Origin of the sequence: Urinicoccus massiliensis (assembly GCF_900120405.1) — a bacterium.
Taxonomy (GTDB): Bacteria; Bacillota; Clostridia; order Tissierellales; family Peptoniphilaceae; genus Urinicoccus; species Urinicoccus massiliensis.
Genome location: NZ_LT635493.1, coordinates 1,011,983 through 1,069,653, shown reverse-complemented (window position 1 = coordinate 1,069,653; position 57,671 = coordinate 1,011,983). Strand labels below are relative to the sequence as shown.

44 protein-coding genes, 1 pseudogene and 3 riboswitches (2 of these 48 running past the window's edge) are annotated in these 57,671 nt (G+C 42.4%); of the genes and pseudogenes, 7 read left to right on the top strand and 38 right to left on the bottom strand.

Features of this window, described 5'->3' with window-relative positions; all coding sequences use genetic code 11:
• From BQ7400_RS09605 to nikA, 21 genes and pseudogenes are all read right to left on the bottom strand, one after another.
• A protein-coding gene (locus tag BQ7400_RS09605; protein ID WP_072470343.1) for a MarR family transcriptional regulator crosses the window boundary here: on the bottom strand, positions 1 to 294 show its beginning. 642 nt of this gene lie to the left of the window's left edge; only the first 294 of its 936 coding nucleotides appear in the window; it begins with the start codon at positions 292 to 294; its stop codon lies off the left edge, out of view.
• 177 nt (positions 295 to 471) lie between these two features.
• Positions 472 to 1,194: an ECF transporter S component gene (locus tag BQ7400_RS09600; RefSeq protein WP_072470341.1), complete on the bottom strand. Its 723-nt coding sequence runs from the start codon at positions 1,192 to 1,194 to the stop codon at positions 472 to 474.
• A complete protein-coding gene (locus BQ7400_RS09595; RefSeq protein WP_072470340.1) occupies positions 1,184 to 2,458 on the bottom strand; it encodes a nitrogenase component 1 in 1,275 nt (424 codons plus the stop codon). Before BQ7400_RS09595 ends, BQ7400_RS09600 begins: the two co-directional genes overlap by 11 nt.
• Complete coding sequence (locus tag BQ7400_RS09590) at positions 2,427 to 4,598, bottom strand: nitrogenase component 1 (protein WP_072470339.1); 2,172 nt, start codon at positions 4,596 to 4,598, stop codon at positions 2,427 to 2,429. Before BQ7400_RS09590 ends, BQ7400_RS09595 begins: the two co-directional genes overlap by 32 nt.
• A 17-nt stretch (positions 4,599 to 4,615) precedes the next feature.
• Positions 4,616 to 5,737 carry a DUF4430 domain-containing protein gene (locus BQ7400_RS09585; RefSeq protein WP_072470338.1) on the bottom strand — a complete coding sequence of 374 codons (1,122 nt, stop codon included), beginning with the start codon at positions 5,735 to 5,737 and terminating at the stop codon, positions 4,616 to 4,618.
• A 1-nt stretch (position 5,738) separates the two neighbouring features.
• On the bottom strand, positions 5,739 to 6,482 hold the full coding sequence (locus BQ7400_RS09580; RefSeq protein WP_072470336.1) for an S-layer homology domain-containing protein: 744 nt from the start codon (positions 6,480 to 6,482) through the stop codon (positions 5,739 to 5,741).
• 227 nt (positions 6,483 to 6,709) lie between these two features.
• The gene (locus BQ7400_RS09575; protein WP_072470334.1) at positions 6,710 to 8,248 is read right to left on the bottom strand and encodes an S-layer homology domain-containing protein; all 1,539 of its coding nucleotides are present in this window, start codon (positions 8,246 to 8,248) and stop codon (positions 6,710 to 6,712) included.
• Complete coding sequence (locus BQ7400_RS09570) at positions 8,245 to 9,882, bottom strand: ABC transporter ATP-binding protein (RefSeq protein ID WP_072470332.1); 1,638 nt, start codon at positions 9,880 to 9,882, stop codon at positions 8,245 to 8,247. Before BQ7400_RS09570 ends, BQ7400_RS09575 begins: the two co-directional genes overlap by 4 nt.
• On the bottom strand, positions 9,864 to 10,745 hold the full coding sequence (locus tag BQ7400_RS10495) for an energy-coupling factor transporter transmembrane component T (RefSeq protein WP_072470479.1): 882 nt from the start codon (positions 10,743 to 10,745) through the stop codon (positions 9,864 to 9,866). Before BQ7400_RS10495 ends, BQ7400_RS09570 begins: the two co-directional genes overlap by 19 nt.
• Positions 10,746 to 10,809: 64 nt before the next feature.
• Positions 10,810 to 11,199 carry a hypothetical protein gene (locus tag BQ7400_RS09560; RefSeq protein WP_072470330.1) on the bottom strand — a complete coding sequence of 130 codons (390 nt, stop codon included), beginning with the start codon at positions 11,197 to 11,199 and terminating at the stop codon, positions 10,810 to 10,812.
• Positions 11,200 to 11,482: 283 nt separating this feature from the next.
• Positions 11,483 to 11,664: riboswitch (cobalamin riboswitch) on the bottom strand.
• A gap of 166 nt (positions 11,665 to 11,830) precedes the next feature.
• Positions 11,831 to 16,276 (bottom strand): S-layer homology domain-containing protein, encoded by a 4,446-nt coding sequence (locus BQ7400_RS09555; RefSeq protein WP_072470328.1) that lies wholly within the window; start codon positions 16,274 to 16,276, stop codon positions 11,831 to 11,833.
• A gap of 82 nt (positions 16,277 to 16,358) precedes the next feature.
• Positions 16,359 to 17,414, bottom strand: a complete 1,056-nt coding sequence (locus BQ7400_RS09550) for a hypothetical protein (RefSeq protein ID WP_009431817.1) — start codon at positions 17,412 to 17,414, stop codon at positions 16,359 to 16,361.
• Between the two features lie 1,324 nt (positions 17,415 to 18,738).
• Complete coding sequence (locus tag BQ7400_RS09545) at positions 18,739 to 22,173, bottom strand: S-layer homology domain-containing protein (RefSeq protein ID WP_072470326.1); 3,435 nt, start codon at positions 22,171 to 22,173, stop codon at positions 18,739 to 18,741.
• 82 nt (positions 22,174 to 22,255) lie between these two features.
• Complete coding sequence (locus BQ7400_RS09540; protein WP_034437824.1) at positions 22,256 to 22,402, bottom strand: DUF2292 domain-containing protein; 147 nt, start codon at positions 22,400 to 22,402, stop codon at positions 22,256 to 22,258.
• Between the two features lie 144 nt (positions 22,403 to 22,546).
• Positions 22,547 to 22,719, bottom strand: a riboswitch (cobalamin riboswitch).
• 263 nt (positions 22,720 to 22,982) lie between these two features.
• Positions 22,983 to 23,403 (bottom strand): annotated as a pseudogene (gene tnpA, locus BQ7400_RS09535) (IS200/IS605 family transposase).
• Positions 23,404 to 23,570: 167 nt separating this feature from the next.
• The gene (locus BQ7400_RS09530) at positions 23,571 to 24,881 is read right to left on the bottom strand and encodes a hemolysin family protein (RefSeq protein WP_072470324.1); all 1,311 of its coding nucleotides are present in this window, start codon (positions 24,879 to 24,881) and stop codon (positions 23,571 to 23,573) included.
• Positions 24,882 to 24,920: 39 nt separating this feature from the next.
• Positions 24,921 to 25,697 (bottom strand): ABC transporter ATP-binding protein, encoded by a 777-nt coding sequence (locus tag BQ7400_RS09525; protein ID WP_072470322.1) that lies wholly within the window; start codon positions 25,695 to 25,697, stop codon positions 24,921 to 24,923.
• Positions 25,681 to 26,490, bottom strand: a complete 810-nt coding sequence (locus tag BQ7400_RS09520) for an ATP-binding cassette domain-containing protein (protein ID WP_072470320.1) — start codon at positions 26,488 to 26,490, stop codon at positions 25,681 to 25,683. The genes BQ7400_RS09525 and BQ7400_RS09520 overlap by 17 nt, the downstream gene beginning before the upstream one ends.
• Positions 26,478 to 27,290: an ABC transporter permease gene (locus BQ7400_RS09515; RefSeq protein WP_072470318.1), complete on the bottom strand. Its 813-nt coding sequence runs from the start codon at positions 27,288 to 27,290 to the stop codon at positions 26,478 to 26,480. Before BQ7400_RS09515 ends, BQ7400_RS09520 begins: the two co-directional genes overlap by 13 nt.
• The gene (locus tag BQ7400_RS09510; RefSeq protein WP_219306820.1) at positions 27,287 to 28,246 is read right to left on the bottom strand and encodes an ABC transporter permease; all 960 of its coding nucleotides are present in this window, start codon (positions 28,244 to 28,246) and stop codon (positions 27,287 to 27,289) included. Before BQ7400_RS09510 ends, BQ7400_RS09515 begins: the two co-directional genes overlap by 4 nt.
• A gap of 54 nt (positions 28,247 to 28,300) precedes the next feature.
• Positions 28,301 to 29,932, bottom strand: coding sequence for a nickel ABC transporter substrate-binding protein (gene nikA / locus BQ7400_RS09505; protein WP_072470316.1), 1,632 nt, complete (start codon positions 29,930 to 29,932; stop codon positions 28,301 to 28,303).
• A 123-nt stretch (positions 29,933 to 30,055) separates the two neighbouring features.
• Positions 30,056 to 30,173, bottom strand: a riboswitch (cobalamin riboswitch).
• Between the two features lie 142 nt (positions 30,174 to 30,315).
• On the opposite strand from nikA, the gene BQ7400_RS09500 reads away from it, so the two are divergent.
• Positions 30,316 to 31,611 (top strand): S-layer homology domain-containing protein, encoded by a 1,296-nt coding sequence (locus BQ7400_RS09500; protein WP_072470313.1) that lies wholly within the window; start codon positions 30,316 to 30,318, stop codon positions 31,609 to 31,611.
• 57 nt (positions 31,612 to 31,668) lie between these two features.
• On the opposite strand, the gene BQ7400_RS09495 is transcribed toward BQ7400_RS09500, so the two are convergent.
• A complete protein-coding gene (locus BQ7400_RS09495; protein WP_083553327.1) occupies positions 31,669 to 32,913 on the bottom strand; it encodes a S1C family serine protease in 1,245 nt (414 codons plus the stop codon).
• A 148-nt stretch (positions 32,914 to 33,061) separates the two neighbouring features.
• On the opposite strand from BQ7400_RS09495, the gene BQ7400_RS09490 reads away from it, so the two are divergent.
• The 3 genes from BQ7400_RS09490 (at position 33,062) to BQ7400_RS09480 (ending at position 34,667) form a co-directional block, all read left to right on the top strand.
• Complete coding sequence (locus tag BQ7400_RS09490) at positions 33,062 to 33,580, top strand: nitroreductase family protein (RefSeq protein WP_072470310.1); 519 nt, start codon at positions 33,062 to 33,064, stop codon at positions 33,578 to 33,580.
• Between the two features lie 175 nt (positions 33,581 to 33,755).
• Positions 33,756 to 34,196 (top strand): LytTR family DNA-binding domain-containing protein, encoded by a 441-nt coding sequence (locus tag BQ7400_RS09485; RefSeq protein ID WP_009431071.1) that lies wholly within the window; start codon positions 33,756 to 33,758, stop codon positions 34,194 to 34,196.
• Between the two features lie 9 nt (positions 34,197 to 34,205).
• Complete coding sequence (locus BQ7400_RS09480) at positions 34,206 to 34,667, top strand: DUF3021 domain-containing protein (RefSeq protein WP_072470308.1); 462 nt, start codon at positions 34,206 to 34,208, stop codon at positions 34,665 to 34,667.
• Between the two features lie 50 nt (positions 34,668 to 34,717).
• Here the strand turns inward: BQ7400_RS09480 and BQ7400_RS09475 are convergent, their stop codons facing one another.
• The 4 genes from BQ7400_RS09475 to pdxR all read right to left on the bottom strand — a co-directional run bounded on the left by BQ7400_RS09475 (position 34,718) and on the right by pdxR (position 38,498).
• On the bottom strand, positions 34,718 to 35,749 hold the full coding sequence (locus tag BQ7400_RS09475; protein WP_072470306.1) for a S66 family peptidase: 1,032 nt from the start codon (positions 35,747 to 35,749) through the stop codon (positions 34,718 to 34,720).
• Positions 35,750 to 35,849: 100 nt separating this feature from the next.
• A complete protein-coding gene (locus tag BQ7400_RS09470) occupies positions 35,850 to 36,071 on the bottom strand; it encodes a DUF951 domain-containing protein (RefSeq protein ID WP_009430404.1) in 222 nt (73 codons plus the stop codon).
• A gap of 19 nt (positions 36,072 to 36,090) precedes the next feature.
• Positions 36,091 to 37,101, bottom strand: a complete 1,011-nt coding sequence (locus BQ7400_RS09465; RefSeq protein WP_072470304.1) for a hypothetical protein — start codon at positions 37,099 to 37,101, stop codon at positions 36,091 to 36,093.
• Positions 37,098 to 38,498: a MocR-like pyridoxine biosynthesis transcription factor PdxR gene (gene pdxR / locus BQ7400_RS09460; RefSeq protein WP_072470303.1), complete on the bottom strand. Its 1,401-nt coding sequence runs from the start codon at positions 38,496 to 38,498 to the stop codon at positions 37,098 to 37,100. Before pdxR ends, BQ7400_RS09465 begins: the two co-directional genes overlap by 4 nt.
• 106 nt (positions 38,499 to 38,604) lie before the next feature.
• Here pdxR and sppA point away from each other — a divergent pair, with 106 nt between their 5' ends.
• The 3 genes from sppA (at position 38,605) to BQ7400_RS09445 (ending at position 41,525) form a co-directional block, all read left to right on the top strand.
• Positions 38,605 to 39,657, top strand: a complete 1,053-nt coding sequence (gene sppA, locus BQ7400_RS09455; protein ID WP_072470302.1) for a signal peptide peptidase SppA — start codon at positions 38,605 to 38,607, stop codon at positions 39,655 to 39,657.
• Entirely contained in the window at positions 39,657 to 40,208 is a 552-nt protein-coding gene (locus tag BQ7400_RS09450) for an RDD family protein (protein WP_072470301.1), read from the top strand. Before sppA ends, BQ7400_RS09450 begins: the two co-directional genes overlap by 1 nt.
• Positions 40,209 to 40,370: 162 nt before the next feature.
• Positions 40,371 to 41,525: an ISL3 family transposase gene (locus BQ7400_RS09445; RefSeq protein ID WP_180371974.1), complete on the top strand. Its 1,155-nt coding sequence runs from the start codon at positions 40,371 to 40,373 to the stop codon at positions 41,523 to 41,525.
• Positions 41,526 to 41,669: 144 nt separating this feature from the next.
• On the opposite strand, the gene BQ7400_RS09440 is transcribed toward BQ7400_RS09445, so the two are convergent.
• From BQ7400_RS09440 to BQ7400_RS09385, 12 genes are all read right to left on the bottom strand, one after another.
• Complete coding sequence (locus BQ7400_RS09440; RefSeq protein WP_072470299.1) at positions 41,670 to 42,536, bottom strand: stalk domain-containing protein; 867 nt, start codon at positions 42,534 to 42,536, stop codon at positions 41,670 to 41,672.
• A 75-nt stretch (positions 42,537 to 42,611) separates the two neighbouring features.
• A complete protein-coding gene (locus tag BQ7400_RS09435; RefSeq protein WP_072470298.1) occupies positions 42,612 to 47,123 on the bottom strand; it encodes an S-layer homology domain-containing protein in 4,512 nt (1,503 codons plus the stop codon).
• A gap of 58 nt (positions 47,124 to 47,181) precedes the next feature.
• A complete protein-coding gene (locus tag BQ7400_RS09430; RefSeq protein ID WP_072470297.1) occupies positions 47,182 to 49,191 on the bottom strand; it encodes an S-layer homology domain-containing protein in 2,010 nt (669 codons plus the stop codon).
• A gap of 14 nt (positions 49,192 to 49,205) precedes the next feature.
• Positions 49,206 to 49,724: a flavodoxin family protein gene (locus BQ7400_RS09425; protein WP_072470296.1), complete on the bottom strand. Its 519-nt coding sequence runs from the start codon at positions 49,722 to 49,724 to the stop codon at positions 49,206 to 49,208.
• Positions 49,725 to 50,489 carry an ABC transporter ATP-binding protein gene (locus BQ7400_RS09420; RefSeq protein ID WP_034437806.1) on the bottom strand — a complete coding sequence of 255 codons (765 nt, stop codon included), beginning with the start codon at positions 50,487 to 50,489 and terminating at the stop codon, positions 49,725 to 49,727. It abuts the gene before it with no gap.
• Positions 50,479 to 51,468, bottom strand: a complete 990-nt coding sequence (locus tag BQ7400_RS09415; RefSeq protein WP_034437805.1) for a FecCD family ABC transporter permease — start codon at positions 51,466 to 51,468, stop codon at positions 50,479 to 50,481. Before BQ7400_RS09415 ends, BQ7400_RS09420 begins: the two co-directional genes overlap by 11 nt.
• The gene (gene isdE, locus BQ7400_RS09410; RefSeq protein WP_034437804.1) at positions 51,455 to 52,333 is read right to left on the bottom strand and encodes a heme ABC transporter substrate-binding protein IsdE; all 879 of its coding nucleotides are present in this window, start codon (positions 52,331 to 52,333) and stop codon (positions 51,455 to 51,457) included. The genes BQ7400_RS09415 and isdE overlap by 14 nt, the downstream gene beginning before the upstream one ends.
• Positions 52,320 to 53,285 (bottom strand): heme-binding Shp domain-containing protein, encoded by a 966-nt coding sequence (locus BQ7400_RS09405; RefSeq protein ID WP_072470295.1) that lies wholly within the window; start codon positions 53,283 to 53,285, stop codon positions 52,320 to 52,322. Before BQ7400_RS09405 ends, isdE begins: the two co-directional genes overlap by 14 nt.
• Positions 53,272 to 54,576 carry an iron transporter gene (locus BQ7400_RS09400; protein WP_245759432.1) on the bottom strand — a complete coding sequence of 435 codons (1,305 nt, stop codon included), beginning with the start codon at positions 54,574 to 54,576 and terminating at the stop codon, positions 53,272 to 53,274. The genes BQ7400_RS09405 and BQ7400_RS09400 overlap by 14 nt, the downstream gene beginning before the upstream one ends.
• Before the next feature lie 435 nt (positions 54,577 to 55,011).
• Complete coding sequence (locus BQ7400_RS09395; protein WP_072470294.1) at positions 55,012 to 55,851, bottom strand: helix-turn-helix domain-containing protein; 840 nt, start codon at positions 55,849 to 55,851, stop codon at positions 55,012 to 55,014.
• Positions 55,852 to 55,861: 10 nt separating this feature from the next.
• Positions 55,862 to 57,508 (bottom strand): amino acid ABC transporter ATP-binding/permease protein, encoded by a 1,647-nt coding sequence (locus BQ7400_RS09390; RefSeq protein WP_034437802.1) that lies wholly within the window; start codon positions 57,506 to 57,508, stop codon positions 55,862 to 55,864.
• Positions 57,495 to 57,671, bottom strand: partial view of an ABC transporter ATP-binding protein/permease gene (locus BQ7400_RS09385; RefSeq protein ID WP_072470293.1) — the 3' end only. It continues 1,542 nt past the right edge of the window; the window shows 177 of its 1,719 coding nt (coding positions 1,543-1,719); the start codon falls outside the window, past its right edge; it ends in the stop codon at positions 57,495 to 57,497. The genes BQ7400_RS09390 and BQ7400_RS09385 overlap by 14 nt, the downstream gene beginning before the upstream one ends.

Here is a 57,671-nt window from a genome sequence, read left to right as displayed (position 1 = left end):
CTGCTTATCCGTAATAAATGATATATTATTGTCTAAAAAACTTTTTCTTCGATAATTTGATATTGTGACAAGGTCAAATACAACCGGCAGCTTATCAAGCTCCTGCATTTTTTTTATCTGTTTTTTTAGCGACGGGAGTGTCGCAAGTTCTACTGTTGGAGTAAGCACTATACAGCGTTTATTTCCAATACATGCTATACGGAAATCATAACTTGATGAAATATAAAGCGGTAAAGAATCTTGGCCATTCCATTCTTCATATTTAATAGAAATTCCGAACACACTTGTACGCATATTCACACCCTCCCCTTTTTAACTTATTTATTTCATTTTAACCTAATCAATGTTAAAAAGTCAATTTTTAAAGTTAAAACCTTGGCTTCATGTTTTTATGTATTTTCTATCTTGTCTATTTGATTTCTCCATGAAAGAATCAAAACCACCCGTAATGGGTGGTTTTGATTCCAGAAACTAACTCCGATCATCTAAAAGGCCATACTTCACCTGGATTCTTTGGATTTTTTCCAAAAAACTTTCCCCAAAGAAAAATAAAAAGGCAAAGGTCCCTGTTGCATGGATCAAGTCAATGGGGAGTCCTCGAAGATAGGATAAGACAATCATGTCCTTATTGATTTCTTCATAAAAGCTAATGACAGAAATGGGGTTCATAATGGACCCAAAAAAGAGAAAAATTGATAAAAAGCCGTAACTTGCCATGGTCCACTTGTTTTTGGGAAGCTTGAATTTTTCAAACAGGCTCCCGGCAACAAAGCCAATAATGCCAAAGCAAAACATCTGCCAAGGGCTCATGGGGCCCTGGCCAAAAGAAAAATTTGACACAAACATAATCATGGCCCCTACAACAAAGCCTGCTTGAGGCCCCAGGGCAATAGCTGAAACAATGGTTACGGCCGCCACAGGTTTTACATGGGGAATCCAAAAAAAGGCCATCCTGCCGGCCACTCCTATGGCTGAAAGACCGGCAATTAAAATCAACTCTCTGGTTTTAACCCCCCGGCGTTCAAAGAGAAAAAGCAGGGGCAGGCTGGTTAGGAGCAAGATACATAGGCTGATAAAGAGGTATTTTCGATCATTTAAAACCGTCATGCCAAAAATCAAGAGGCCGGGAATCCCGATAAAGATAACCAGGCCAGACAAAAGACTTACCAGACGATTTTTTTCCCTAGTCTCCATAGCCTTCATCTCCCATTTTTAAACCATTGAGGACTTTTTCTAAAATATAGAGGGCTCCTTGGGGACCATAGAGGGTTTTTTCCAAAACATCCAAATAGCCCATGGTGGGGCCTTGAATTTCCAGTCCCCGGACTCTTTTGTCTTGGGCCATGGCCTGGGCCAGGTCATTGCCATCCCCAAAGACCATTTGGACCCGGTCCAAGGAGGCCAATTTTTCTTCCATTAAGATTTTTTCAAAGGCCGGGTAGGACCCCTGGCTACAGGTAATTTGCCCCGGCACCATACCCAGATAGTTTTTCAAAAAATCATGAAGGGGCAAGAGGAGGGAGGCTGGTCCACTTAGGGAGTAACCGGCCCCCTTGGGTAATCCCAAAAGGGACGAATAGCGAGCCAGGAAGATGTAGGCCCGGCCCCGGGCTCTTTGGATTTCTTCCATAACCGGGTCCAAATTCATGGGAAGGATCCGGGCCAGGTCCTTGAAAAAAGCTTCCGTTGCATCAAAACCCACAGGCTGGCCCTTGGGGGGAATCCAATAGGGCATGGCGTATTTTTCCTTTAAATATTTTGCCAGGTCCAGGCCGTCTTCGGGACTCAGGACAAGGTTGAGCTTGGCCCTTCTCAAGTCCTTGATTTGGTCCAGTCCCTGGTCAAAAAAGTAGGTTCCTACTTCCAGTCCTGCCTTGGATAAGAGGTCTTTCAGACAGGCAATATTTCCCATAACATGGTTTTGGAGGAGAGAAAAGCCCAGGAGGTTGACCCGGTTTTTTTCCACAGGCAGCTGGGCCGGTTGGAGTTTTTCCAAGAGGGCCACCAGGCCCTGACTCAAACCCTTTCCAAAGGCTTGAGAATACAGAGGGGTTGGAATAAAAACCGTCAAGGGTAGGCCTGGAACCCGGCTGGCGATTTTTTCCAAGTCATCTCCAATGAGGGCTGCTCCCGGAGAATTCACCACAGCCAAAAAATCAGGCTTCCGGTCTCGAATGTCTTCCAAAAGGTCTTGGAGCTTTTTTTCCACGCCATAGACATAGTCCTTGGCATCTAAGTAGGTACAGGGAACCCGGCTTTGACCAAAGTAAAATTCCTGGGGATAGGATTGGGGGTCAAAGGAAACGGACCTTAAGAGGGCCCCATCCACCACAGCTGAATGGTAAAACTTACAACCGGTAGGGCCGTTTAGGAGGGTCATCCCTCCCCGGAGGCTTTCCAGGCCAAAGATCAAACCGGAAAAACTGTCAGCCTTGATATTTTTTAAAGTATTTTTCATCCTTCCTCCACCCTTCTTGTACATTTTGTTGGAAAATCGTCACCCACCTCTTGGCCAAGGCAATTCCAGATTGGAAGCCCCCTTCTGGAGTCAATTGAATGGTATCGTGGTAGGGGGCATCGTCCATGTTGGGGCCGTTGTAGTTGGCCAAAACCAGGTCTGGCTTAAGCCGGCTCACATCCTGTCGTCTTTTTTCCGCCGTATAGTCCACTTCCCAATCCAAGATCTTGTCCTTAAAGGGATTTTCCGGATAGACGTCTTGGGAAAAGTTAATCATCCCCACCTTGACAATGTCCATGCCCAAATCCAGGGCTGTTTTTAAAATCCAAGTCAGCTTATTGTTGTAGGCCACCACCATGAGTTTTTTCCCTTGGAGGTAGGGCCGGTACTTGTCCATCTGCCTTTGGTAGTTTTCCCTTTCCCGAGCTATGATTTTTTCCGAAACTTCTTCCTTGCCGTAAAAACGGCCCAGGGCCTTGATAAAGTCCATGGATTCTTCATAGCCAATGGGCAGGGCATGGGGAAAGAAGTCCAGGTCATAGGTCTTTTTGAAAAAATTTTCCAGGATTGTATTCATATAATCATGGTAGGCCGGAAGGTGGAGGCCCGCCCTTAGGAGGGTCCGGACAGAGCCTGTAGAGGTTTCATTTAAGTAGCGGCAGTGGACCTTGGCCCCAAAGGCCCCCAACCAGTCCTCCAGAATTTTAAAATTCCCACTGGTGGCATTGGCAATGGGTTTTTCTCCATAGAGGTTTACCAGGTAGGGGTCGGGTTTTTCCTGGGGGTCCACCAAAAATTTTGCAATTTCCTGGTAGGCCAAAATCATCCCCTGCATATAGTCCCCGGATAAATTTCCATCGGTTTTTAAGGCCAAGATAGATGTTTCAGGTCCTGCTAGATCCTTTACCCCATCCACATCGTCTCCAATAATTCCCGAAGGACAGGTGGTAACCAAGACCACCAGGGCCGGTTTTTTCTCCAGGGCTTCTTGGAGGACCCTTCTCAGGTCCCGGATGCCACCAAAAACCATGGCGTCTTCCCCCAATTCCGAGGATAGGATTTTGGGGTGGACCTGGACAGGAAGGATCTTTTTCTTTTCAAAAAGAGACCTCCGACCCAGGGAAGAAATGGCCTGGTAGGACAGGTTGGCACAAGACCTAGGCCCATGGCTGATGATAATGGCGTCCTTTACTTGGACGGCAATATTCATGGCCCCATTATAGGCGCAACCGTGGAGGGGTTCTTGCTTGACCAGGGCCTTGGAATAAGTCCCCCGGCCCTGGCTGGGGTTTTTCTCCTTGGGCCCTCCCGCTTCTTCGGGGACTTCCTTGCGGATTTTGTGGCCCAAAACCACCTCTTCCAATTCATGGTCCCCCAGGGGCTTGGCCGGATATAGGCGACTTTGGTCCCAAATCTTACCGGCAATCCGGTCCATTTCCAAAGCCACGGGAGAATCTTCAGCCCCCTCCACCACACATTGGCCATGGCGTTCACAGGCGGCAAAAATCGGATCTCTTGGAATTTCTCCCAGAATGGGTAGACCCACTGCTTGGGCAAATCTTTCCACCCTTTGGAGTTCTCCCTCAAAGCCCCTTTCATTAAAAATCAAACCCCCGGCCCGGGGACCCTTTTGACTATAATTTGCCAGACCCCGTAAAATATTGTTGGCTGCATAAATCGACATAAATTCTCCGGAAGTGACAATATAGACTTTTTCTGCATACTGGTCCCTTAGGGGGACGGCAAAGCCCCCACAAACCACATCCCCTAAAACATCATAGAGGACAAAGTCATAGTCCTTCCTGTCCAGGCCCAAGTTTTCCAAGAGCTCAAAGGTAGATAGAATTCCTCGACCGGCACAGCCCACACCAGGTTCCGGTCCCCCGGCCTCTACGCAGTCAATGGAGTAAATCCCCTGGTGGACCACATCAGCCAGTTGGTAGTCCAGGGGGCCCACTTCCCGCATATAGTCTAAAACAGTCTTGCAATCGCGACCATGGAGTAAAAGTCGGGTGGAATCATGCTTGGGATCACAACCAAGCTGTAAGACCCTCTTCCCCTTTTTGGCCAGGGAAGCTGAAATATTTGCAGATACTGTCGACTTGCCTATTCCACCCTTTCCATAAATTGCAATTTCCATTTTAAACCCTTCCTTTCTTATTTGGCCATGGAGTTATCTCCTACATCCCGGCCTAAATCACAGGTGTAAAGCCATTCAATTTTATCCCCTGCTTTGACTTCATATCTTGAGCATCCATAATTTGGAAACCAGCCGTTGACCTTGTACATCCAACCAGACAATTCCCCACAATCAAATTCATAGAGGTTGTTAATCCCCATAATATAGGCAGAGTTATAGGCCGGAGTAAAATTAGATTCCATATGGATCTTCCTGGCCTTGGTCTCCCGGTCCAAAATATCAAAAACAGATTCCCCGGGATGAAATTCCACACTGGTTTCCGGCAAAATAATCCCATTTGTTGGTAAAACATCAATCTTGTCCAAGTCAAACCGGTCCATATTATCCAAGATTGTCTTGCACTGGATGGATAGGGTACAGGTTTCCAACTGGTCTTGTTTGGCAACGCTGCCGGGTTCTACCGGCTTGGGCTTGCCTGCTGGTGTCGGAGCTGTTTGATATTGGTCTTTTTTCCCCTTAGAGGTTGCAAGGATAGCTGCCTGCTTGGCTTTTTTATCTTCTTGGTCTTTTTTTGCCTTTTCCTCTGGAGTCACCTGGGCTTGTTGCGTCTGGGCAATGGCCTTTAATTCCGCCTTATTTTTTGCCTGGCTGGCAGGCTTGTTGGCTAGTGGAGGAATCCCCTGAACTTGAATGACCTTTTGGTCCTTAAAGGCCCCCTTATCTACACTGGCTTCGATTGTCAGCTGACTTTCCCTTTCTTCAAGGTCCAGGGTCAATAAACCCTGAGAATCAATTTGGGTTTTTCCCCCATGGGGACTGACAATGGCCCAGGCAATGCTTCGGTCATAATCCCCTTCCCCTTGAAATTCCCCAACAAATTGAACCTGGCTTCCAGGAGTGGCCGAATCTTGACTACTTGAAATAGAAAAACCGCTAATCTTTCCCGGTTCTTTTCCTGTTAATTTTTGTAAGTCCTCGTTTTCCTTTTTTTGGAGTTGACTAACCTTTTCTGCATCGGCCTGTCTATCTGCAGGTCGCAAGAAATCACTATTGTAAAAAAGTGTGATTATGAACAAAAGTCCTAGAACAACAAGCCCCAGGATCTTTTGTTTTTTTGTTAAGTTGTTAAAAGCCTTCATTTTATTTTAACCCTGCCAGTTGGTGGATCAGTTGAACAGCTTCTGCTCTTGAAATTTCTGCTTTAGGAGCAAAGCCTTCAGGACGTCCCTTAACGACTTTCTTTTCTACCATTAAGGCACAAGCTTCTTTTGCCCAAGAGTCAATTTCCTTATTATCTTTAAATTGATCTAAAACAGCCAGGTCAGCTTTTTGCTTATCAAGAGCTCTTGCCAACATAGAGAAGGCTTCTTGACGGGTAATAGTGGCATTAGGATCAAAGTTTCCATCCCCACGGCCAAAGATAATTTCATGGGCAGTGGCAATGTTGATGTCTGCTGCATACCAGTCTGTATCTTTCACATCCTTGAAGTCCTTGCTTTGTCTTTGACCCAGGCCCAGGTTTAAACCTTGAACAAGACCAACGGCAAATTCGCCCCGAGTAATGGCTTTTTCAGGTTGGAATTCCTTGCTTTCATTGGCAATTCCATAGCCCTTGCTTTCTGCAATTAGCTTTTCAGCCCAGTTGCCCTTGATGTCCTTAAAAACTTCTTCCTTGGCTTCTTCTTTTTTGGTATCTTCCTTAAGGTCTTTCTTAACTTCTTCCTTAGCGTCTTCTTTCACTTCTTCTTTTTTAGGAGCTTGAGCTTCTACTTTTGTTGCATCTTTTTTAGCTTCCTTGGCTTCACTTGCTGCAAAAACTTGTCCTGTTAGGGAAAATAAAAGGACACAGGCTAGTCCAAGTGCTTGTTTTTGTGTGTTTTTCATTTTTTCTCCTTCTTTCAAGGATAAGAACCAGGCTCGCTTTTAACGAATACTAGAAATGGTTCTTATCTTTTTTCAATTTCACCCAATTGCCGGGTCTTAATTGCTTTAACAAACTTAACATGAAAAGTAGCCATTAAACTCTCTTTCCAATGTTTAAATATACCACTTCTTTTTTTATAAATCTAGTCTTTTATTTTTAAATAAATCTTAAATAATAAAACTTCTTTCTATTTAGCTCCCGCCACTTGGTGGATGAGTTGAACAGCTTCCGCTCTTGAAATTTCCGCCTTGGGAGCAAGCCCCTCCGGACGGCCCTTAACCAAGTTTTTTCCCACCATTACAGAGCAGGCCTCTTGAGCCCATGAGGCAATGTCCTTCTTGTCCTTAAATTGGTCTAGCACGGCCAGGTCAGCTTTTTCCTTGTTAAGAGACCTTGCCAACATAGAGAAGGCTTCTTGCCGGGTAATGGTGGCCTTAGGATCAAAATTTCCATCTCCCCGGCCAAAGATAATTTCATGGGCCGTGGCAATCTTGATGTCCGCTGCATACCAATCTGTATCTTTCACATCCTTAAAGGCCTTCCCCGGTCTTTGGCCCAAGTTTAAACCTTGGACAAGACCCACGGCGAATTCGCCCCGGGTAATGGCCTTGCCTGGTTGGAAGGTCCCACTTCCATTGGCAATTCCATAGCCCTTGCTTTGAAGGATTAAATCCTTGGCCCAGTTTCCTTCCAGGTCAGTAAAGGCTTCTTGACTTTTTCCTCCCCTACCTTGGCCTCCTTGGAGGGCCACATCCTTCATATTAAACAAGGGCGTCTTACCTTCTTCAAAACGTTTCAGGGCAACCAACGCCTCCATGGCTTGGTCTGTTCCCATTCCATTGGCTTGACTTTCTGTGTGGATGTGTTTAAAACCACCACCTGGAGCCTTATAGCTTAAAAGAGCATCTACCAGACTATGCTTTTGTCCACTGGCATCACTTTTAACGAAACGGTAGTCCTTGGCTGGATCAATCCCTAGGCTAGTCAAGGCAATAATAGCTTGGGCTGACGATTCTGAATTTTCATTTCCCATAGTTGTGTAGCCCCCTGTAGGGAGTTGCATGTCAGAAAGAGCTTGAACCCCTCGATCGATGGCCCCCTTGACCCTGGCTTGACCCTTGTAGGGAGCCAAAGCATACAGAGCCATTGCCGTCATGTCCGGGTCAGCCTTGTCCCCCATCAGGTTCCAACCGCCACCCTTAACTTCCCTCCGTAAAATTTCCCCAATCATCCGATCCCTGGAATTTTGCTCTTGAGCCGGTTCAATAGGAGATAGGTCATAGCCCTTGGTATCCAGGGCAATTAGGGCCCAAATAGGTCCATTTAATCCTTGCTTGATTACACTATTAAAATTAGACAGGGGCTTCACCAAGTCATGGCCAGCAACATTTCTGGGGTCCTTCCCAATGGCTGTTAGGGCACAAATGATCCTGGAATATTCCGTAAACTTGTTTTTTGACAGGTCCCCATTCTTAGCTTGAACATGGGCCTCTACCCTCTTGTAGTAGTTGTCTAGGTAACCATCCGGTAGCTTTTCTCCACTTCTTGCCAAAGATAAAACCGTCCACTCTCCGGCTATGGTTCCAAAGTTTGGCTGGTCTACAGTTTGGTATAAAAACTGGGCCGTTTCAGCCACTTCCTTGTTGACTCTTGAACTGGCAAAGACCTGACCAGTCAAAGAAAATATCAGGCTAAGAGCCAAGAGTCCCGTAATTTTTCTTTTCATATCCCTTCCCTTTCTTGATCAAAATTTATTGCTTCCACTGCATCTTCAACTGTCAAAATATTGGGGTTTTCCTTGCGAAAAATTTTATTGGCCGCCGTAGTATAGAAGTGGTTGCCCGAAAAAAATTCCCTGCGAGAACCCTGACTGATGCACTCTCCATTAAAAAACAAAGAACACCTATGGGCCGTTTCAGCACAAAATTCCACATCATGGCTCACCATTAAAACACTGCCCCCCTCTTGCAAATAGTCCCTTAAAAGCCCCTTAAACTTCAACTTAAAATCCCCATCCATTCCCTTGGTGGGCTCATCTAAAAGCAAAATTTTCGGTCTTTTAAGAAAAATCTTAGCCAAGGCCAGGCGTTCCATCTCCCCTCCACTTAAATCAAAGGGGTGGTGGTCCAGGATCCTGCCCAAGTCAAAGTCCTCAATGACTTTTTTTAAGGCCTCCTGGTCTTGGGTCATTTCCTCCAACTCCTCCCGAGCCCTTTTATAAACAAACAAGGCCTTGGGGTGCTGGGGAACCAGGGCCAAATCCTCTGGCCTTGTCCCGGGTTTACGTCGGACTCCCTCATGAAAAATCTTTCCCCGATGGGCCTCCTCCACCCCGGCTATGACCTTTAAAAGGCTGGACTTACCTGCCCCATTTCCTCCCAGGATAGCATGAATTTCTCCCTTTTTTAAGTCGAAATTCACCCCCTTTAAAACATCCGGCCCCTCCTTTTGATAGCGGAAATAAATCTTTTCCATGGATAAAAGACTGGGACCATCGACAAAGCCTTCCCGGTCTTGGTCCTCTAAGTCCCTTCTTTCTATTTTAGGCCGACTTCTCAAGGCCTCCCCAACCGTTAGGGGAACCTGGTCCGTCCAGGAACTTTTCGCATAAATTTGCACAGGACTGGGAAGAGATTTTAAAATCGCCTGGGGATTGCTTTTCATTTCTTGAGCGAAAGACCTGGGGTCCCCATCAAAAGCAATTTTCCCATCCTGTAAAAACAAGATCCTCTTAGCCAGAGCATAGGGCTCCGTCAGACGGTGCTCACTCACCAAGACAGTAATGCCCAGCTCTTGGCAAACCCGGTTTAGCCCCTGGAAAAACTCCAAGGAAGCAATAGGGTCCAGCATGGCCGTAGGTTCATCCAAGAGCAACAACTTTGGCTGCATGCACAAAATAGAAGCCAGGTTCACCATCTGGAGTTGCCCCCCAGAAAGGTCCCTTACCTTCTTTAAAAACCAGGGCTCCATACCAAAAAAACTGGCAATCTCGCCAACCCTAAGCCGCATAGTCTCCTGGTCCAAACCCAGTGACTCCAAACCAAAAGCCAACTCATGCCAAACCTTGTCCGTGACAATTTGATTTTGAGGATCCTGTTGGACAAAACCAATGCCCTGGGCATCCTCTCTTAAGCTCAGCTGGTCCAACTCCTTCCCCTGGAAAAAAATCCTCCCTTTTTTGTCACCAAAGGCAGCCAGAGGCTTTTTACATTGCCTTAAAAGAGTCGTTTTTCCCGAAGCAGACAGGCCCGTCAAAAGAACAAACTCCCCCTCCTTTAGGGAAAAATCCACATTGTTTAAAATCCAGGGTCCCTCCCCAGGATATTTAAAGGAAAAATTTTCTACTTTAAGTATTTCCACCGATATTCCTCCAAAAGAGATACAAACACAGGCATAAAGGCAAACAAGATAAAGGCCCCAAAGGCAAAAATAGAAAAAGGCGTCAATTTGGCAATTTTCACCATGGGATAAATCACCAACTTAAACTTCCTCCGGTAGGCTGCCAAGATACAAATCGAGGCACAAAAGACCAAAAGGCCAAGAAGGACCCAGTCCCTTCTTTCCATTTTAAAAAGTGCAAAATGAGTCCTGCCGGGAAGCCCGTGTCCCCTGGCCTTCATAGAGTCCGCTGTTTCAATACTGGCCTCCAAAGACCAGGTGACAAAAATCGAAAAAATCTTCAGGGCATTTTTAAACCGCCGCCACAAGTTTCCCTGGGACAAGTCCTCCCCAATCCCCAAGCGACAGGCATAAATGGTCTTAATCCTTTCCTTATAAAGAGGGACAAAACGTAAAACCATAGAAAGAATCAAGGATAAAGACGGGAAAACCCCCGCTGATAAGTACAAAATGCGGTCCGAAGTCATAATCCGGTTGTGGCAAGCAAGCCAAAGGATGGTTGACGTAAACATGGCCCCGGCCGACAGACCAAAAAAAATAGATTCTAGGGTCAAGGGATTCCCATTGGGAAAATAAGCTAAAATTGTGGCCCCTTGGTGGACCAAAAGAGGGTTTAAAATGCTAATAAAAACCCCCGATCCCAAGGCCATATAAAAAGTCTTTAAACTCCTGCCAAAGCCCACCTGGATCCAGTTATAAACCAAGGCCCCCAACAAGCTGAAGACTTGAACCACAGGATGTCGAAGAAACATGGTAAAGGCCACAATTCCAAGAAAAAATCCCCCCTGGCCCCAGGGGTTGTAGTCCTTAAAAAAATCATTCATAACTACCTCTTAAAATCTAGGTCCTAGGCCTAGGTCAAATTCCGTAAAATTCACTCTCCATCCCCTAAAGCACTTTAAATTCCCTCTGGTTTAATTGAGGCGGAACCATAATCGCCGTCCCAATCAATTCCCTGGTTAAATTCGCTATGAGCAAACTTAAAGCATTCGCCCCTTGGCTAGCCAAGTCATAGGCCATCTCCCTTACCCGGTCCAAAGAAACCGGATCTGTAAAAGCTACATGGATGCTCTGGTCAATTTGCAAATAAAACAAAGACCTGGGTCTTGGTCCCACCTCAGTATGGAGCTGGTAAACCACCTCAGTGCCCCCTTCCAATTGTTGAATTCCCACTTGGTGGCTAACGTGGATATCCAAGGGCTCAGACCTGTCCGGAATATTCTCTAAAAGACCGCCTGTACACTTTTCCAACTGGACAAGAACATTTTTAACTTCCATAATTTTTCCTCCTATTGAAAGACACTTGGAAAATCCAAGCGTCCTTCTGCTCATTTATGAATTTTGGTTCTGAAAAAAGCTCTTTTACTCCAAAATGGAGAGGGGTGAAAGCATCAAAACATTGAGAGAGTAGGGGGGATGCCTTCACCCAAGAATCTATGCTCCTGCAATAGGCCGTTACCGGCCCGGAAACAAGCAAATTTTCCAATAAAAAAAGACATTGGATTGACCAATGCCCGTATTTGCACAGTTATACTAGGGTGTAAATGGACGTTTCCTCGCGTCTTACACAATCTTTTATGCATGTATTCTGACTTACCTATCCTAACAGACTATCCCCTTCCCGAAAAAATCAGTGGTTTCGATAGCCCACTCCTGGCTTACAGCGGCGGGACCGTTTTGGATTTACACCAAATTCCATCTTAGTTTTCATCAAGTGAAACAACATAAAAGCTTTATTCTTTATTATGAATTCATTATATATTTTCAGTCTGGTAAAGTCAAGAAAAAAGTCCTTAATTCCCCCTAAATTTAGGGAAAATTAAGGACTTTTTTTCTAGTTTTTTTACAAAAAAATTAAGGAGCAAGAATCTCTTCATGCTCCTTAATTCCTCTTCGTATTTTTTACTACTTACTTATTCAATTGATAGATAACCGTTGCCAATTCTGCTCTTGTAAAGCTGGATTTGGGTTCAAAGGTGTTTCTATCGGTTCCATGGAGGATGCCTGCTTGGGTCATGCGTTTTACGCTGTCTGCTGCCCAGGATGACATTTCTCCTTGGTCTTTAAAGTATAGGGCTCCTCTGTTTCCATAGGCCTTGTTGGTTGCTTGGAAGTAGCGGTCTAAGATGGTGGCCATTTCTTCTCTTGTCATGGTTTGGTCTGGAGCAAACCTGCTGCTGCCGGTTCCTTCCACGATCTTCTTTTCTTGGGCCCAGTTGACGGCTGCTTCGTAGTAAACGCCTTTTGGCACGTCGGTAAACTTGTTCTTCTTGTAGTTTTCTTCCTTAATACCTGCTAGACGAGATAAAACGGTAACAAATTCTGCTCTCGTTGTTGGACGGTCGGGGCTAAAGTTTGTAATGGAGGTTCCGACTAGGTAGCCTCTGTCCATGCAGTATTTGATAAAGTCTCTTGCCCAGTGGCTCTTGATGTCGGTCATGTTTTGATAGCTGGAATTTCTTACCAGGACCTTGTGGCCTTGGTTGATTTTTTCTGCTTCTTGGGCCAGCTTATCGGCAAGTTTTAAGTCCTTGTAGGCCTTGTTTAACTTGTCGTAGGCTCTTTCTAGGGACCTTTCTGTCCGTTTGGAATAGTTTAATTCATCCTTTGCTTGGTCTAAAGTATCTTTTAAGTCTTTCCAAGTTTCCTTGGTGTAGTTCTTTTCTTCCAGCCTTTCAATGGTTTTGATTAAATCTCTTAGATTCTTTTCTGCCTTGGTCATGTCTTCAGGAACAATCTTGTGCTTGTCCAATTCATCCTTGGCTTGTGTCAGGGCTATCCGAGCGGAATTTAGAGCATCTTCGGAAGAATTTGCATCCTTCAATACGGCCTTGGCCTTATACATTTCCTTGTCAAAAGCATCCCATGCCTTGGATTCATAATCTGCCTTCTTGAGGTTGGATAGTCTACGGATTAAGCCTTCTAAGGATTCTTTTGCTTTTTCTTTGTCTGGAAGTGTATTTGCTTTTTTCAATCCACTCATGGCATCAGTGATAATCTTACAGGCTTCCGTGTAGGCTTGAAGATTTCCTTGGTGTTTTGCAGATGTAAGAGCTACTTGTAGTTTATCTCTGGACTCTTGAGTGTAGCTAGAATCCTTGATAAGCCCTTCTGCTGTAGCTACTAGACTATCAAAGTCTTTCTTAGTTTTTTCCTTACCTGGATTTTCTGCCTTTAATTCAATTGTATAGGAATCTCCCAATTCCTTGGCCGTTTTTGTGAATTTTCCTTGGTATAGGACTCCATCCTTGGTTACCACAGTATAGAAATAGGTGTAGCCTAGGTTACTAACAGGAATGTTAGTGTCCTTACTTAAATCATCGAAGGTATAAGTTTCTCCCCCAGCCGTAATGGTTAAGGATTTAATTTGATCTTTTCCGACTTTCTTGCCTTGACTGTCCTTAAAATTAAAGTCAATTCTTCTTAAAGAAAGCTTCTTTCGGTAAGTTCCTTTGACGATAAGGTCTACATCATCTGCTGGCATAACAAAGGAATAGTTTCGTGTGATAAGACCAGTCTTTTCATCTTTTGTTTCTGAGTCTTTGTTTAGCTTTACTGGCTTATCAGCTTGGTCTTGGGCATTGACTTCTGTAATTTCTTCCCCCTGTACTTGGAAACGAATGGTGTGGCCTTCTTGGAATTTACTCAATAGTTCTAATTCAGTTTTGTCATCTGTAGATTCCTGAATATTGGTAAATTCAACCTTTGTTCCTTCTTGTAAAAGATGGATGTTATGTTGCTTATTTAAATCAAAGGCCCCTTCTCCTTCATCTCCACTCTTCACCCAGGATAGATATACACAATTTTTTGGATATAAGTCACTTAGATCGTGAGATGGAATGGGTTTCAAGTGGTAAACTCCTTGGTCATCTTTTTCTATAGGCAATTTCAAAAGGCCATACCGGGCCTCCATCCCAGAAAGTTTCCACTCACTAGCACTATCATCAATTTTTAAATATAGGGTATCTCCCTTTTCTACCTTCACATCTTCTGGCCTAGTAAAATCTTTAAAGTCAGTTCCATTAACGGACCAGGAAACCTTTAGGGGTGCCTTAAAAACATCTACATTCCCAGGGATCCAAACAGTAAATGGGTCGTTATATTCTGTTGGCATGCTAGTTCTTTCAAAGCGAGGGTATAAAACGGTATCTTCCTCAATAGGAGTTTCTTCCGTATACTTTTTTCCTCCATATCGCTCATCATACCAACCTAAAAACTCACCTAGAGTATGTTGTGGCCAGGATGCTTTTATTTTAGGATAATTATCTGATATCCATTGAAATGGTTCTTTAAAACACGAACCATGTTCCACAAGTTGTACCAGTTCTTGACATTCTTTTCCTCCTTGTCTCTCACCTTTATATTTAAGTTCTACCCCTCCTAGTGAATTCGACTTATCAGCTGCCATATCAAACAGAACAACATGTTGTTTTTCTATATCATCGGACTTAATCACCATAGAATACTCACTAGCCTTTCCTCCCTTCCCCTTGATAAAGAGGCTAGTGGTGCCATCTGGATTAAAGTTAATTGGTTGATCAACGTAACCAGAAAGAGCTCTTAAATCGCCTTCTGGGTCTGCACCATCACTAGTTTCAAAACGAGAGGGTACAATATAACTAAGGGTGTTATAGGCATGGATATTAGTTGATTCATCAATTCTAATTGTAGCTTTGTTATTGAAAATCCGTTCCCGGTCTTGTTTGTCTTTCACTACAAAAGAAATTAAGTTCCCATTAATGCTTCCTTTTCCTAAAACTCTTTTTGGATTACCAAATTCCACCAAACTAATTTTTTGTATACTGGGTTGGGCATATTGGTGCTTATCATCTTGGTCTGTATTCTCATTTTTTTGTAGTTTAAAATATAAGTCTGTGGTATTTTTATCCACCTGAACATTTTCTTGAGTCAGACCTTGAAAACCTGGATGTGAAATCTTCACGGTATAGGTCCCTGGACCTAATTCCCATACAAGTGCTGAACCTTCATCTTTTTTACCTGAGTCTCCATCTGTATCCGTATTCTCAATTTTAATCTCAGCATTGTAGAGTTTTTGAATATAGGTCTTGTCTGCATAGCCAGACACATGGATGTTAACAAGATGTTTTTCTTGCTTGGCTTGATTTGCTTTTTTTGCTTCTTCTACTGCTTTTTCTATTTCTTGTGTTTTTTCCGCTTTTGTTACTCTGTCTTTATAAGTTGTTTTTTCTTCATCACTTAAGTTTGCCAAACCTTCTATTGCTTTGTTGGCTTCTTCTTTGGCTTTAGATAAGTTTTTATCTTTTCCATTTTTCCACAACTCACTTAAATCAATAGTAAGTGTTCCTCCATGACTCTCACCTGTCCTATCGCCCCAATCAACTTTAATTTCTTGTAAATTATCTATATCTCCTATAATTTTATATTTCTGGTTCTCAAAATTAATAGATGAATCTTCAGCCGTAGTTACCGCGCTTAAATGCTCATTGTTTAATGCATACCGTTCTCCCCATAGATTTATGCAAGGATTTTCGAAAATATTACTTTTTGGTTTTATGGTTATTCTTTGCTTAGAGGCAGTAATTGAAAAATCAAGCTTTTTAAGTTCTCTTCCATCTGCTATTTTGTTTCCATCTAAAGACAAATATGTTCTACCATTTTTTGTTTTTGGAAGGTTTTGCAACGGTACTAAATCATCTGATGTGATTTCATTATTCTGAAGACTTACTTTATCAAGTAGTGTCAGGTCCTTAAGAGGGGTTAGGTTACTTACCTTGGTATTGTTTATATATAACATGGTTAAATTCGTTAGTTTTTTTAAGCTGGAAATATCTGTTAACTCTGATTGAACAAAGTCATCTTTCTGTTCTTGACCCTTTTCTAGCCCCCATATTTGTAAGCTTTCAAGTTTTGTTAAATCTTTTAAATAGGATATATCAGTTCCATCATAATGTAATAATAACTCTGTAACATTTTTTGCATTTTCTAGACCTTTTAAATCATGTATAATATCTCCATCGTCATAGCAATAAAAAGCAATCTCTGTCAGCCCTGCCAAGTCTGATTTTGTTATTTTCTCGTCTTCCTTTCTGTCCAGCGATACATTTATAAGCTTTTGCAAGGTTTTGTCCGGAATAACATTTTCATCTTCTGGCACTTCAGAACTACTTCTTTCTTGACTTGAAAGTGTTTTTTCATTTTTTTCTATAGGTGTATTTTTAACCTGCATTTGCAACACATTTGAATGATTTGCACCTACCTTTTCCGCATAAATTGGTGAATTATCAATTTCTTTAACAGCCAATAAGGAACTAGGAAAGGAGGATATTAAAAGGACAGCAGATAGTGCCCCTGCTAATTTTCTGTTTTTACTCATTGTTTTCTCCCTTTATAGAAAAGAAAAAAGAGAGAGGGGAAAGTTCTCCCCTCTCCCTCCTTTCAGCAATATTCTTCCAAATTTATTTAGCTTGTGTTAAAACTCTACCAGAATTTGCCCATTGGGGAACAAGGTCTTCAATGGATGGGGCAAAACGGTAAGATCTTAGGGCAGTAGGCATATCTCCACCACCAGGTTCTCCCCAACCAGCGTCAATATCTTGACCATAGGCCATGGTAAAGTTCCACCTCATGGCAGCATTCTTATTAAAGGTTTGTCCTGCAACGCCAACATTTGGCATAAACCATTTACTAGAATCTAATACCTTTGCATCTTTATCCACAGCATAGTTTACTGTATACATCCATCCGGAATAGTTGTTAATATCAAATTCTCCAATAGGATCAAAGCCTTGCTTGTTAATACGACGGATATAGCCTTGGTCTAAGCCTTCCATCGTTACCTTGTTAATTTCTCCAAATTTACGGAAAACTTCTGTTGCTGTAGTTCCCTTGGGTACAACAATTGTCGTTTCTCCTACTTGTGCAAAACCTTCCAGAGCATTCCTTACTTTTGCTTCATCCTTATGTCCTTTATGACCTGGAGTTTCCATCTTAGGCTTATAGGTCCCATCTAACCAAGCTTGCGGATTGGAAACGTCTAGTCCTACATTAATAGTCACTGTTTGTCCTTTAACTCCTCCTGAAATAGTGTAGGAGCCTTCTTCAAATTTTTTATCAGTTTTAGGAATGTTTAGTTCAATCACATTGGTTTTAGTTAAATCTAGGGTAAAATCAGCATTTCCACCAGCTTGAACTGTTTGTCCATTTAAGGTAAAACCATAATTTTTTTGTGCTTTTAGGTTTACTTTTACGTTTTTTAAGGCAGCTTCATTTTCGGCAGCATAGTATATATTCCCTCGCACAACATTTTTATAGGTTTTTCCTGTTTTACTAGTCCCTCCAAAGGTTGTAATTGTGGTATAGTCTGCTTTTCCTAAAGTGCTTGTTGCTTTGATATAAGATTTCTTTACATCCTTGCTAATATCTGCGTCTTTTGCCAGGGCTTGGCCTGGAATGGCAACAACTGAAAATAACATGACAAGAGCTAATAGATAACTCCAAAATTTTTTGTTCATCTTTATCCCTCCTAGGGTTTTATTGGCTATTCATTTCTTAATAGCAGTGATCATCTTACCTATTTTTCTTTTTTGTCCTCTCGGACATTCTCTGAACTGTCCAAGGGAACCACCCCCTTTACTACGGTATTCTTGTAATTTTTCTCTTTATGGGTTTTTCTATGTAACCATAAAGATACCTCCTTTCTTTTGCTTGTTAAGATGTTTGTGATTGTTTTTTAATTTAGGGGATAAGCCTTGTTAGGAAGATCTACTGTCTTTCCTCGTTGGCAGGGCAATATGCGTCTTTACTTTATGGGCGACTTACAACTACACATCGGTTCACTGCGTCCCTTTGGTCCTTGTTCACCGTGTGAGACTGCATCTTCCAGACCTAACTTGGCGACGAAGGAGCCATAGTAGGTCTTATACAACCAATTGCCCAAATTTTAATTTGGGTGCAATTGTCTGTGAACCTGCCTACGATTCGAGCTTCGCTCTCATCGGGCTAGGTCATAAACAGGGTCGCCCCTACATTTTGTTGACTGGCTTTCCCTTATTGTTGCATTTTTGTTTTGGTGTTTATGGGCGACACCAGGTCGCCCCTACAATGCAAAATCGAAGATTTTGGGCTAGACCTTCAAGAATCGCCCATACATTTTATGAACCGGCCTTTCCCCTCATTTTTATATTTTCTGATTTGGTGTTTTCGGGCGACACCAGGTCGCCCCTATAGGCTGATGAATGGTTTTGTAGGGGCTGGCCTGTCCAGCCCATTTACAATCCCGAATATATTTATTTTGGGATTATGGGTATTGGAATTATTCCCTGTATAAAAACATTCTGATTACCAATACGGGCGACACAACAGACGAATCTTTCCAATCGATGAACTGTAGGTTCATCTCTTGGAGATTCTTTGTATGAGACCTGCCACAAAATCGAAGATTTTGGGCTAGGGCTTCAAGGGTCGCCCCTACATTTTGTAAACCGGTTTTTCCCTCATTGTTATATTTTCTGATTTGGTCCTTACGGGCGACTTACAACTACACATCGGTTCACTGCGTCCCTTTGGTCCTTGTTCACCGTGTGAGACTGCATCTTCCAGACCTAACTTGGCGACGAAGGAGCCATAGTAGGTCTTATACAACCAATTGCCCAAATTTTAATTTGGGTGCAATTGTCTGTGAACCTGCCTACGATTCGAGCTTCGCTCTCATCGGGCTAGGTCATAAACAGGATCGCCCCTACATTTTGTAAACCGGACTTTTCCCTTATTCTTACATTTTCTGTTTTGGTCCTTGCGGGCGACACTAGGTCGCCCCTACAAAATTTTACAATGCTTTTATTGCCGGTCGATTTGGTAGAGGACTTGGGCGACTTGGGCCCGGGTTAGGGTTTGTTTGGGGTTGAAGTTGCCCTTTTGGTCTCCTACTAGAATTCCTTGTGAAGTTAGGGTGTCGACAGATTCCTTTGCCCAAGAGGAGAGCTTCTTTTGGTCTTTAAAGGTCCGTTTTTCTCTTTTACTTACTTTCTTTTCTACCTTTAAATACTCTTGGAAGACTTTTGCCATTTCTTCTCGAGTCATGGAGTCTTTGGGTCGGAAGTTTCCATGGTAGCCTGCGACTAGGCCTTGCTTTTTACTCCAGGCTACATAGGGGCCGTAGTAGGTGTTTGGATCTACGTCTTTAAAGGATTTTTCCGCTGTTACTACAACCTTTCTTCGACGGCCTAGAACGGTAACAAAGTCTCCCCGGCTGACGGGATCGTTGGCTCCAAAGGTTCCGTCTCCCTTGCCGGCAAAATAGCCCTTGTCTAGGCAATAGGTCATGGCTCCTTGGGCCCAATGGCCGGGAATATCTCGCAAGGTTTTACTTTCTGACCTTATAGGCTCTTTTGTCTCCACGTCTTTTACTTGGACGAAGCTTACATCTACCCGGTGGTCCTTGTCTACGGAATAGAAGGAATAGGATTCTATTTTCCCCTGGTCTTGTCCGTCAACCAGGACCCTGTCAATGACATAGCCCTTGTCCGGGAGGATTCTTAGGGTGAAGTTTTGATTTTTTTTCACTTGAATGGACCCGGAGGGGGCAACAGTTCCCCCTTGGTTATGGCGGACAGTAATGGTGTAATGATCTGTTTCTTCTATTTTGGCTCCTAGATCTTTTCCCAAGTCTCTAGTGTAGAGCCATTCTACCTTGTCTCCAGCATAAATCTTGTGCAGGGAGGCAGAGTGGTTAGGAAAGACACCATTAACCCGGTACATCCAACCACTGTTTGGTCCACCATCAAATTCTGCCAGGCCTTCAATGGCGGATACGTAAACTCCAGAATAGGTCTTGTGGTAGTTGTACTTATAGGTTAAGCCGGTTTTTTGTAAGAGAGAAAAGGCAGTATCTTCCCCAGGACGAATGGATAGGTTTTGGGCCGGGAAGTAGGTCCGCCCCTTGGGGTCTTTAACCAAGATGTTGGCTTGGTCTTTATGGGCCCCTTCTTTTTCCTTGACCTGGATGCTAAAGGTCGTTTTGAGTCCACCATAGGCAATGGTTACAATACGGTTGGGGCTCCAGGAAGAGGTGGAAAAATCAAAGACATTCAAATCTCTATTGTCCAGAACTTTGCTAGTCCCGTCGGAATAACTGGCCCGGACCTTTAACCCGTCTAGGCTGGGTTCTTCTCCTTCTTCATAGGTGGTTTTGTAGGGTAGGGAAAGAATTTCTAAATCTCTTAGGGTAACAACAGTATCAGGATCAATGGGCTTATCGGGTTTACTTGGGTTATCTTCCGGTTTTTCTTGACTAAAATCTTTAAAGCGGAAGGGGTAATAAGGAGCCTTACCTCCTCTTTCCTTAAAGTTTTGGTAGGCGGCTAGGGCTTGGAAGGCTTGTTGGGTGGACATGGAATTTGGTCCTACAGCATAACCTCCTTGGGCAACCTTTGTGTGGGTAAAGTCTTGGTCCCCTGTAACAAAGGACAAGAGGCCATCTACTACATCTTGTTTATGGTAGGAGAATCTCGGGTCATCTTTTGGATCAATTCCCATAGAAACCAAGGCCAGTAAGACTTGGGCTGTTGTTTCTGAAGTCTCTACATTTTGAGCACTATAGTAGCCAAAGTCCTTGGACCGGTAGCTTGACAGGGTATCTAGAGCCTTGTCTATGGCTTTTTTTACCTCTGCTTGGTCTTTATAGGGGGCCAAGGCTTGAATGGCCATGGCGGTGGTGTCTGGTCCTAAATTATTTCCGGGATTGTAAAGATCCCAACCCCCATAGGGCAATTGACGGTCCAGAAGGAGCCGGATTAAACGCTCCCTAGTCCACCGAGCATCCTTTGGCAGCTTATAGTTGCCAGAATCATAGGCCAAGAGGGCAAAGATATAATTATTAGTGGTTGTCCTTTCAGCTTCCATAGCCTTATAATTTGCCAGGCTTTCAATTAAATTAACCTTTTTCCCTTCTTTTGTTTTAAAATTTTGGACATCAAAGCCCGCTGCGGTCAAAGCCAAAATCGTTCGTTCATAGTCTGTCCCTGAATTTGGCTTTTTAATTAGGTCTTGGGCACTGGTTAAAAGCTTTGACGTATTTATAAAATTTTGACCATAAATGGCCAGGTTGACAACATCCCAGTCTTCTTGACCTCCCCCTCCTGTTCCATAATAAGAAGGAGCTATTTTTTCTAATAGGTCTTGAATCTTTTGCTTTTTTACCTCTTGGTCAAGACCTCCCCAGGTTTTTTTTGCTTCATAAATAACTCTTTCGCTTGTTTTGTTTCCTGCCTTATCTTGAACTGTATAAGTAACAAAAAAATTTTGAAGAGTCCCTTGGGGGTAGTAATCCACATTTTCAATTTTTAAAATTTCAGGTTCTACTTGGATTTGGTCTGTTAAATCCTTATCCACGTCATCATAAGCGGTTATGCCTTTTAAGAGGTCTTCTTTAGTGAAAACATCCCCTTCATAGCAGGTTACAGTTTTATTTGGAATGAAAAGGACGGGAGCGACTTGGTCTTTTTCATCCCCTTCCTTCACTACGGAATATTTGGTATCAATATAGGCGGTTTGTCCTCTTCGGGTCGAGACTTTAAAGCGAAGATATTGGGGGCTCGGTGTTAGATATTGGGTGTCAAACTGGCCGTCTTTCCAATTTTTAGCTTCCCCAATGGTTATTTCAGAAGTAATGTCTTCTTCTTCGTCATAGGCTTTCACACCCTTTAATAGGTCTTCCCGGGTGACTTTTTCAAAGCGTTTGAAGACATAGTGACTTTTGACTCCAGTGATGACAGGGTCTGGGTCTCCTGCGACATCAAGGGCAATTATATATTTTTTTTCTTGTTCATCTGGTTTGTCCTTTGAAACATAGATATTGGCAAAGTTTGTAAATTTATTTCTATAGCCTTCAGCTTTTGAAGGATTTGTGTCCTTTAACTTGTAGACATAGTCTCCTTGAATTTCCTTTGCGTCTTCTCCTGCTCCTAACCAAACTTTGGCCCTAGCATCGGCAGGAATCGCTCGAATGGTCACTTCTTTGGTCCCAGCGGGTAGGGCTATCCGATACTCTTTTTCATCTCTTCGGAAGGGGTACCTAAGAAAATATTCTTTTCCATCTACAAAAAAACGTAATTGGGCTAAGTCTTTGGAAACCGGCCCCTTATCTTCCTGGCTTGTTTCTTGAACTTGGGTCCTTTCCATTCCCAGGTCTTCCTGGGCAAAGCTGGCTGTAGGCAAGATGGATGTTGCTAAGATAATCCCTGCCAGCAGGCTGGCTAGTATTTTTTTCTTCATTTTTTCTCCTTTCTCATAAAAACAACCGGAGACATAGGAATTCTATCCCTATATCTCCGGTTGTCCGGTCAATATATGTACATTAAAGTTTTATGGACTTTTTCACTTCTTCCACCCGAATGGGTTCTCCATCTTGGATGATGATCTTTACTTCTCCGAAACTGGTCTGCCGAATTAAATTTAGCAGCTTGTTTTCTCTTTCGCTTACTTCTTCTTTGGTTTTTTTCACCCGCTCCTCACCTCCAGCTAAATTTTTGGGCGTTAAGCACAAAAAAACCCTAGGCAAAAAAACTTGCTTAGGGCTTTACACACAGGCTCCTGTGTTGAATTCTAAATTGTTTATTGCTTATATGCACACCCTAGTCCAAGAAGGTATCACACAAATAAAATGGCAGTTCTCCTGACTTACGAATCATCGCATCATTTACTTCCCTTCCCAATTTCTCAGTGGTTAGTAAGGCTCCTCGTTTACAGTGGCCGGACCGTTTGTGATTTCCACACAATTCTCTTTTCATTGCTAGGCAAACCATTTTATTAGCTATCCTTTTATTCACTTGAGTTTATTATAGCACATATACTTTTAAAATGGGACTGGTTTTTGAAAAATTCGTTCGAAATATAGACAAAAGTTTATAGTGTATCTTTTTTCTATTCTTCCCATTTTCTCATCATAACCACCCGTCAAACGGGTGGTTTGATCACGGGCTATAAGCCCGAGTAATACCAACCAGCGTCTCAAGGCGCTGGTTTTCACTTTGTTCAAACCTTATTGTTTTTGCCTCTTTAGCTAGCCCTGAAAGGGCTTTACTTCATCTTCTTTTGAATGGATCTTCGTATTCTTTTACACTTAATTTATCCATTGCTATGTCGTGTTGCTCTTGCTCTCTTATATACTTTGCTATTGTTTGCTCATTCAATCCTACCGTACTTACATAATATCCCTCTGCCCAAAAATGTCTGTTTCCAAATTTGTATTTTAGGTTTGCATGCTTGTCAAACATCATTAGTGCACTTTTTCCTTTCAAGTATCCCATGAAACTTGACACTGATATTTTTGGGGGAATACTAACTAACATATGCACATGATCTGGCATTAAATGTCCTAAATATTTCTCCCAAACTATCTCGGTATTGATTAAATACTATTTTTCGTCTATACTTTGGTGTAAAGACAATATGATATTTACACATCCACTTTGTGTGTGATAATGAATTTGCCTTTTGAGCCATTTAAGTCACCTCTTCATTATTTTAGGTCTGAACAACTCTATTATAATGCTGAGGTGATTTTTTGGTATAACCTTTTGTTGCCTACCCGCATAGCGGGTAGTTTTTTGTTTCGCACGCTTCGCGTGCTCAACTGACTAAAGTCATCAATAAAAATAAGCACTAGTTCCCTAGTGCTTAGCTTGGTCCAAGCATTCCACTTGAACTTTTTCGATTCTCTTGTCCTTGACGCTTAAAATCGTTAGGATGTTTTGGTTCTTATAGATGACCTGGTGGGGCTGCTTGTCATCTTTATCCGGGATAAAGCCCAGAAGTTCAATGGTAAGCCCCGACAGGGTTTCGTGGTTTTCCGAGGCAAAGTCGGTGTGGATGGCGTCATTAATGTCGTCCAGGTCCATGGACCCGTCGATGATGTAGGTATGGGCATTGATTTGCTCAATACCCTGGTCTACGGTGTCGTACTCGTCTTCAATGTCTCCCACGATTTCTTCCACAATGTCTTCCATGGTGACCATGCCGGAAAATCCCCCGTACTCGTCAATTAAAATGGCGATGTAGTTTTTGGTGGATTGAAGCTCTTTTAGGAGCCGGTCCACATTTTTACTTTCGGGAACGAAGTAGGGTTCTTTCAGGATCTTGTCGATGTTGATGGTCTTGTACTGGCTCTTGGCGTATTCCACAAAAATGTCCTTGATGTAGATGGTGCCAATGATGTTGTCTGTGTCTTCCTGGTAGACTGGGGCTCTGGAATAGCCGGTTTTCAGCATCTCTGAAATGGTATCTGTGGTAAATTCGTCATAATCAATCATGTAGAGGTCTGTCCTGGGGGTCATGATTTCATAGGCCTTGATGTCGTCAAAGTCCATAATGGAAACCATCATTTCTTCCCCGGACAGGTTGATAACACCTTGCTCTTTCCCCACCCGGATGTAGGATTTCAATTCTTCTTCGGAAATTTGCTCTTCCACATCGTCGGAATAGTTCCCTGTAATCTTGAGGAAAAATCCTGTTAGGATAGATAGGAGGCCCACAAAGGGTAGGCTGATAATCCGGAAAATTTCAATAAAGGATACCAGGCTTAGGCCTACTTTTTCCGGTGCTCTCAAGGCAATCCGCTTGGGAATTAATTCCCCAAAGAGGATGGAGAAAAAGGACAGGACAAAAATCACCAGGACAAAGGCCAGGCCGGAATGCAATCCCCAATGGCGGGCCATATAGGGGGCCAGGTCCTTGGCGGCTAGGCCGGCTGCATAAAAGCCTGTCAGGACAATCCCTACCTGGATGGTGGACAAAAATTGTTTTTGCTTGCTGGTTACCTTTAAGAGCAGGCGGGCCTTCCTGGACCCGTCTTCTTCTTTTTCTTGTATTTTTCCCTTGTTGGACGAAATCAACGCCATCTCTGCTGCAGAAAAAAGACCATTTACAATTGTTAAAATAATTATGATTAAGAGTGGTAGACTAACCCCCCCACCATCATCCATAAAAAAACCTCCTCGTTTTTTTATTTATTATATCAAATATCACTTGGAATTACTATCTCTTCCTTGTTTGAAGAAGTCTCCCAAAAGTTTGACGGACATGGGGTGGGTGGGTTTTTTAATTTCGTGACCTTCTTGGATGTCCAAGCGGTCGACGATTTCTCCTTGGTCCATGATAATGACTTGGTCGCAAAGGCCATAGGCCAGTAGGAAGTCATGGACGATAAAGAGGTAGCTTAAATTGTGCCTTTCCTTGATATGGGCCAGGAGTTGGAGGAGTTGTTTTTGAACCAGGTAGTCCAAGCCACTTAGGGCTTCGTCCAAAAGGAGGATCTCCGGCTCTTGGATCAGGGCCCGGGCGATGCAGAGTCTTTGAACTTGACCCCCGCTGAGTCTTCGAGCATTTTCCTCTAGGTTGAGGTGGCCCAGGCCCACTTGGTCCAGGGTCTTTCTGATTTTTTCCTCCTGGTCTTTTTTGTCCAGCTTTTGGTCCATGAATTTAAAGGGTTCTTCCATGACCATTCTCATGGTAAAGTTGGGGTTTACGGCTCCATAGGCGTTTTGAAAAACCACTTGTACCTTTTTACGGAGCTGTCTTCTTTCAACACGGGTCCGTTCTTTGACAGTTTTGTCGTCAAAGTAGATTTGTCCCCCGTCGGGTTTTTCCAATCCAACAATCAACCGTCCCAGGGTGGACTTGCCACTGCCGCTTTCTCCCATGATTCCCAGACAGGTAGAGTCCTTCACTTCCAGGTCCACCGATTTTAAAACGGTTCTTCCATTATAGGATTTTGTTAGTTTTTCAATCTTTAAATCCATAATCCCTCTTTTCTGGTATATCTCGGTAGCGCTTATAGGTTCTAGGGGCCAGCAGGGCCTTTCCGTACTCGCTCTTGGGGTTTTTTAACACTTCTTCCAAGGGACCACTTTCAATGAGGTCGCCTTTTTTCAGGATGACGATCCGGTCTACCAGGCCCTTGAGAAGCCGGTAGTCATGGGTGATGACCAAAAGTTGGGTCCCCTTGCTCTTGCAAATTCTCAAGAGGTCGGCTACATTTTCTGCATTCCAACTGTCCAGGGCTGAGGTGGGTTCATCGGCAATGACCATGTAGGGGTTTAATTCCATCATCATGGCCAGCATAACCCTTTGGAGCATCCCTCCACTGAGTTGGAAGGGGTATTTTTTCAAAAGGTCCCGGCTGTTTTCCAAGTTGAAGTCTTCCATGGCTTGGACGAACTTCTCCCGGGCCTGGTCTTTTGATATTTTTAAAAGGCTGGTTAGAACTTCCAGTCCATGGGACTCTATGGTTTGCATTTCATTAAAGAGGCCATGGGGGTTTTGGGCAATGTAGGCAATTTTCCGTCCCCGGATTTCTTGCCAGTCTTTTTCCTTTAATTTTAAAATATCCCAATCCCGATAGGTCAATTCTCCTTGAATGTCTGCTCCTTGGGGTTTTCGGCCGATTAAGAGCCTAGAAAAGAGGGTCTTACCGCTGCCGCTTTCCCCTACAATGCCCAAGGATTCGTGGGCTTCTAATTCAAAATTTAAATGGTTTAAGAGGACCCTATCCTTGATTTCTAGGGTCAGGTCCTTGACAATTAGTCTCTCCATAGGTCAACCCTTTCTTGTTTCTTTAGGTATTCACCTAAGAGGTTAAAGGTCACGACTGTAATTAAAATAGCCATACCTGGATAGATGGCCAGGCCTGGAATGGACCGGATATAGGACTTGGCGTCGTTGAGCATCATGCCCCATTCGGACACATTGGGTTGGACCCCAATGCCCAGGAAGGAAAATCCGGAAATCATCATGACCACTTCTCCAATACTCATCAAGGCCATAATTAAAATGGGTTTAAAGACAAAGGGCAGGATGTGAACTCTAAGGATATAGGGTACAGGTGCCCCCATGGTTTTAGCTCCCAAGACGTATTCTTGGTCCTTCATTAAAACCACCATGTTCCGAATGACCCGGGCATAGGGAACCCAGCCGACAGACGAAACAGCAATGATGATGTTACCCAGTCCTTGGCCCAAAATTCCTGCAAAGGCCATGGACAAGAGGAAGGGAGGAAAGGCCAAAACGATGTTGGTTAACCAGGTGAAAGTTTTTTCTACGCCTCCACCGGCCCAGCCCACCATGAGCCCCAAGGGAACGCCAATGCACAAGTTAATCAAGGTCACGATTCCGGCAATACTTAGGGACAGCTGGGTCCCAGTTACCAGTCTGGAAAAAACGTCCCGACCCATGTGGTCTGTTCCCAACCAATGGTCCGGTCCAGGCAGTTGAAGCTTGGCTGATAGTTCTACAAATTCAGGATTGTAGGGGGCCAGATATTTGGCGAAGATGGCAATAAAGACCAGGGTCAGGGCCATGGATAGAGCTATATAAAAAAGAATTGGTTTTTTCATTCCTTACCTCCCAGTCTCGTTCTCGGGTTAATAAAGTAGATCAGGCTTTGGGTGCCTCCATTTAGGATGATGGCCATGAGACCAAAAAGAAGAAGGGACCCTTGGATCAAGGGTAGGTCCGAAGTCCGAACGGCCCCTACAAACATCCGACCCAGTCCGGGCCAGGCAAAGACCTCTTCAATTAAGACACTTCCTGAAATAACATACATGATATTGGACGATAAGACCGTCATAAGAGGGATTTTTATGTTGTTCAAGAGGTGGTTTTTTAGGATATACTTTCTATCCACTCCCCGAACCAGGGCATTTTCCACATGGGGCTTGGCCATTTCTTCCAAGAGGACATTGCGGATAAATAGACTGGTTTGGCCCACCAGGGGCAGGTTCAAGCAAATGGCCGGCAGGATGTAGTTGGCAAAGCCTCCCCGACCTGAGCTGGGTAAAATTTGTAGTTTAACTGAAAAAAATAAAATCAGCATGTAGCCCAGCCAAAAGACAGGAATGGATACAAAGAGGAAGGACAGGCCTTGGACCAGCTTGTCCACCCAGCTTTTATTGTAGATGGCGGCTAAAAAGCCTCCCAGACTGGAAAAAATTAAAAGAAGGACAAAGGACACCGCCCCCAATTGCAGGGTGGGGATGGTGGCATTGGCCATAACGTGGAGGACGGGCCATTTTTTGACATAGGAATTGCCCAGGTCTCCCTTGACGGCCTTGCCCAGCCACATGGTGTATTGCTTGGTTACCGGCTTGTCCAGGTTTAAATAGGTCCTGGCCCGAGCCAAACTTTCATCATTAATCCCTACGTGGATGGTTCTAAGATAGTTGGCTGCTGGGTCTCCCGGTTGTATCTTGACCAAGACAAAGGTAAAGATAGAAATCACTACCAGGGTTAAAAAGAATAAGATGATTTTTCCCAGGCCCTTGGCCAGGGGATTTTTCTTCATTAGAGACATAGTTGACTCCCTTTAAATAAAAGAAAAGGGATAGTTTCCACTATCCCTTTTGACTTACTTGTTATCATGAGCTTTACTTGTTGAAAAAACGGGGAGGCGGTTTTCTTCAGGCATGAATTTAACATTTTCCAATTCGCCGGCCCGGTAGACGCAAGTAAGAGCTTGGTAGGTGACGGGAATATAAACTGCTTGTTCGTTTAAAGTTTTTAAAACGTAAGCATAGTCTTCCTTCATCTTGTTTTGGTCCGGTTCTACCAAAAGCTTGTTGATGGTGTCATGGAGTTTATCTCTCATGGGTAGACCCTTTTGAGCTGCATTGTCAGGGCTTCCATTTTCAGATTCAACAGTCATGGCTTGTAGGACGGCATGGGGATCCCATGGAGCACCCCAGGTGTAGTTTACCATAAGGTCAAAGTCACCCTTGGCTGCATTGGACCAGTGGGTTTTTTCTTCCAGAGCATTGAGTTCAACGTCTACACCAAGTTTTTTCCATTCACCTTGGACATATTCTGCCAGGCTCTTGTCGCTGTTTTTACTTGCAACAAAGGGGAAGACAAGTTTTAATTTTTGACCATCTTTTTCCCGAATTCCATCGGATCCTTTGACCCAACCGGCTTGGTCTAGGAGTTTTTCTGCTTCTTCTAGCTTGTAGTCGTAAATTTCTACTGGAACATCGGTATTTGGTACGTTCTTAGCAAAAAGGGTGTCGGCTGGTTGTTCAACTCCGCCAAAGATGTTTTTAGAAACACTTTCCTTGTCAACGGCATGACTTAAGGCCTTACGAACAGCAAGGTCTTTTAGGGGACCTCTAGATGTGTTGAATAGGATCAGCCGAGTGGACATTGGGTCAGAGCTTTCAGCTACATACTTGTCATCATTTTTGTAAGTGGTGAAACGGTCTAGGCTGATTAAGCCGTTTCCATATACCATATCCAGGTTTCCTGCTTCAAATTCCAAGGCTGTGGTTTCTGCATCAGGAATGGCCTTAATGGTTACTTCTTTTACGCCAGGTTTTTCACCCCAGTAGTATTCGTTTTGTACAAAAGTTGCATATTCGTTATCTTTGTGGTCTTTTAAAACCCAAGGACCGGTTCCGATAGGAGCCTTGATTCCCTTGGCAGTATCTCCATCATCTGGGAAGCCTGCATCCCCTAACATACGGATGGGGCGAATCATAGCCAGGTCATAAAGAGCTGCTGAATAGGGCTTGCTTAGGGTTAATTCAAAGGTGTAGTCGTCTACTGCCTTGAAGGTATCCAGGTAGTTGGTGAAGGTAAACCAGTTGTGGTTAGGCTTGTTTTCTTCAGAAAAGATGGTCTTGAAGTTCTTTTCAACGTTTTGTGCGTTGAAGTCAGATCCATCTGAGAACTTAACACCCTTTCTTAAATGGAAGGTATAGGTCTTTCCATCTTCTGAAATATCCCAGGATTCTGCCAGGGAGGGTTTGATTTCTCCGCCTTCTCCATAGTATACCAAGCCTTCATAAACCATATCTTGGGTTACGAATTGGCTGGGTAGGTACATATGTGGGTTTAAATCTCCTACTGGGTCCTCGTTGAAGGGGATAGTTAGAGTGTCATTGGACGCTGCATCTCCACCTGCTCCTCCCTTGCCACAAGCACTTAAGCCTAGGGCTAGGGCAAATAGGCAAAGAATTGCCAAGAGTCTTTGGGTTTTCTTTTTCATCACATTCTCCTTTTCTGGTTTGTGATTTTGGAGTTTATCAGGCTAAACCATTCCCTTCTTTAATAAAAAAAAGTATGTAGACCTAGAATCTCCATACTTCCTTCCATTCTTAAGTCACTCGCTTAAATTCCAATACTGTAGAGGTAGCCTGGCTTTACAGTGGCGGGACCGCATAGGACTTGCACCTATTTCCCCTCATTCAATTTGGTTCTAAACTCCAAAATACAGCACTATTTACTTGTATGTGGATATTGTATAGAATTTGTAAACTAATGTCAAGATAATAACTATCATTGTAAAAAATATTTTTTTGCTTAAAAGACTTCTCCTGTGGTATATATTAAACAGAAAGCAAATCACAAATAAACACAGGAGGAAAAATAATGAAAACTCTTCGTAAAAAATACTTAATTCCATTGACATCCTGTCTTGTCTTGGGTCTAGTGAGCCCGGTTTTGGCCCACCCCTTCCATGATGTGGACCACCATTGGGCCAAGGATCAAATTGTCTGGGCCTATGATAAGGGAATTGTTTCCGGAGTCAATGCCAACCATTTCTCTCCAGATGCTACCATCTCCAAGGGTGAATTTTACCGGATGGTCAACCAATACTTTGGCTTGACCCGTAAGGCCGACATCCACTTTACCGACGTAACACCCAACATGTGGTTTTATGAGGATGTCCGTAAGGCTGTGGCCTTTGGCTACATTTCCGACTATACCGGAACCCTCCAAGCCATGTCTGCCATTAGCCGGGATGAGGCTGCAAGAATCCTAGCCAAGGTCTACAATCTTTCTGCCCAACCCGATGCAGCTAGAGACTTTTCCGACAGGGACCTTATCCGGAATCCTGGAGAAGTTGGAGCCCTTGTCCAAAAGGGCATCATGGTGGGAAAACCCAACAGGGAATTTGACCCCGCTGGATTTTTAACCCGGGCTGAATTTTCTGTTGTCTTAAAGGCTGCCAATGATAAGTTGGGAAGTCAATATGTCCCCTCTCCAACTACCAGCAGTCAAACCACTACAAGTAAGGACAAGTTTGGCTATGCCCTAGATGCTAGCGACTACAATATCTTCAAAGACAAGATGCTAACCAAGGGCTACAGTCTGGACCAAGTCAAGGACCTTTGGGACCGGGGTTACCGCAATCCAGATAAGATTGACCAAAGGACTGGATCTTATTGGGCCAATTGGACCAGCTACAATGACTTTTACCGCTACTATCGAGGTCTAGGCTATAGTGAAAAGCAAGTTGAAGACCTTTGGAACAAGGAAGCTGGCCGCTATTCCTATTGGTATCGTAACTCTGCCAACTACGACGATTTTTACAACTACTACAAGGGCCGGGGCTATTCAAATGACCAAATCCTCCATTTTTGGAACAATGGAAAAGACCCCTTAAACTTCTTCCCTAGCAACCGCTCCTATACAGACTACCGGGACTTCTACCGCTACTACAAGGACCGGGGTTACAGCAATAAAGAGATTGATGATCTATGGAATCAAGGCTATGGTTGGTATTATGACTATAGAGATTACTTTAGAAGTTATGATGAGTTTTATAACTACTTCAAGGGAAGGTATAGTAAAAAAGATATTGATAAATTTTGGAATAATGGCAACTACCGCCTATACCCCCGGACAGACAAGGACAACCGTATTATCTGGTATTTTGAATAAGAAAAAGAGACCCTTTTGGGTCTCTTTCCATACCGGCTCCTTTTGGAGTCGGTTTTTTTATTGGCCAAAAAAGGATCCGCCAAAGTTCGGTACTTGGTCTTGTCCCTGGTCTTGGCTTTTAGTCCTTTTTTGAAGGTCTTGACTTTCTTGGAAGGTCACTTCTGCCTCCCTTTCTTTTTTATTACGGATATACTTAATTTTAACCTTGTCCCCTAACTTGTAGGAATACATCAGTTTTTTCAGGCTATTGGTATCTTTAATGGCCTGGTCTCCCAATTGGGTGATGATATCTCCTTGTCTTAGGCCGGCCTCAGCTGCTGCTCCACCAGGATAGACATCCATGACAAAGGCTCCTTCCTTGACTCCCAGCTTGACCCGGTAGTGGTCTTCCACCGTTTCAGGATTGGCTACCACAACGCCTAAGCTGACACTTTTAAAGCTGCCTGTTTGGATGACTTGGTCAAGAATGGGCTTTAGGGTGTTGATGGGAATGGAGAAGCCCAGACCTTCTGCCGAGGAAATCTTGGCTGTGTTGATCCCAATGACTTGGCCTTGGCTATTAAAGAGGGGTCCACCGGAGTTTCCTTCATTAATGGAGGCGTCGGTTTGAATTAAGCCATCAATATAGTTGCCTTGGCCAGACCCTACAGACCGGTTCAAGCCTGAAATGATTCCCTTGGTCACAGACCTTTGTAGGTCCAGACCCAGGGGGTTTCCAATGGCAATGGCTGGTTCTCCAATGGCGATCTTGTCAGAATCCCCCAGGTCTACAGGAGAAAGGTCTTTCTTGGCATTGACCTTTAAGATAGCCAGGTCCAAGCTGGGATCCTCCCATAGGACTTGGGCCTCCTCTTGGGATCCATCATTAAAAAGAGCCGTAACGGTATTTTTGGTCCGGTTGGCCACTACATGGGCATTGGTTACGATATAGCCCTTTTTATCTACGATAAAACCAGATCCCGACCCCTTGACAGCCATGGGACCGAAAAAGGTGTTTTGGACACTTTCTGTGGTAATTCCCACCACTGAATCCATGGCCTTGGCCGCTACTGCCTGGCCAATACTGGCATCATCGGAAGCCTGGATTTGAATTTTTTGTCCAGGAGCTGGACTAGTTCCGGTCATGGCTGGGGGTCTTAGGGCATTCATAAGTCCTGCCCCTACCAGGCCCCCTACTAGGGAGCAAACCAGGGCCAAGGCAATGGTCCCTCGTCTTTGTTTCTTTTTATCTTTTTTTCTTTGCCTGTAGGCTGCTGCCTCCAGGTCATAATAGTCTTGGTTTTTTAATGGTTCTCGGTCCATTTTTTCTCCTTCCTTTCTTTATTGTCTTCATGATAGCTTTTAAATATGAAGTTTTTGTGAAAAGAACCTGTTCTTTAACTTAAGATTTTTAAGTTTTGGATATTTATTATCAAATCTGGGTATAAGTACCAGGAAAGGAAGGGATTAAATGCTTAAAGATACCATTATAAAGCGTAGAACGGTTCGCCGTTTCACCGATGAAAAAATGCCCCTGGAAACACTAAAGGAACTTTTGATGTACGCCTCCATGGCTCCATCCAATGCCAATGCCCACCCTGTGGAATTTATTGTGGTCAGTGAAAAGGAAGATTTTGCCTACCTGGCTGCCATGGACCGCTTTGGTGCCAAGCACTTGGCCGACGCCCCCCTGGCTGTTTTAATTGTTGCCAACAAGGATGTCTGCAAGTATTGGGTTCAAGAAGCTGCCATGACTACGGCCTACCTAGACCTTTTGGTCCAAGAGGAAGGCTACCAAGCCGGCTATCTCCCATTCCACGACAATACCACGGACAAGAATGAAGATGCCGAAGCTTATGTCCGGGACTATTTTAATATCCCCGACAATTATGGCGCCCTGGGTATTCTTTCCATTGGGAAAAAGGATGAAAGAGTCCGGACCCGGAAGGAATTCCCCATTGACGAAAAAATTCACGAAAACCGCTTTTAAGGTCCTTTAGCAAGGAAAAAGAGCCATGGATAGAGTTTCCATGGCTTCTTTTTTTATCCTATCATTGGGGGATTTCCTTTTTCAAGACCGTTCCCCTTAGAAAAACAACCGCTTACCAGAAAGGGCTGGAAATCCGGTCCCTTCCTGCTAGAATAATACTTGAAGGGAGGCTCTTATGAATGTCGAAATCTTTATTGATGACCAGTACGAAGAAACCACTGTAAAAATTTATGCCAAGACCTATTCCAAGGAAATAGATTGGATCAAGGACCAGGTCCTGGGTCACCCCCAAGACAAGATTACAGCCTTTTCTGGCGACGATGTTGAAATTCTAGCCTACAGGGACATCCTCCGCTTTTATGGACTGGACAACAAGATCTATCTAGATACAATGAACAATACCTACACCACCCGCCTACGCCTTTACCAATTAGAAGACCGGCTGCCAAAAAAGCAATTCATTAAAATATCCCGGTCAGAAATTGTCAACCTGGACTATGTCAAGAGCTTGGACTTATCCTTTTCCGGAACCATTGCCTTGGAATTAAAAAATGGTCAAGTAACCTATGTTTCCAGAAGAAGTCTAAAAAATTTTAAAGAAGCCCTTGGGCTTTAGGAGGTATGTATGAAAACTCTACGAAAAATAATTCCAGCCTTTGTCCTGGGTGTGGGGATTGGAAGCTTAATGGAATGTCTTTTTAGCTTAATCTATGGCCAAGTTTTTATCGGGACTCCAGCCTTTATGGCATCCCACCCCTCTCCAGTTTTTGTAAAAATCATCCAAACTCTCCTCTATGGAGGCTTTGGACTTGTCTCTCTTTTGGGAGAACAATTCTTCCCAAAGAAAAATAATAAATCCCTCTTCAAGGCAACGGCCATCCACTTTCTTTTGATTTTTGCCTACTTTGTCTTTATTGGTTTTTACCTTCGTTGGTTCCCCAATACTCCCAGCGTCTTTATCTCCCTGGGTATCTTCATCCTGATTTATTTTGTCATCTGGATTTTGATTTACCTGGCTGAAAAAAGAAAAATCGAAGAAATGAACCGGGTCTTAGAAAGAAATCACAACCACCTGGTTGATGAATAAGAGTTCCCTATTGATAAAAAACCACCCCTAGGGGTGGTTTTTCTTTGCTCTTAAGATTCAAAGCGGATGACTTGGTCTTTTATATTGACTTCCGCCTCCAGGCCAAAGGGGACAATACAACGAGGTGTGGCATGGCCTACATTGATGTTGTAGACAAGGGACAGGTCCTTGTCTTGGAGCTCTTCCAGTAAAATTTTCTTGTAGTCTTCATAGTAGACCTTGTCTTGAGCTTTACCCAGCAAGACCCCCTGAACTTGGTCAAAAAGCCCATAGTCCTTTAAGGCCCGGACCATCTTCCGGTAGAGGGCAGGTTGGGACTTTTCTTCACTGGTCTCCAAGAGGAGGATTTTTCCCCTCCAATCTTCTAGTTTGGGAAAAAGCTGGTATTTTTCACATAAATCCACCGTATCTTCAAAACGGGAATTGTCGAATAGGGTATAGATGGACTCGATACAGCCTCCTAGGATCTTTCCCTTGAATTCTCCCGGACCCTTCAAGAGTTCAAAACCTGTATCCGGGTAGCTTTCCATTGCTTGGCCCAGACTCTTTTCACTAAAGTCTTGTCTTTCCCGGTACCACAACTTGCTGGGCCGGATTTCCTTAATAGTCCCTGTCTCAATTAATTCCTTAAAGTAACTTTCCGTATAGGGGAGCATGTCCTGGGCCAATTCACAAATATCCGGGAGGAAGGCCTGGCCGTAAAAGGTCTTAAGCCCCAGCTTATGGAGCATAAGGTGGTTGATGGTGGTGTCGGAAAATCCTAAGAAGATCTTTTCTTGAACTGCCTCTTTTAACTGGTCTTTTTCAAATAAATAGGGCAGGAGCCTGTAGGTATCTTCCCCTCCAATGGCACACAAGACCATGTCGATGGAGTCGTCTTGAAAGGCCTCTATAAGGTCCTGGGCCCTGGCTTCGGGGTGGTTTTTAAGATAGTCCATTCCCTTTAGGGCATGGGGCAAAAAAACTATGTCCAGGCCCATTTTCTCCAATCTTTCCTTTCCCAGCTTGACTTCATGTTGGATAAAGTCTTCTCCTAAGATTCCACTGGATAGGCTGACAATGCCAATTTTTTTCACTTTCATATCCTGATTCTCCTTATCTATTCTTACGTAAAAATATGGAAGAAAAACTGGCAAGCACAAATTCCGCCTGCCAGTTCCCCTATTTTCTAGGCCCTATGGCCTAGTCTTCTTTTTTATGGTGGACAATACTCACCAGCTTGTCTCCTTCTTGGATTTTTCGGACCCGTTTTTCAAAGTCCAGACGGGATAGCCAGATGGTATGCTGGCAGCCGGTGCACTTGAGTTTTATGTCCACACCGGTTCTTAGAATCTCCCAGAGGTTTTCGCCACATGGGTGGCCTTTTTTTAAGGTGATCTTATCCCCCACTTGATAAACTAACATTGAAAGCCTCCTTTTAATTTTATTGGTTGACGAGTTGGTGGACCCAAAGGTTTTGGTCCTGGTAGGATACAAGAATATCCTTGTAAACATGAGTGGCATCCATTTCCTTGCCCAGGGGTTGGTAAAAGACTTCTTTATCCGTTAGGTTGCCGGCCACTTCTCCTTCTGCTGTGGCATAGAGGCTGCCTTGGTTGTCAAAGAAGTCTTTGGCATTCATGGATAGGATATGTTTGCCCTTTTCCTCCAAATTTTTATTGTAGCTGGTAATAATCCCGCTGTGGAGGATGTGGACTTCTTTTTCCCTAAAGACCACACCGGAAGCCAGGGGAATATCTACATGGGTCACTTGGTCCTTGTAGATTTTCACCAGCTGTTTTTCCGTCATAAGGTAGGTGACTTTTTTCCCCTTGTAGAGGCCCATGCCCACTTCCGAGGGAAAGTCGAACTTGTCCATGGCAGAATCCTTGCGGTAGACCCGGGTCTTGTAGCCCGAAGCTGAGGTGGACAATTCGCTCACGGCAAAGTCATCCTTGCTATGGACATCAAATTGCAGGATAAAGTTGTCGGTTTGGAAGATTTGTTCTGTGGTCTTGCCCTTAACCAGGTAGAGGACTTCATGGTTGTCCGCCTTGCAATGGATGATGGTTTGGCCATCTTCCTCCTGGACCTGGAAGAGGTCTTCTTTTAAGTTGACTATGGTTTCTGTTTTTCCATTTTTATCTAAAATCTCCAGCATCTTGTCTCCAGGTCGGTAGAGGTAGATGTGGCTTTGGGCGATTTGGGCCTTTAAGTTTTCCCGGCTCCGGTCCACCTTCTGAAGCAACTGACCCTTGAGGTCGTAGAGGTAGAGGTAGTCTCCGTCCCAAACGGCAACGGCTTGGTCCATGGCCTTGGCCTCCTGGATCTCCCCATTGATTTCTTTTTTCCAAAGGAGTTTGGTGGTTTTTACATGGTTTTTTGGCCAAACAAGATAGGTCAAAAGTCCTCCCAAGACCAGAAGGAGGATGATCAGTTTTGTCCATTTTTTCAATATTCTGCCTCCATTCTGGCAATATCTTCTTTCAAGTCCCGGATACTGCCATCAATCTCATCAAGGTCCAGGCTACCAAAACCCAAAACCAGGGTTGGGCTGGCACTCTTGGACCCCTTGGCCCGAAATTCATTGAGCCCCCTAAGGAAGTAGCCTTTTTCTAGCAGGCCCTGGACCAGACTTTCTTCATCCAAGGGGCTGGCCAGGTGGAGGAGGAGGTGGAGTCCCGCCTCTTCCCCTTGGACTTGCCCCTGGGGAAAGTATTTTTCCAGGCTCTTGACAAAGACTTCCCTTTTTTTCCGATAGTGGTTCCGCATCCGGTTTAAGTGCTTTTCAAAAGACCCCGTCTTGATAAAAATCTCCAAGGCCCTTTGGCTAGAGGCCGAAACTGGGCATTGGAATACCGTCAGCTTGTTTTGGTAGATTTCCAAAAGCTTTTTAGGCAGAACCATGTAGGAAATGCGCAAAGACGGGGAAATACACTTGGAAAAGGACCCCATATAGATGACCCGGTCCCCCCGGTCCATACTCTTGAGGGAGGGAATGGGCCGGCCGCTGTAGCGGAATTCTGAATCGTAGTCGTCTTCTAAAATATATTGGTCCTCTCTTTTTTGGGCCCAGTCTAAAAGGTCCATCCGCCGGGCCAGGGGCATGATGCAACCTGTGGGAAATTGGTGGGAGGGGGTGACGCAGGCAATGGTGGCTGGACTTCTCTCCAGGTCCCGGGTCTTCATTCCCGCTTCATCCAAGGAAATGGGCAAAAACTCCCGACCCCCCACTTCAAAAATATGGCTCAATCGTTCATAGCCCGGGTCTTCCACGGCAAAAACCGTATCCCGGGGCACCAGTTGGTTAATGAGAAAGAGCAAAAATTCCGTTCCGGCACTGATGATAATTTGCTGGGGACTGACATCTGCCCCCCTGGAACTGTAAATGTACTTGGCTATTTCCACCCTTAGGCCCAGGCTCCCCCTGGGGTTGGGGTCGTTTAAAAGCTGGCTGTCTTTGGCTACGGCGTCCCGGTAACACTTCCGCCAAATGGTATAGGGAAAGAGGTCCTCGTCTACGGTATTAAAGGAAAAATTTACCCGGTGGGCCTCCTTGGCCTCTGCCAGGTTGTCAAACTTCCCCACCCCTTGCTCCACATATTGGAGGTTGAGGTCCTCTACAAAATAACCCCTTCTTTCCAGGCTCCTTAAATAACCCTCATCCACCAATTGCTCATAGGCATCGGTAATGGTGTTGATGGAAATATTTAAAAAACCTGCCAGGGCTCTTTTGGATGGGAGTTGTTGGTCTTTTTTTAAGTTCCCCTTATGGATCTCCTCCTTGATGTGGAGGTAGAGTTGCTCATAAAGGGGGGTTTTTGAATTGGGATTTAAGTTGGGAAATAGCATTTTACACGTCCTTTATGCTATTATACTAAATTTTGAAAAAAAAATCATTAAGTGTTATACTATAAGGCATCTACTAAGTTTAAAGAAAATAATCAAGGAGGTTTTTATGACCGAAAACAATCGACAAGACCAATATAAATCCACCAACACCAAGCGTTGGGTTGCCCTAGGCCTGGCCATTTTGCTCTTAATTCTCAGCAGTATTTCCTCAGGCATTACATCTAGCCTATTTAAGGCCAAGGAAGAAAATAGTGAAAACTTCTTCACCAGCCTCTTGCAAAAAAATAATCAAATGACAGAAACCAGCCTCCAAGGCAGCGACGCAAACAACCGGATCCTCCTGGTTCCCATTGAAGGGGTCATCTCTTCCAACAAGGGCACCAGCCTCCTGTCTTCAGGGTCTGAATACAACCAAGACCTGATCCTGGCCTCCCTGGACAAGGCCAAGGACGATGAAACCATCAAGGGGATTATCCTGGAAGTCAACAGTCCTGGCGGTGGCGTCTATGAAAGTGCCCAAGTCTATGACAAGGTCATGGAAGTGAAAAAGGCTAGAAAGATTCCTGTCATTGCCGTCATGAAGTCCATGGCTGCCAGCGGTGGCTACTATATCTCCTGTGCTGCAGACAAGATCTATGCCAGCCAAGAAACCATGACTGGGTCCATTGGTGTCATCATGTCCAGCCTCAACATGAGCGGTCTTTTTGACAAGCTGGGCATCCAAAACCAAACCATCAAGTCTGCCGCCCACAAGGACATCGGGTCCACCAGCCGCCCCATGACAGAAGAAGAAAAGGCCATCCTACAAGGCTACATCAACTCAGCCTATAGCCGTTTTGTAGACGTAGTGGCCAAGGGTCGCAAGATGACCAAGGACCAAGTCCTTCCCCTGGCTGACGGTCGAATTTATGACGGAGCCCAAGCCAAGGCCGTAGGTCTTGTAGACGAACTTGCCTACCCAGACCAAGCCTATGCCGCTTTTGAAAAGCAACTGGGCCACGAAGATATGGAAATTTTCTCCTATTCCCCTGGACTTTCTCTGGATTCTCTTCCCTATCCCTTTATGAAGGGTCAAACCAAGGAAGAAGTCTTGGCCAAAGAATTGGAAAAGGGCTTGGCTAGTCCTACAGCCAACTACCTCTATGGAGGTGGATTCTAATGGACCAAGAGCAAAAAAATACTCTCCAAGAAGAAAACTTGCAAGAAGGTCCCAAGGAAGAAGTCCAAACCCCCATCTACAAAAAAGTTCTCCTGGACCAAAGGGTCCTGGCGGGATTTTTCCTCCGCCTGGTGGCCTTTGTCATTGACCTGGTCCTAGTGGGGAGTCTCAATGCAATCCTTAACCCCCTATTTACAGACCAGGCTGTTGTAAAAAACCTGGTGGCCATCTTGGTCTACCTGGCCTACTTTGTCCTAACTACTGGTTTTACCAAGGGCCAAACCCTGGGTAAGATGATCCTAGGCCTGAAAGTGGTCCGGGTGGACGGCAAAGAATTAAACTGGGCCGATGTCTTCTTCCGGGAAGCCTGCTGCCGGTTGATCTTAAAGATTGTCCTTCCCCTCTACCTCTTGGCCGGGGTAACGGATAAAAAACAACACCTGGGAGACCTGATTTGCGACACCATGGTTATCAAGGCCGCCTATGAGCAAGAGCTTTTTTACGAGCAAGTCTACCAAATTCCCAGCTACCAAAAATCTTATTTTATATAACGACTACAAAAAGGTTCTATAATAAATGTTGGGGTCCCCCTAGACTCCAACATTTATTTTTTGCCATAAAAAATGCACTTATCTCTTTTTTCCTTTACAATAAAGTTACCACAACAAAATGAAAGGGTGAGATAAGTGCAAAACTATACTAACACAAATCTATTGAATTTAAAAGGTGTCTCTATTGACGAGGTAGTCTCTTTTGATGACCACATTGATGTAAAACTCCATTCTTTATACAAGGAGGGACTTTGTCCTGTTTGTGGTCATAAGACCTCTCGCATCCATGATTATCGTCTGCAAAGGATCCAACACACGCCTATTGGCTTGCGGAAGGTCTTTCTTTTTCTTCGGAAGAAGCGCTTTGTTTGTCCTCATTGTCAGAAGCGTTTTTATGAGTCTTTGGATTTCTTAGCTCCTTATTCTAGACGGACTAAGGATCTCCACTTCTTTATCCAAGACCAATTAAAACAGGTCCGGTCTTTATCTTCTATTGCCAAGGACTTGGGTTTATCTTCCTCTTGTCTCACAAGCTATCTAAAGTTGGCTCCAAGGAGGCGGCCAAATCTTCCTCGGGTCTTAAGTATGGATGAGTTTAAGGGAAATGCTGGTGGGGATAAATACCAATGTATTTTAGTGGATCCAATCCATCACCAGGTACTGGATATTTTACCCTCTCGACGAAAAAAAGCTTTAATGGACTACTTTTCTTCTTTTCCCAAGGAAGAACGAAGAAGGGTGAAGTATGTGGTTATGGATATGAGTCATCTTTTCTACGCCGTCTTAAAGGAATTCTTCCCTCAGGCAACCTTCATTGCGGATAAGTTTCATTTTACAAGACAAGTCTTTTGGGCCTTAGAGAATGTCCGCAAGACACGACAAAAGACAAGGGATGCAAAGTATCGCCTCTACTTTAAACGGTCCAAGTCCATCCTACGGAAAAAAGGCAGTCGGCTAAGCCCCGAAGAAAAAGAAAAGCTGGAACTGATGCTTTGGCAAGACAAGGAAATCAAAGAAGCTTATTTCTTAAAAGAACGCTTTTATGACGTCTTAGATGCCTCCAGCAAAGAAGAAGCAAGACAGGCCTTAGACAAGTGGCTGTGGGTTGCTAAAGAAAGTGGATTAAAGGAATTTAAAGCCAGTATTCGGGCCTATGAAAACTGGAAAGAAGAAATCCTAAACGCCTTTTCCACAGGCATCACCAATGGACAAACAGAAGGCTTTAACAACAAAATCAAAGTGATTAAACGGGTTTCCTATGGGTATCGGAATTTTGAGAACTTTAAGAGTCGCATTTTAATGGTCTTTCGGGCATAAGGAAGGGGCGAGAATAGATCTCACCCCAACATTTGACAAAGAGCCTACAAAAACAGGTCTTGAGCTTATAAGCTCAAGACCTGTTTTTTACTCTTTTAACCTAATTACATCATATCCATGAAATATTTGTTTATTCTTAAGAAACTATTTTGTAATTGTCACAGTTTGACTTGCTCCATCCCAATCCACTTTTGCTCCAAGATTTTCAGAAATTAAACGTAAAGGTACAAAAGTCCGTCCTTGCTTAGCACTTGCAGGAACATCTAAGGTCTTTTCCTTTCCTTGCGCTAAATAAGACTTGGAGTTCAGCTTTAAGACAAGGAGTTTGTCTCCTATAGTAACCTCTTGTTTGGTCCCATTCCAATCTACTTTTGTTCCAAGAGCTTCAGAGATAAATCGAATCGGGACTAAGGTTCGGCCATTTTCAGCATAAGGTGCGACATCAGGAGTTAAAGTCTTACCATTGACCACAATCTTTATTCCTCCTGTTCCCTTAGGCAATGCTTTTGCAGGCTGTTGACTAGGATTTTCTGAAACCTTCTTAGCCTTCGCCCAATCAAAGACTAAATAAGCTTTTTGCTCTCCAGCACCCTTTGCCCCTCCTTGCAGAGCATCCATAGCATCCACCCAAACAGCTACTAAAATTTTATCTTCTTTTAAGTTAGGTCTTACAAATTCATGATTTTTACAATATTCTCCCTGAATGGGTGTTTTTTTTGTTTCATTACGATTTGAGTCCTTATCTCCATCATAGATAAATAAATTAGTTAATTCCCCTTCCATACTCATAAACTCCATCTTTTTCATTTGAATATTGTAGATGGCCTTGCCATCCTTTTCAACCACTCTGGCAATATGTTTTAAGGCTGGATTTCCCATAGAATCTTTATCGATTTCGCCATATTTTTTTAATTGTACCGGTACATCGTAAACTTCTTCACCTGCTGCAAAAGAAGCTCCTGGTAAAAGCAGCCCTAAAATTAGGGTAAAAAGCAATACTAATTTTTTCATCTTTATTCTCCTCTTTTTTCTTCTCTTCATCTACCTATTTCATTCCTTTGGCCGGTCTCCCGGCCAAAGATCTTTTTAATTATGGTCCACATTATAGAGAACTTGAGCTACTTGGGCTCTTGTAAAGATTCCCTTTGGAGCAAAATTTCCCTTTTCATTTCCCTTAACTAAACCTAGTTTTGCCATTTCATTGACAGCATCTTTGGCCCAGGAAGAAATAGTTCCTTGGTCTGGAAAAGTTGCTTGGCTCTTTTCTTTTAAATTTTTATTGACAACTTTTAAATACTTAGCCATAATCGTTGCCATTTCTTCCCGACTGATATCTCGTTTTGGTTGGAATATTCCGTCTCCAGCCCCTTGGACAATACCATTTTCAGCTGCCCAGATAATATAGGGTGTATAATAAGTTCTCCCCACATCTTTAAAAGTATTTTTACTATATTGATTTGGGTCAATCCCTGCCATGCGACCTAAAACTGTTACAAAGTCCCCTCGAGAAATCGGTGCTTCTGGTGCAAATTGATTATTGCCAATCCCCTTGAAATATCCTTTTTCAACAACATAGTTAATGGCGTCCTTTGCCCAATGCCCTTCGATATCGGTAAAGCCTTGTGACTTAGCTTGCTCCTTGGGTACAACTTGTTCAGAAATTTTTGTGTCTTCTACCCTTTTCGGTTCTTCTTTTTTTACACTTGTCTCTGAAGATGATTTTCTACCCGGCTTATATGGTTTATTTGGATAACTTGGGTGATTCGGTGTGGAAGGAACATCTGGCTTTGAAGGAGTTGTTTCTTTTGTCCCCTTTTGTAGATTGTATTGACTTAAAGCATCTTTTAAGCTTTCTACCGCTTGATTGACTTCATCTTGGCTTGCTTGTTCTTTTTCAGCAATTTCTGTTGCAGTTTTTAAGGCTTGGTCGAAGGCAGTTTGAACTTCGGAGGTAACCCAGGTCTTGTCTTTCTCTACGTCTGTTCCATCCTTGCTAGTTGTATCTGCTTGTTTTGTTGTTTTTGCTTTTTCTAAAATAGTCTTTAAGGCTGCTTTATCCACTGGTTTTGGACTTTCTTTTGTCCCCTTTAAGACAATTTTATCCACAGGTGCCTTCAACACTTCTTCTCTTCCTGCTTCCAACTTAGGCCATCGGTCAAAATTGGATCCATTTCCATGTTTAAAGAGAATCTTTCCATCTACAGTCTTTCCGTAAATGATTTGGTATTTTTCACCCTTAATTCCTTCTTGCTCAACGCGAGTTTTCCCTTTTTCTAAGTTTGGATCTTCTCTCTCAATGACCTTAAAATCAATATCTTCTAATTTTTCCACGCCCAGAAGGTCGCGGCTAAAGACCACATGCTTATCGTGGTCAACTAACAACTTACACGGTGTCTTTAGGTCATTTCGATAGCTTACTTCCATGGGGATTTCTGTATGCTTCTTGCCTTCTAATGTAAATTGAAATTCTGTGGATTTATCTTCTTGCATACCCAAGGCTTTTACTGGAACATCCTTGCCCCCATACGTTACTTTTATTCCTTGAACCATTGAATTTAAAACACTATCTGCCGCAAAATGCAGTTTATAGGTTGTCTTTGCGTCTTCCTCTTGAACTTGGACATAACCCCCCAAGAAGGGATTTGCAATAAATTCTATTTCTTCTCGATCTGGAATAACCAACTTCCCAGGATGGAAGTTTTGCGTGTTTTGATTCACTTCTTTTTCATAAGCTAGTTTTTTTGCTTCATAAGCCTGTTTATTCCAAACACTTAAAACTCGATTTTGTACACTCTTAATGACTTCTTCCTTTGTCTCAATGGCTTTGCCTGTAATCACGCCATTGATGGTTTTATACGTTCTAGAAACTTTCTTAAGACCTGTAATGCCAGGCGTCTTCACTTGAACCAAACCTTCTGTCAATTGGGGGTCCTCTTCGAGAAGAGTTTCATAATAAATCCGTTCATAACGGTCATCTGTTGTCTTTCCTTCAATTTGTTTATCAGATAAGTTTAACCAAGTTTTTTGAATAGCTGCTCCATCCCCTAAAATCTTTTGCATGGGTACTACTAAGGCAGTCAAGTCTATCCTATTTTGAGCTCCTCCTGTTATTTCGAAGCGATAAACTCTCTTGTTGCCATCTTTGTCTGCTAGGTATGCTTCTTTTACTTGCCCATTTGTATCCTTATACCAAAGTTGACCAACGGAAACCATTGGCTCGTTAATGCCAAATTCTTTATCTACAAATTCATTAAAGGTCACTTGATAGCGAGTCTTTCCTTCCAACTCTTCCACAAGCACATTATGGTCAAGGGTTGTGTTGGCCATGGATGGTGCCCCTGCTTCATGATAATGTTCTGCCATACCGTAAATCGTTTTTGGGTTTGTCAAAGGATCTACCGGGCTTGCTGGATCTGTTTTTGGCATATTTGGAATGCCAGGTTCTTCTTCAGGGAACCCATCCATGGGGGTGCTTCCACCATAGATTCTTAACATCGCCGGTTGTTGCCCAGCACCAGGTGTTCCGCCAGCAATGGAATCCATGGCATCTACCCAAACAACAAGTCCTACTTCTCTTTTTTCTTTCACTGCTTCCAGGGGCACATCAAAAGCAAATTTAGTGAAATATTCTTTTTCCTTGCCTTCCTTGTCTTTAAAAGTTTTTTTCTCCGATCCAAGTGCTGGGATTAAATTATCCTTTTTCGCATGATCATATTTCGTCCCTTCTTTAATAACAAATATGTTGGTTAGCCCTCCAAATATGCCACTAAAGTCAATGGGCTTTACCGATAAGTTAATGGTGGCCTTGCCATCTTTAACTGTAACCGTTGCATCTTGGGTTAAGGCCTTATTTCCCATGGATGCTTTATTTTCATAATAATTTTTTAGATCTACCTTTACTGGGTAGACTCCATCTTGAATCTTTTGAGGATCTTCGGGGATCGGGGGAGTATCTGGTTTTGTCGTATCTCGAACTTGTAAAACGACTTCTTTATACTCATAGTCCGTTCCTACAGAAGGGAGCGCATGGATTTTTAAAGGCACTTCTTTTCTTACTTTTCCTGGCAGGACAAAACGGAAAAGACGATCTGGGCCCGCCTGGGTCATTTCGGCTTTGTATTCCTTCCCGTCCAAAAGGGCACTGACTGTATCCGTATAGCACATATAGTCCCCGTCGCTTTTTTTAAATTGATTCCCAAATCCAATTTTATAGACCGTAATCCCTTTATCTTCAAATTCTTCATATTCTATTTCATGACTCCAAAAATCGTTGGATATATCTAACTTTTCATCCTCGTCTGTTTCTTCTGGATCATAGTCTTTTTTATAAAAAGCTGCATCGTCAACAGTAACAGACTTGTCTGTAAATTTGGGGATTTCCGATGTAGGTTCACTTGGTCTTTCTTTTGTCCCTATTTGAATACCTGTTTCAAAAGTTTGTATTGCTTGATCTAGGCTGTCTTTTGCTGCATTAATGTCGTCTTGGCTTGCTTCTGGATCCTTCAGGACAGTTTCCGTTTCTCCAATGGCTTTTTCTAAGGCTTCTTTGGCTGTTTTTACAATAAATTTTGTTCCTTTTTCTACTTGATCTGCACTTTCTTTAACAATTAAGTCTTCATTTGTTTTCAATTTTTCCTTGGCCTTGACGAGACTTTGTTCTAAAGCAGTTTTATCTACAGAAGCTGCTTCTTCCCACTTAGCACTTAACTTTAAGTCTCCTGTAACGGGAGTAGAAAAGTCAAATTCTTGGTCTCCTTGATACCATCCTTTAAAGACATAGGTCTTTTTTTCTGCCTTTTCTTCCCTTTGGATACGCATTCCCTTAGAAAATTCTCTAGGTTCCACGGCTTGTTTTCCCGCTATCACCATTTGGGTTTGAGCAAGCTGGTTTTGATCATTTGTATACTTACTGGAAAAAGCTACAGTATAGAGAGCATTATCAGCCTTTTTCTCCACTTCAATTTTATTGGAAAAATCGAAGGTCAATTTAGCATTTTGTGCTCCCGTACCTGCTTTTCCAGGCTCATAAGGACTCTCTCCACCATTAGCTATAGAATCCATGGCATCTACCCAAACCCTTACCCAGGCAAAACCCTCTTTTTCTAAGAGGTCTTTTTGTAGAGTAAAGCGAAGTTGCTTGGGAAATTCTCTAGGCTTTCCTGTTAAATCTGTATCCATATGGGTGCGAACGACGTCCATTTTTATTTCTTGTGTCTTGGGATCGTTGTATTTATAGTAGTTGTCTTTATAGTAAAAGATATTGGTAACATGGCCAAACATATTCATAAAGGAAAGACCACCTAAAAAGAAGTCCACTGTTGCCATATCTCCTTGAACTGTTACTAAAGCTGTTTTTACTAGGGCACCATTCCCCATGGATGCTCTACCCGGAGTATAGGCATGCATCAGTTTCACAGGAACTAAGTATCTTTGCGTAGCTTCTACCTTCTTTTCTTCCCCAAGAGCTGCCTGAATCGCCGGCTTGGGGTTAGGTAATCCCTCTTGACTATCTTGTGCATAAATGGGCATGGAGCCTATGAGAAGTATTCCTGCTAAGGTTGCAGAGCAAAACCGCTCCCATTCTTTTTGATTTTTCATTTTTTCTCCTTTCAAATACAATCAAACTTTTATCCTTTGATGTGTTCTTTCTTTTTACTTAATGGTGGTCAATATTATAGAGGACTTGAGCAACTTGGGCTCTTGTGAAAGGTCCTCTGGGTTCAAAATTCCCCTTGTCTGTTCCTTTGACTAGGCCGAGTTTTGCCATCTTTAGGACAGCATCTTTCGCCCAAGGGGAGATTTCTTCTTGGTCAGCAAAACTTGCTGCTTGTTTTTCTTTTATGGTTCTCCCGGTAGCCTTTAAAAAGTTTCGTATCATTAGGGCCATTTCTTCTCGGCTGATGGTTCGATTTGGATCGTACTTTCCATCCCCTACACCTTGGACAATCTGTTTCTTTGCTGCCCATTCCACATAGGGACCGTAATAGCTAGAAATGGCTACGTCAGAAAAGCTAGAAGAGGAATAATCTTTTGTCTTCACTTGGGCCATTCGTCCTAAGACGGTTACAAACTGACCTCTCGTTGTGGTTTCATCTGGGGCAAATTTGCCTCCCCCGATTCCCATAAAGTAGCCTTTACTGGTAACGTAGTCAATGGCTGTTTTTGCCCAATGGCCGTTTGTGTCACTGAATCCCGTTTTTGATTTTATGGCTGTTTCTTGGCTAGTCACTGTTTTTTGGGTTTCTGTTTGCTTAAATGGGTCGGTATTAGTAGTCGTTTGACTATTTTGGAAACCAGCTTGAAAGAGATTGTTATTATTGGCGGTTCCGGACCGAGATACTTCTTTGGCTTGATTCCAGTTGAGGGATAAAATTGCTTCTTGGGCTCCCTTTCCTTTTATCAAGGGGTTCCCATGTTCTGTATCTGAAGCAATATGGTCCATGGCATCTACCCAAACCTTAATCCGCACTTTATCCGCCTTCTTATTCATAATCCAAGACCAGGTGTTATTGGCTCCCTGGTTTGCTTGCCTTTCTCCCCCATCTAAGATAAAAAGATTGTAGAGGTTCCCAGTTAAAGTCTTTCCTCCAAAGTTTCTTTGCATAGGTCCAAATTGAACGTTATAGCGGCATTGGTTTTTGGACACTTCAACATAGGCTGTATGGTTGATGGCATTATTGGCCATGGAATAACCGGAGTCAAAGGCCTTTAAAACTTCCACTGGTACTTGATAGGTAATGACATTTGCTTGTTGTTGGTTGTTGTTTCCTGGATTAAGGTTGTTGCCGTTTTGATTTCCCGTATCAGTATTAAAATTATTTCCTCCACTATTTCCACCATTAGAGGGTGCCTGTGCCTTCACAAGGCCCTCATAAGCCGATTTTAAGTTCTTAACTGCCTCATTAATTACTTTTTGACTGGTATCTAGTCCCAGCAAGGTTAAGGCATTTTGATAGGCCTTGATATATCGCGTATTGGATTCATAGGTATAGGCTTCTCCTCCTGCATTGCCATAATCTTGGATTGCCTTAATCAAGGCTTTTTTGTCGGCTATTCCTGGTTGAGGACTAGGAGGTTCTTCTCCTCCTTCCAAGTCTTTTTTCATTTCTGTAAGGTTAAAAACTAACTTTGCATTTTGCGCTCCAGCACCTTGGGTGATCTTGTCATAAGATGCCTCCCCTTGCATATTCGAATTTAAAGCATCCATGGCATCTACATTGACTTGGACCCAAATGCACTCGGCCTGTAAAAAAGCCTTTTGATCCATCTCAAATCGAAGCACTTTGGGAAAGGTATTGGTCTTTCCATCTAAGCCTGTATCTTGCATGTTCTCGATAACTTGCATGGGGCTTGTCTCTGTTCCCGGAAAAATATTGTCTTTATAGACAAATAACTTGGTTAAGTGTCCATACATATTCATAAATTCTAGGCCTTTAAAGGTCAAGTCTACCTGGACTTTCCCATCCTTAACCACTACCTTAGCTTGATGAATTAAAGCACCATTTCCCATGGATTCTTTTTCCTCATGGGCATGCATCAATTGTACGGGAACCGTATAGGTTTTTTTTGCTTGGACTTCTTCTTTTGCTTCTGCAAAAGCAAGCGTGGGCATTTGTAAAAAAATGATAAGGAAGGCCAATACCCAGGCCATTATCTTTTTTTTCAAGTTTTCCTCCTTACTTATTTCTTTAAATTTTCAACTTGCTTAAAAAAGTAGTCTCCTACTTCTTTAAGCTCCTCTTTTGTTGCATATCTAGATTCTTTTCCCGTTTGAACCATCTGATCTCGAATGGATTTGGGAATAATCTTAGAGGTGAATCCCTCCATTTTTTTTAAAAGTTTGGGGTCTACTTTTCCAGGGCAAAGGTAAGTCCCTAAGGAATTTTTCCCTTTCAACAATTCTTCCAAATTCTTCTGGACCTTAACCCCATGATCTGAATAAGGCATGGCTCCCAAAGTAGCAAAGAGACCTAGGTTTTTTTGTCTCGTTGCTTCAATGACCTTTAAGGCTGCTTTGTTGGGCTTGGCCTTATCTATCCAGGCACCAATTAAGGCATAGTCATAGTCTTCTGGGGGACGATGGTGTCCAATTTCTTGAAGATCTAAATCCAATCCTCTTTTCTTGAAATTAGTATAGATGGCCTGAGCCATTGTTTTGGTATTTCCCGTCAGGGATGAATAGAGAATGAGCCCTTTCATTTACACCTCCTTGGCTGTAATGTAGCTTTTCCCTTCTAGTTGAACCAACTTAAGGGGGGTATCGTACAATTGACTGATTTTCTCTTCTGTTAAAACTTCTTGGGGTGTCCCTTGAAAGACCACTTCCCCTTGTTCTAATCCAATAATTTCATGGGAAAAGTGAATCGACTGATTAATATCATGAAGAACCATAACAATCGTTTTTCCTAAGCTTTGATTGAGGTCTTTAATGAGTTTTAAGACTTCAATTTGATATTTGATATCTAGATAGGTGGTGGGCTCATCTAAAAATAAATAGTGACTATCTTGAGCCAAGGCCATGGCAATCCATGCTCTTTGAATTTGACCGCCAGATAGCGTTCCAATTTTTCGGTCTTTTAACTCATCTAAACCGCAAAGATGAATGGCTTCTTCTACTGCTTCAAAATCTTCTTGGCTGGGCCTTGCCATAAAAGCAATATAAGGTGTACGCCCATAAGACACTAAGTCTTTTACTGTCAGGTCTGCCTGAATTTGGTTTTTTTGTTGAACAATCGCCACTTTTTTAGCAAATTCTTTTCGTGGTATTCGTTGAATAGACGTCTTGCCTAGGCGAATGACTCCGTACTTTGGATTTAAGTTCTTAGTGCAAAGTTTTAAGAGGGTGGATTTTCCACAACCATTGGCTCCTAGCAGGGTCGTAATTTTTCCTTCCTTAAATTGGAGATTCAGGTTTTTTAAGACTGGTTTTTTGCCATAGGCGAAATAGAGATGGTTAATTTCCATAGGTCTTCCCTCCAATCTTTAAGAGGATAATAAAGAAGATTCCACCAAAAACCGTCATAACGACTGAGGCTTTTACCTCATAGGGATAAGCTATCACTCTTCCTAAGGTGTCGGAAAAAAGTAGGATAATCGCTCCTAATAACATGGAAAAGGGTAAGAGGTGTTTATGGTTCGATCCCACAAGAATTCGTCCAATATGTGGAACAATAAGACCTAAAAACCCTACAACTCCAACAATGGCTGTGGATACTGAAGCTAAAACGATGGCAATTAGAGCCACTAAGAATCGATCCCTATTTACATTTACGCCCAAAGACTTTGCCGTATCATCTTCTAGAGAAAGAAGATTGCAAGTTCGCATTGTTAAAAGTGACACTAGCAAGCCGATAACTCCATAAATTGCCATTACTTTCACATCTACCCAGGTTTTTTGGGCAATATTCCCCTCAATGATGGATTGGACGTTTGTTAGTGTTCCCCCATTCATGGCTTTGAGGGCATCGGTAATACCTATAAGGGTCATGTTTAGAGCTACCCCCACCAGAATGAGTTTGATGGGGTTGGACCCTCCTTGCCAAGCTAGGGAGTAGATCAAAAGATAGGCCAAAACACCTCCAATCACAGACAAACCTGGAATGGCGTAAAATAACGTTGGAAATGAGAAGGTAATCAGAGTTGCTGTTAAATAGGCTGCTGAAGAGATTCCAATAATACCAGGATCCGTCAGGGGGTTTTGCATCACCGCTTGAAGTAGAACTCCTGAAGTAGCCAAGGCAGCTCCTGCCATGACAGCAATAATAATTCTGGGAAACCGAAGGTCAAAAACAGTAGCCACTTCGGAATCATATTCTAAGAAGAGTCCCCTTACTAATTTTGATAGGGACATTTCAATGGATCCTGTTTTTGCAGAATAAAGAATTAGGAGAATGAGCAGTAAAATAGCACCGCCGTAAAAGGATATGGCCTTAGTTTTTTTCATAGAAGATTACCTCCAGATCGTCGAGGGCTTCTTTATAATTAAATTTAGCCGACATGCCAAACCGTTTATAAGACAAGTCATAAACTTCTCCATTCTTAACTGCTCGAAAGTGCTTCCAAATATCATTTTCTGCAAAATCTTTTTTAAACATTTTCATCACCTCATCAGGAAGAGCATGGGCGCACCGTAAAATCATATCTGGATCTTTTTGAAGCATATCTTCCGTATTAATGGTGATGAATTGTTGATTTGTCCCCGCATAAACATTTTCTGCTCCTGCAAGTTCCACCAAGGATCCTACATAAGAGTTTTCTGTTGCTACGACGTAAGACCCTGGCAATCCCATAAGGATTAAAACTTTTATAGCTTTTTTTCCTTCGTGTTTTTTTCGATAGTCCTTTATAAATTTTTCATAGTCATCTCTTAGGGCTTTTGCTTCTTTTTCTCGATCTAGTAATTTACCTAAGTCATCAATGGATTTATACATGCCCTCAATATTATTGAGGTTTAAGAATCCATAGTCCAGGCCGGCAGCCTTATATTTTGGCAAGAGGTCTGAAATTAAAGATACGGGTGAAAAAACATAATCTGGTTGAATGGACTTTAATTTTTCAATATCGGGAGTCATGGCCATCCCAACTTTTGGTACATCTTTGTATCGTTCCGGCATGGGGTCTATCTTGGAATCTGGCACAGCCACTAGGTCTAAATTAAGTTTTTCCATGATATAGACAGTAGCCATGGATGTAGCTGCAATCTTAAGGTCTCCTTTACCAGCTGATTTCGATCCCTGCTTTTGATCGACACAAGATGTTAACAAAATAATACAAGCTAGAACTAGAATGATCATTTTAGTCTTTTTCATACAGGCCCTCCATTCTAGAATAGGTCTTTCTTTCCAAGCTCTTATAGTAAATATAGAGCCCAACAGTAACAAGGATTCCACTAAATGCCAGAAGAGTCAAAAGCCCAATTCCAGCATAGATGAAAGCTTTTGTTATGGGCCCCAGAGGGGCTTTCTTTTTTACCCCTTTTTTCTTGTCTTTTTGATTGGAATAATAAAGCTTTTTAATTTGCGGATCATCCTTTGTCAAGAGTCCATGCTTATAACCTAAATCTCCAGCCGAAAATTTTGAGTTAACCACTTTTTGCTCGACTTTCTTTCCTGGCTGAGCCGCCGGAATAATTTGCCCAGCACTTGGAAGATTTGTAGGTCCTGCAGTGTTCTCTGAAATTGCGGCAGATGTCTGATTCAATATTTGTGCTTGCGAGGCCTGATTTTGATTTTGAATAGGTGCCCTGGAGCTAGAGCTTGTCGATCCACCAGACAGAGTTTTAAAATCTGTATTTCCAGGTGTTGGATTTGCAATGTCATAGTAAAAAATAACATCCCTTCCCATGGGTCCAACGAAAAAACTCCCTCGAACGATTACGTCTTTTGATGGAATTTCAATACGGTAGTCTTTTGTCGTTTCTGTAGATGCTGTTACCTGAGCTGGAACAGAATAAAAAGAAGCATCGCCTCGTTTTTGAACCGCAAAGGTTTCATTCTTAATGTAATTGGCTAGATTATATCGAACCGAAAGAAAGATTCGACCATCATCGGTCGTTTCCACCAATGCCTGAGGGTGGACAACATTCTCTGTCATTCCTTGGCCAATACCTGGGTTGTTACCAGGATCTTCAATTACACCTGTAACCGGATGAATGTAATAAGGCGTTGCCTTGAATATTTCTTGCGTATAAGCCAAGGCTTCTTGACTAAATCCAAACAGTAAAATCAGTGTCAAGAAAAGAAAGATTTTACTTTTTCTCATTTTTCCGCTCCATTTCTTTTATAAAGGTCTCTTCTTCCTGAATAAAAGCAATTTCTTTTAAAAGTTTCCGAGAGATAACTATGGCCGCTGTCAATATACCTGCGAATAAAAGTAAGATTAACCCTATAATAGGCCCTGATTCTTTCATCTTTTTTACTTTTTCTACGCTCTTGGACTGCTCATCTTCTTTCGTTGGATTGTTTTCTTCTATTTGAGAAGAATTACTGGCCATATCCACTTGTCCAAGAGGAGGGAGGTCTGCGGGAGCTAAAACTTGACCAGATCCTGCAGCTCCACTTTGAACAGGAAGACCTTGAGTACTTTTTACAGGTGTAGCCTGAGGTTTCTTAACGCTTTGCAAGAAGGCCTTTCCTCTTTCAGCAGCTGTTGATCCTTGTGGCCCAACGGATGCTTGGCGTAAAGAATTTTCAGCTGGCATATTCGCCACACCTTCTTTTCTTCCACTATTTACTAGGGCGTAATTTCCTGGTTTATTTGTTTGAAAAGAAACAAATTTTTCATCTGTTTGAAAATCTATTTTTTTCTTAGCTCCTTGTGTATAGTCGTACAAATTTAAACTATCCGTTTTTTTAAATTTTAAAAGAGGCAATTTCACCGTAAAACTTTTTTGAGGTGAGACTTTTTTTCGAGTCGCTTGGATTGATTTCTCTTTCCCAGTAAAATGATCCAGATTTCCTAAAAAGTCAATATTAAAAACATTGACCTGGTCTAAAGGAGAAAAATCCTTAGAAATGCCTTGGGCTTCTGGTCCTGTCAATCTGTTTCCATAAAAAGAAAATTCTTCTAAAAAACAATTCCCAGGATAATCCACATAAAGCCCTTTATTTTCTTTACTTCCTGAATTTTCTTTTTTAAAATCTGGTTTTTTAGGTCCCTTTTCATACTTGGCAACCAATGTTGCTTGGTCTGGAGTAATCTTTTTTGCCTGGTCCCAGTCAATTTTTATTCGAGCCCGGATCGGTTCATCTCCCATGGGCTCTACTTTTGGATCAACATAAACGTTGACCATTTGATCTTGGTTTAGCAGTTCCACCACAAAAACTCTAGGTCTTTTTTCCGCTTCATTGGGCACTTCAATTTCATAACAACCTTTTTTTGTTGCTTGATATGTACCATCTTTTTGTTCTACATATAAATTGATTAATGAAGCCTTAATGTTCATATACTCCATCAAATCCGTGCCAACATAAAGAGAGGCTTTTTTATCTTTTACAACTAAATTTCCCGTTTGTATAAAAGCCCGGTTCCCCATTGATGGTTTTTCTTCCATGGCATGCCAAAGTTTAATGGGGACTGTATAGCAGCCATCTTCCAATTCAACTGGTCCGTCTATAGGAGGACCTTGGTCCTGTCCATACACTGAACTTAAACTAATCCATACAAACAACAGGGCTAAAACTAGTCTTTTTACTTGTAAATTAATCTCCATTTTAGTGAGCATTCATTCCTTTCTCAAATAGTAATTCTATCTACCCGTTGATAGCTATTATCATTAATGCTATTAAAATATAACGTATTTCCTCTTTTTAAAAAGTCTTTTCCTATAAAAAAATAAGTCAACCTAGGTTAACTTATTCCTCTCTTTTATTAAGCTTTATAGTTTTTTTTATCTTATTTAATAAATTTTGTATAATTTACACTTTATTGTTTGTACATTTTGCCAAAATTCTCTCTCTTCTTTCTGTTAACCCTGGTTTTGTTTTTCTTAAATATTGAACAGGTTTAAAGTTAAAATACATACAACTCTTTCCACTTGTAAGCCTAGGCCAAGATAGGATTCTATCGTTAAATAAATTCCAGTTTGCAACAAACCTTGTCCTAGGTTGTACCACGACAGGTCTTGGGGTAGATGCAAGGTAAATAACCCGTTTTTAGAATTTATTTCCTCTTTTCCATTTTCTCCAAGATAAGAAATCTTCGATACAACGCTCTTTTTTTGATAGCCTTCTTGATTTTTTGTCATTCTTGTTGCCTTTAATTGAATCGAAATGTCCTCATTGACCTCAAGATAAGATTGTGCTTCAAAATTTTCCCGAAGGATACAAGGTTTTAAACGAGAAAAATCCTCTTTTGATTTTTTATACAAGCAACAGGTTATAGGATATAGGCCTGGCAAAAAATACTTTTTAAAGTCGTAATTTGTCCAATCTTTTTTACCTAGCTTTTTTGTATGAATTTCCCTAAGAATTTTTACCTTCTTATTTATTTGATTAAAAAAATTTTCCCCCTTGCTTGTTAAAAGAATACTTACAAGTTCTTTTATTTCCTCCTCATTTAGACAAAAAGTTTCCTGTAAAAAAAGCTCTAAATTTTCTTTTCTTTGATGGTAGTCCAAAGCAATTTTATAGGCAATTTTTGTCAATTGATAGTCTTGTCCATTCTTATATAAGAGACCCACAGTCATCATTTTGTCTAGGATTTTTTTAGCGTTGGTTTTTGAACAGATAAAATAATTTGCACAAGCTGTAATCGTCTTTGGTCCTTTATTTTCTAAAATATAGAGTAGATAATTTATCTGAGGTTTGGTTAAGTTTAAATCCGTCATGCATTTCCCTCTAAGATCGAATCTGTCTTTGCATATAGATGACTGCCTGGCATATTCTTAAGGTAGATTCTCGATGAGATGTGATTAAGATAGTTTTATCTTGCCTATCTTGATAGATAGACTTTAAGATTATCCCTTCTGTCATGGCATCGACATTCGCTGTTGGTTCATCTAGAAGGTAGAGTTTAGGATTTTTTAAAAACAATCTGGCCATAGAAAGCCGTTGCATCTCCCCAGAGGATAAAAGATTTTGATCTCGTACAATTTCTGTATCCAACCCCTGGGGTAAATCCTTTATAAAATCATAAATAGCCGCCTTTTTACAAGCATAAATTAACTCTTCTTCTGTAGCACCTTTTTTGGCAATTAATAAATTATCTCGAATGCTCCCTTTAAATAAGTGGGTAGACTGGGACAAATACCCTATATTCTTTCTTAAGTTGGAACTATTTATCTCTTTTAAATTAATTCCATTATAGTTTATTTTTCCCTTTTCTGGATCATAAAACCGCATCATCAACTGAATAAGGGACGATTTTCCACAACCAGATTTCCCCGCCAATCCAATGATTTGGTTTTTTCCTCCTTCCATAGAAAATTGATCTAATAAGGGTGTCTTATCATGAGAGAAAGTGACTTTTTCAACTTTAAAATTCTCATAATCAAAAGTTTTTCCTCCCAATACTTCGTCTACTTTAGGATCTTCTTTTAAGAGGCCTAGGACTCTCCTGGCACAAGCTAGAGTTACCACAAGATTGTTGGCTAAGGAAGCTAGGGCTGATGTCGGTCCAAAGGAGGATAAAAAGATAACCCAGGAAAAAATAAATAAATTAAAGGGAATTTGTCCATCTTGATAAAGTTTCGCAGCAAAAACTCCAAAAAATCCAGATAAAGCAAAAACCAAAAGCCTCGAAAGGCCAAAACTTTTTCCACTGTCTCTCGTTAAATTTTTTGTAGCTTGATTTAATTTCTTGGTTTGCTCGGTAACTTCTTGCGATCTTTTATCTCCATAGTTAAAGTTGACAAGTTCTTTAATCCCCTTAAAACTTTCTAAAATATTTAGATTGAGATCAGATAAAATTTTTCTTTGGATTGGGCCTAAGTCTCTAGATTTTTTCTCTGTATAAATAGGCACAGCTACTCCAAGAATTAAATGCGAAACAAGTAAACAAAGACCTATGGCCCAATGAATCTTTACCATAAAGATTGTAAGAACCAAGGTATGAATAATGGCAATTATGACCGGAGAAATAGTATGAGCATAAAAAACTTCCATTAATTCAATATCTGCACTGATTACAGAAATGAGTTCTCCTTTATTTTTTTCTTCCATTTTTGCAGGAGCTAAATCTCTCAGCTTGCGAAAAACTTTATCTCGTATAATAGCCAAGGTTCTAAAAGCCACAAAATGATTTAACAGTTGTTCAAAATAGCGAAATAAGGATCGGCATAGAGCCAAAATACCAAAGGTTATTAGGCCCGTTTTAACGTTGAATTCCCCCGTCAAAAGCCAATAACTCCCAAGACTTGGAATCGCCGTAGCCAAAATATGTCCCAAGGCTCCAAAAAAGACAGCTCCCATCATTGGAAAAGCCAAGGGCCTAACGAGAAATAAAAGGTCTTTTAATAAAAGCAATGATTTTTTATAAGTTTGCATTTTTTATCCCCCACTTTTCTAATTCTTCTTGCTGTTGGTAGAGCATGGCAAAAATCCCTTCTTGCTTAACGTGGTTAAAAGGACCTTCTTGTATAACTTTCCCATAATCTAAAAAGTAAATATAATCTGCAATCCGAGTATTTTTTAATCGGTGGGTAATGAG

Coding starts and splice junctions, on each gene's coding strand:
- BQ7400_RS09600 (WP_072470341.1), bottom strand. CDS start 1,194: ATGGAGACTAGGGAAAAAAATCGTCTGGTAAGTCTTTTGTCTGGCCTG.
- BQ7400_RS09415 (WP_034437805.1), bottom strand. CDS start 51,468: ATGAAAAAAACTAAGGCCATATCCTTTTACGGCGGTGCTATTTTACTG.
- BQ7400_RS09395 (WP_072470294.1), bottom strand. CDS start 55,851: ATGACGGATTTAAACTTAACCAAACCTCAGATAAATTATCTACTCTAT.
- BQ7400_RS09510 (WP_219306820.1), bottom strand. CDS start 28,246: ATGTCTCTAATGAAGAAAAATCCCCTGGCCAAGGGCCTGGGAAAAATC.
- BQ7400_RS09555 (WP_072470328.1), bottom strand. CDS start 16,276: ATGAGTAAAAACAGAAAATTAGCAGGGGCACTATCTGCTGTCCTTTTA.
- BQ7400_RS09545 (WP_072470326.1), bottom strand. CDS start 22,173: ATGAAGAAAAAAATACTAGCCAGCCTGCTGGCAGGGATTATCTTAGCA.
- BQ7400_RS09490 (WP_072470310.1), top strand. CDS start 33,062: ATGCTTAAAGATACCATTATAAAGCGTAGAACGGTTCGCCGTTTCACC.
- BQ7400_RS09440 (WP_072470299.1), bottom strand. CDS start 42,536: ATGAAAAAATTAGTATTGCTTTTTACCCTAATTTTAGGGCTGCTTTTA.
- pdxR (WP_072470303.1), bottom strand. CDS start 38,498: ATGCTATTTCCCAACTTAAATCCCAATTCAAAAACCCCCCTTTATGAG.
- BQ7400_RS09580 (WP_072470336.1), bottom strand. CDS start 6,482: ATGAAAAACACACAAAAACAAGCACTTGGACTAGCCTGTGTCCTTTTA.
- BQ7400_RS09405 (WP_072470295.1), bottom strand. CDS start 53,285: ATGAGAAAAAGTAAAATCTTTCTTTTCTTGACACTGATTTTACTGTTT.
- BQ7400_RS09450 (WP_072470301.1), top strand. CDS start 39,657: ATGGACCAAGAGCAAAAAAATACTCTCCAAGAAGAAAACTTGCAAGAA.
- BQ7400_RS09550 (WP_009431817.1), bottom strand. CDS start 17,414: ATGAACAAAAAATTTTGGAGTTATCTATTAGCTCTTGTCATGTTATTT.
- BQ7400_RS09585 (WP_072470338.1), bottom strand. CDS start 5,737: ATGAAGGCTTTTAACAACTTAACAAAAAAACAAAAGATCCTGGGGCTT.
- BQ7400_RS09400 (WP_245759432.1), bottom strand. CDS start 54,576: ATGGAAGAAAAACCATCAATGGGGAACCGGGCTTTTATACAAACGGGA.
- BQ7400_RS09590 (WP_072470339.1), bottom strand. CDS start 4,598: ATGGAAATTGCAATTTATGGAAAGGGTGGAATAGGCAAGTCGACAGTA.
- nikA (WP_072470316.1), bottom strand. CDS start 29,932: ATGAAAAAGAAAACCCAAAGACTCTTGGCAATTCTTTGCCTATTTGCC.
- BQ7400_RS09435 (WP_072470298.1), bottom strand. CDS start 47,123: ATGAAAAATCAAAAAGAATGGGAGCGGTTTTGCTCTGCAACCTTAGCA.
- BQ7400_RS09470 (WP_009430404.1), bottom strand. CDS start 36,071: ATGTTAGTTTATCAAGTGGGGGATAAGATCACCTTAAAAAAAGGCCAC.
- BQ7400_RS09485 (WP_009431071.1), top strand. CDS start 33,756: ATGAATGTCGAAATCTTTATTGATGACCAGTACGAAGAAACCACTGTA.
- BQ7400_RS09475 (WP_072470306.1), bottom strand. CDS start 35,749: ATGAAAGTGAAAAAAATTGGCATTGTCAGCCTATCCAGTGGAATCTTA.
- BQ7400_RS09560 (WP_072470330.1), bottom strand. CDS start 11,199: ATGGAAGTTAAAAATGTTCTTGTCCAGTTGGAAAAGTGTACAGGCGGT.
- BQ7400_RS09575 (WP_072470334.1), bottom strand. CDS start 8,248: ATGAAAAGAAAAATTACGGGACTCTTGGCTCTTAGCCTGATATTTTCT.
- isdE (WP_034437804.1), bottom strand. CDS start 52,333: ATGAAAAAGACTAAAATGATCATTCTAGTTCTAGCTTGTATTATTTTG.
- BQ7400_RS09495 (WP_083553327.1), bottom strand. CDS start 32,913: ATGGACCGAGAACCATTAAAAAACCAAGACTATTATGACCTGGAGGCA.
- sppA (WP_072470302.1), top strand. CDS start 38,605: ATGACCGAAAACAATCGACAAGACCAATATAAATCCACCAACACCAAG.
- BQ7400_RS09515 (WP_072470318.1), bottom strand. CDS start 27,290: ATGAAAAAACCAATTCTTTTTTATATAGCTCTATCCATGGCCCTGACC.
- BQ7400_RS09420 (WP_034437806.1), bottom strand. CDS start 50,489: ATGGAAATTAACCATCTCTATTTCGCCTATGGCAAAAAACCAGTCTTA.
- BQ7400_RS09390 (WP_034437802.1), bottom strand. CDS start 57,508: ATGCAAACTTATAAAAAATCATTGCTTTTATTAAAAGACCTTTTATTT.
- BQ7400_RS09530 (WP_072470324.1), bottom strand. CDS start 24,881: ATGGATGATGGTGGGGGGGTTAGTCTACCACTCTTAATCATAATTATT.
- BQ7400_RS09525 (WP_072470322.1), bottom strand. CDS start 25,697: ATGGATTTAAAGATTGAAAAACTAACAAAATCCTATAATGGAAGAACC.
- BQ7400_RS10495 (WP_072470479.1), bottom strand. CDS start 10,745: ATGAATGATTTTTTTAAGGACTACAACCCCTGGGGCCAGGGGGGATTT.
- BQ7400_RS09480 (WP_072470308.1), top strand. CDS start 34,206: ATGAAAACTCTACGAAAAATAATTCCAGCCTTTGTCCTGGGTGTGGGG.
- BQ7400_RS09595 (WP_072470340.1), bottom strand. CDS start 2,458: ATGAAAAATACTTTAAAAAATATCAAGGCTGACAGTTTTTCCGGTTTG.
- BQ7400_RS09425 (WP_072470296.1), bottom strand. CDS start 49,724: ATGAAAGGGCTCATTCTCTATTCATCCCTGACGGGAAATACCAAAACA.
- BQ7400_RS09500 (WP_072470313.1), top strand. CDS start 30,316: ATGAAAACTCTTCGTAAAAAATACTTAATTCCATTGACATCCTGTCTT.
- BQ7400_RS09520 (WP_072470320.1), bottom strand. CDS start 26,490: ATGGAGAGACTAATTGTCAAGGACCTGACCCTAGAAATCAAGGATAGG.